The sequence below is a fragment of the Sphingomonas sp. CV7422 genome (assembly GCF_027945725.1).
GTDB classification, from domain to species: Bacteria; Pseudomonadota; Alphaproteobacteria; order Sphingomonadales; family Sphingomonadaceae; genus Sphingomonas; species Sphingomonas kyungheensis.
Genome location: NZ_CP115900.1, coordinates 2,908,951 through 2,965,091 on the forward strand (window position 1 = coordinate 2,908,951; position 56,141 = coordinate 2,965,091).

50 protein-coding genes and 1 tRNA gene (1 of these 51 running past the window's edge) are annotated in these 56,141 nt (G+C 69.1%); 26 read left to right on the plus strand and 25 right to left on the minus strand.

The features are described 5' to 3' along the window. A protein-coding gene (locus tag PBN85_RS13790) for a DedA family protein (RefSeq protein ID WP_271299358.1) crosses the window boundary here: on the plus strand, positions 1-151 show its 3' end. The gene continues 452 nt to the left of window position 1, outside the view; the window shows 151 of its 603 coding nt (coding positions 453-603); its start codon lies beyond the left edge, outside the window; it ends in the stop codon at positions 149-151. A gap of 36 nt (positions 152-187) precedes the next feature. Here the strand turns inward: PBN85_RS13790 and PBN85_RS13795 are convergent, their stop codons facing one another. After that, complete coding sequence (locus tag PBN85_RS13795; RefSeq protein ID WP_271299359.1) at positions 188-1,081, minus strand: tyrosine recombinase XerC; 894 nt, start codon at positions 1,079-1,081, stop codon at positions 188-190. A 75-nt stretch (positions 1,082-1,156) separates the two neighbouring features. On the opposite strand from PBN85_RS13795, the gene PBN85_RS13800 reads away from it, so the two are divergent. The 3 genes from PBN85_RS13800 to PBN85_RS13810 are packed head-to-tail and all read left to right on the plus strand — an operon-like array spanning position 1,157 to position 5,831. Next, complete coding sequence (locus tag PBN85_RS13800) at positions 1,157-2,602, plus strand: diguanylate cyclase domain-containing protein (RefSeq protein WP_037535484.1); 1,446 nt, start codon at positions 1,157-1,159, stop codon at positions 2,600-2,602. Positions 2,603-2,641: 39 nt separating this feature from the next. Then, positions 2,642-4,813 carry a primosomal protein N' gene (locus PBN85_RS13805; protein WP_271299360.1) on the plus strand — a complete coding sequence of 724 codons (2,172 nt, stop codon included), beginning with the start codon at positions 2,642-2,644 and terminating at the stop codon, positions 4,811-4,813. A gap of 31 nt (positions 4,814-4,844) precedes the next feature. Next, a complete protein-coding gene (locus tag PBN85_RS13810) occupies positions 4,845-5,831 on the plus strand; it encodes a N(4)-(beta-N-acetylglucosaminyl)-L-asparaginase (RefSeq protein ID WP_271299361.1) in 987 nt (328 codons plus the stop codon). A gap of 186 nt (positions 5,832-6,017) precedes the next feature. Here the strand turns inward: PBN85_RS13810 and PBN85_RS13815 are convergent, their stop codons facing one another. The 6 genes from PBN85_RS13815 to PBN85_RS13840 form a co-directional block, all read right to left on the minus strand. Further along, positions 6,018-6,269 (minus strand): ATP synthase F1 subunit epsilon, encoded by a 252-nt coding sequence (locus PBN85_RS13815; protein WP_037535488.1) that lies wholly within the window; start codon positions 6,267-6,269, stop codon positions 6,018-6,020. Between the two features lie 5 nt (positions 6,270-6,274). Continuing rightward, entirely contained in the window at positions 6,275-6,664 is a 390-nt protein-coding gene (locus PBN85_RS13820; protein WP_271299362.1) for a hypothetical protein, read from the minus strand. Positions 6,665-6,699: 35 nt separating this feature from the next. Further along, a complete protein-coding gene (atpD, locus tag PBN85_RS13825; RefSeq protein WP_037532219.1) occupies positions 6,700-8,181 on the minus strand; it encodes a F0F1 ATP synthase subunit beta in 1,482 nt (493 codons plus the stop codon). 25 nt (positions 8,182-8,206) lie between these two features. Continuing rightward, the gene (locus PBN85_RS13830; protein WP_037532215.1) at positions 8,207-9,091 is read right to left on the minus strand and encodes a F0F1 ATP synthase subunit gamma; all 885 of its coding nucleotides are present in this window, start codon (positions 9,089-9,091) and stop codon (positions 8,207-8,209) included. Between the two features lie 76 nt (positions 9,092-9,167). Beyond that, the gene (gene atpA, locus PBN85_RS13835) at positions 9,168-10,697 is read right to left on the minus strand and encodes a F0F1 ATP synthase subunit alpha (protein WP_037532212.1); all 1,530 of its coding nucleotides are present in this window, start codon (positions 10,695-10,697) and stop codon (positions 9,168-9,170) included. Between the two features lie 6 nt (positions 10,698-10,703). Further along, the gene (locus PBN85_RS13840; RefSeq protein WP_037532210.1) at positions 10,704-11,258 is read right to left on the minus strand and encodes a F0F1 ATP synthase subunit delta; all 555 of its coding nucleotides are present in this window, start codon (positions 11,256-11,258) and stop codon (positions 10,704-10,706) included. Positions 11,259-11,448: 190 nt separating this feature from the next. Here PBN85_RS13840 and PBN85_RS13845 point away from each other — a divergent pair, with 190 nt between their 5' ends. Both PBN85_RS13845 and ada read left to right on the plus strand, forming a co-directional pair. Then, the gene (locus tag PBN85_RS13845) at positions 11,449-12,384 is read left to right on the plus strand and encodes a hypothetical protein (RefSeq protein ID WP_271299363.1); all 936 of its coding nucleotides are present in this window, start codon (positions 11,449-11,451) and stop codon (positions 12,382-12,384) included. A gap of 49 nt (positions 12,385-12,433) precedes the next feature. Then, the gene (gene ada / locus PBN85_RS13850) at positions 12,434-13,462 is read left to right on the plus strand and encodes a bifunctional DNA-binding transcriptional regulator/O6-methylguanine-DNA methyltransferase Ada (RefSeq protein WP_271299364.1); all 1,029 of its coding nucleotides are present in this window, start codon (positions 12,434-12,436) and stop codon (positions 13,460-13,462) included. Between the two features lie 6 nt (positions 13,463-13,468). Here the strand turns inward: ada and PBN85_RS13855 are convergent, their stop codons facing one another. Continuing rightward, positions 13,469-15,007, minus strand: a complete 1,539-nt coding sequence (locus PBN85_RS13855) for a hypothetical protein (RefSeq protein WP_271299365.1) — start codon at positions 15,005-15,007, stop codon at positions 13,469-13,471. A gap of 31 nt (positions 15,008-15,038) precedes the next feature. Beyond that, positions 15,039-16,550 carry a S1C family serine protease gene (locus tag PBN85_RS13860; RefSeq protein ID WP_271299366.1) on the minus strand — a complete coding sequence of 504 codons (1,512 nt, stop codon included), beginning with the start codon at positions 16,548-16,550 and terminating at the stop codon, positions 15,039-15,041. A gap of 135 nt (positions 16,551-16,685) precedes the next feature. Between PBN85_RS13860 and PBN85_RS13865 the strand changes: the two genes are divergently transcribed. From PBN85_RS13865 to PBN85_RS13880, 4 genes are all read left to right on the plus strand, one after another. Continuing rightward, positions 16,686-18,209: a CpaF family protein gene (locus tag PBN85_RS13865; RefSeq protein ID WP_271299367.1), complete on the plus strand. Its 1,524-nt coding sequence runs from the start codon at positions 16,686-16,688 to the stop codon at positions 18,207-18,209. A 95-nt stretch (positions 18,210-18,304) separates the two neighbouring features. Continuing rightward, positions 18,305-18,970 carry a hypothetical protein gene (locus PBN85_RS13870; RefSeq protein ID WP_271299368.1) on the plus strand — a complete coding sequence of 222 codons (666 nt, stop codon included), beginning with the start codon at positions 18,305-18,307 and terminating at the stop codon, positions 18,968-18,970. Positions 18,971-19,220: 250 nt separating this feature from the next. After that, the gene (locus tag PBN85_RS13875) at positions 19,221-20,336 is read left to right on the plus strand and encodes a peptidoglycan DD-metalloendopeptidase family protein (protein ID WP_443026785.1); all 1,116 of its coding nucleotides are present in this window, start codon (positions 19,221-19,223) and stop codon (positions 20,334-20,336) included. Positions 20,337-20,340: 4 nt separating this feature from the next. Beyond that, entirely contained in the window at positions 20,341-20,724 is a 384-nt protein-coding gene (locus PBN85_RS13880) for a bactofilin family protein (RefSeq protein ID WP_037532199.1), read from the plus strand. Between the two features lie 178 nt (positions 20,725-20,902). On the opposite strand, the gene PBN85_RS13885 is transcribed toward PBN85_RS13880, so the two are convergent. Continuing rightward, positions 20,903-21,517 carry a DUF4893 domain-containing protein gene (locus PBN85_RS13885; protein WP_037532197.1) on the minus strand — a complete coding sequence of 205 codons (615 nt, stop codon included), beginning with the start codon at positions 21,515-21,517 and terminating at the stop codon, positions 20,903-20,905. Next, the gene (locus PBN85_RS13890) at positions 21,514-22,299 is read right to left on the minus strand and encodes a 3-hydroxybutyrate dehydrogenase (protein WP_271299370.1); all 786 of its coding nucleotides are present in this window, start codon (positions 22,297-22,299) and stop codon (positions 21,514-21,516) included. The genes PBN85_RS13885 and PBN85_RS13890 overlap by 4 nt, the downstream gene beginning before the upstream one ends. A 104-nt stretch (positions 22,300-22,403) precedes the next feature. Here PBN85_RS13890 and ypfJ point away from each other — a divergent pair, with 104 nt between their 5' ends. After that, a complete protein-coding gene (gene ypfJ, locus PBN85_RS13895) occupies positions 22,404-23,315 on the plus strand; it encodes a KPN_02809 family neutral zinc metallopeptidase (protein ID WP_037532191.1) in 912 nt (303 codons plus the stop codon). Positions 23,316-23,336: 21 nt separating this feature from the next. On the opposite strand, the gene PBN85_RS13900 is transcribed toward ypfJ, so the two are convergent. Continuing rightward, complete coding sequence (locus tag PBN85_RS13900; RefSeq protein WP_037532190.1) at positions 23,337-24,578, minus strand: N-acetylmuramoyl-L-alanine amidase family protein; 1,242 nt, start codon at positions 24,576-24,578, stop codon at positions 23,337-23,339. Positions 24,579-25,068: 490 nt separating this feature from the next. On the opposite strand from PBN85_RS13900, the gene PBN85_RS13905 reads away from it, so the two are divergent. Beyond that, positions 25,069-27,768, plus strand: a complete 2,700-nt coding sequence (locus PBN85_RS13905) for an Rne/Rng family ribonuclease (protein ID WP_271300900.1) — start codon at positions 25,069-25,071, stop codon at positions 27,766-27,768. Positions 27,769-27,921: 153 nt separating this feature from the next. Next, positions 27,922-29,610: a hypothetical protein gene (locus PBN85_RS13910; protein WP_271299371.1), complete on the plus strand. Its 1,689-nt coding sequence runs from the start codon at positions 27,922-27,924 to the stop codon at positions 29,608-29,610. On the opposite strand, the gene PBN85_RS13915 is transcribed toward PBN85_RS13910, so the two are convergent. Next, complete coding sequence (locus PBN85_RS13915; RefSeq protein ID WP_081792915.1) at positions 29,600-30,589, minus strand: NADP-dependent oxidoreductase; 990 nt, start codon at positions 30,587-30,589, stop codon at positions 29,600-29,602. The genes PBN85_RS13910 and PBN85_RS13915 overlap by 11 nt on opposite strands. A gap of 115 nt (positions 30,590-30,704) precedes the next feature. After that, positions 30,705-31,922, minus strand: a complete 1,218-nt coding sequence (locus tag PBN85_RS13920; protein WP_271299372.1) for a DUF2171 domain-containing protein — start codon at positions 31,920-31,922, stop codon at positions 30,705-30,707. A 280-nt stretch (positions 31,923-32,202) separates the two neighbouring features. Here PBN85_RS13920 and PBN85_RS13925 point away from each other — a divergent pair. From PBN85_RS13925 to PBN85_RS13935, 3 genes are all read left to right on the plus strand, one after another. Then, positions 32,203-32,278, plus strand: a tRNA-Ala gene (locus PBN85_RS13925). Between the two features lie 59 nt (positions 32,279-32,337). Beyond that, positions 32,338-33,081, plus strand: a complete 744-nt coding sequence (locus tag PBN85_RS13930) for an NUDIX hydrolase (protein ID WP_271299373.1) — start codon at positions 32,338-32,340, stop codon at positions 33,079-33,081. Continuing rightward, on the plus strand, positions 33,081-33,806 hold the full coding sequence (locus tag PBN85_RS13935; protein WP_271299374.1) for an extensin-like domain-containing protein: 726 nt from the start codon (positions 33,081-33,083) through the stop codon (positions 33,804-33,806). Before PBN85_RS13930 ends, PBN85_RS13935 begins: the two co-directional genes overlap by 1 nt. Before the next feature lie 17 nt (positions 33,807-33,823). Here the strand turns inward: PBN85_RS13935 and PBN85_RS13940 are convergent, their stop codons facing one another. From PBN85_RS13940 to PBN85_RS13955, 4 genes are all read right to left on the minus strand, one after another. Further along, positions 33,824-34,381, minus strand: coding sequence for a hypothetical protein (locus PBN85_RS13940; protein ID WP_037532184.1), 558 nt, complete (start codon positions 34,379-34,381; stop codon positions 33,824-33,826). A gap of 238 nt (positions 34,382-34,619) precedes the next feature. Further along, positions 34,620-34,889, minus strand: coding sequence for a hypothetical protein (locus PBN85_RS13945; protein WP_271299375.1), 270 nt, complete (start codon positions 34,887-34,889; stop codon positions 34,620-34,622). Between the two features lie 66 nt (positions 34,890-34,955). Further along, positions 34,956-35,735, minus strand: coding sequence for a transglutaminase-like domain-containing protein (locus PBN85_RS13950; RefSeq protein ID WP_271299376.1), 780 nt, complete (start codon positions 35,733-35,735; stop codon positions 34,956-34,958). Between the two features lie 77 nt (positions 35,736-35,812). Then, positions 35,813-36,565 carry a Bax inhibitor-1/YccA family protein gene (locus PBN85_RS13955; RefSeq protein ID WP_037532177.1) on the minus strand — a complete coding sequence of 251 codons (753 nt, stop codon included), beginning with the start codon at positions 36,563-36,565 and terminating at the stop codon, positions 35,813-35,815. Positions 36,566-36,699: 134 nt separating this feature from the next. Here PBN85_RS13955 and thpR point away from each other — a divergent pair, with 134 nt between their 5' ends. Next, entirely contained in the window at positions 36,700-37,296 is a 597-nt protein-coding gene (gene thpR / locus PBN85_RS13960; protein ID WP_271299377.1) for an RNA 2',3'-cyclic phosphodiesterase, read from the plus strand. Further along, positions 37,296-37,832, plus strand: a complete 537-nt coding sequence (locus PBN85_RS13965) for a superoxide dismutase family protein (protein ID WP_037532173.1) — start codon at positions 37,296-37,298, stop codon at positions 37,830-37,832. Before thpR ends, PBN85_RS13965 begins: the two co-directional genes overlap by 1 nt. A gap of 16 nt (positions 37,833-37,848) precedes the next feature. Here PBN85_RS13965 and PBN85_RS13970 read toward each other — a convergent pair whose 3' ends face one another. From PBN85_RS13970 to PBN85_RS13980, 3 genes are all read right to left on the minus strand, one after another. Then, positions 37,849-39,402, minus strand: coding sequence for a spinster family MFS transporter (locus PBN85_RS13970; protein WP_443026786.1), 1,554 nt, complete (start codon positions 39,400-39,402; stop codon positions 37,849-37,851). A gap of 233 nt (positions 39,403-39,635) precedes the next feature. Next, the gene (locus tag PBN85_RS13975) at positions 39,636-40,454 is read right to left on the minus strand and encodes a hypothetical protein (RefSeq protein ID WP_271299379.1); all 819 of its coding nucleotides are present in this window, start codon (positions 40,452-40,454) and stop codon (positions 39,636-39,638) included. After that, entirely contained in the window at positions 40,451-41,686 is a 1,236-nt protein-coding gene (locus PBN85_RS13980) for a TIGR04063 family PEP-CTERM/XrtA system glycosyltransferase (RefSeq protein WP_271299380.1), read from the minus strand. Before PBN85_RS13980 ends, PBN85_RS13975 begins: the two co-directional genes overlap by 4 nt. 119 nt (positions 41,687-41,805) lie before the next feature. Here PBN85_RS13980 and PBN85_RS13985 point away from each other — a divergent pair, with 119 nt between their 5' ends. The 3 genes from PBN85_RS13985 (at position 41,806) to PBN85_RS13995 (ending at position 44,699) form a co-directional block, all read left to right on the plus strand. Next, positions 41,806-41,976, plus strand: a complete 171-nt coding sequence (locus PBN85_RS13985; RefSeq protein ID WP_200870349.1) for a hypothetical protein — start codon at positions 41,806-41,808, stop codon at positions 41,974-41,976. Further along, positions 41,969-43,318 carry a DUF5935 domain-containing protein gene (locus PBN85_RS13990; RefSeq protein WP_037532171.1) on the plus strand — a complete coding sequence of 450 codons (1,350 nt, stop codon included), beginning with the start codon at positions 41,969-41,971 and terminating at the stop codon, positions 43,316-43,318. The genes PBN85_RS13985 and PBN85_RS13990 overlap by 8 nt, the downstream gene beginning before the upstream one ends. 370 nt (positions 43,319-43,688) lie before the next feature. Continuing rightward, positions 43,689-44,699 carry an acyltransferase family protein gene (locus tag PBN85_RS13995; protein ID WP_271299381.1) on the plus strand — a complete coding sequence of 337 codons (1,011 nt, stop codon included), beginning with the start codon at positions 43,689-43,691 and terminating at the stop codon, positions 44,697-44,699. Positions 44,700-44,840: 141 nt separating this feature from the next. Here PBN85_RS13995 and PBN85_RS14000 read toward each other — a convergent pair whose 3' ends face one another. After that, a complete protein-coding gene (locus PBN85_RS14000) occupies positions 44,841-45,407 on the minus strand; it encodes a type 1 glutamine amidotransferase domain-containing protein (RefSeq protein WP_037532167.1) in 567 nt (188 codons plus the stop codon). 166 nt (positions 45,408-45,573) lie between these two features. On the opposite strand from PBN85_RS14000, the gene PBN85_RS14005 reads away from it, so the two are divergent. After that, entirely contained in the window at positions 45,574-46,533 is a 960-nt protein-coding gene (locus PBN85_RS14005) for a DNA topoisomerase IB (RefSeq protein WP_235199562.1), read from the plus strand. 11 nt (positions 46,534-46,544) lie between these two features. After that, positions 46,545-47,711: a mechanosensitive ion channel family protein gene (locus PBN85_RS14010; RefSeq protein WP_271299382.1), complete on the plus strand. Its 1,167-nt coding sequence runs from the start codon at positions 46,545-46,547 to the stop codon at positions 47,709-47,711. Between the two features lie 9 nt (positions 47,712-47,720). Here the strand turns inward: PBN85_RS14010 and PBN85_RS14015 are convergent, their stop codons facing one another. Both PBN85_RS14015 and PBN85_RS14020 read right to left on the minus strand, forming a co-directional pair. Beyond that, positions 47,721-48,674, minus strand: a complete 954-nt coding sequence (locus PBN85_RS14015; RefSeq protein ID WP_271299383.1) for a DUF2167 domain-containing protein — start codon at positions 48,672-48,674, stop codon at positions 47,721-47,723. A 466-nt stretch (positions 48,675-49,140) separates the two neighbouring features. After that, the gene (locus PBN85_RS14020) at positions 49,141-52,080 is read right to left on the minus strand and encodes an L-glutamate gamma-semialdehyde dehydrogenase (RefSeq protein WP_443026787.1); all 2,940 of its coding nucleotides are present in this window, start codon (positions 52,078-52,080) and stop codon (positions 49,141-49,143) included. A 156-nt stretch (positions 52,081-52,236) separates the two neighbouring features. On the opposite strand from PBN85_RS14020, the gene PBN85_RS14025 reads away from it, so the two are divergent. The 3 genes from PBN85_RS14025 to PBN85_RS14035 all read left to right on the plus strand — a co-directional run bounded on the left by PBN85_RS14025 (position 52,237) and on the right by PBN85_RS14035 (position 54,730). Continuing rightward, positions 52,237-52,671, plus strand: a complete 435-nt coding sequence (locus tag PBN85_RS14025) for a MaoC family dehydratase (protein ID WP_200870352.1) — start codon at positions 52,237-52,239, stop codon at positions 52,669-52,671. Between the two features lie 39 nt (positions 52,672-52,710). Next, the gene (locus PBN85_RS14030) at positions 52,711-53,889 is read left to right on the plus strand and encodes an acetyl-CoA C-acyltransferase (protein WP_271299385.1); all 1,179 of its coding nucleotides are present in this window, start codon (positions 52,711-52,713) and stop codon (positions 53,887-53,889) included. A 358-nt stretch (positions 53,890-54,247) separates the two neighbouring features. Next, a complete protein-coding gene (locus PBN85_RS14035; protein ID WP_271299386.1) occupies positions 54,248-54,730 on the plus strand; it encodes a pyridoxamine 5'-phosphate oxidase family protein in 483 nt (160 codons plus the stop codon). A 36-nt stretch (positions 54,731-54,766) separates the two neighbouring features. Here the strand turns inward: PBN85_RS14035 and PBN85_RS14040 are convergent, their stop codons facing one another. Further along, a complete protein-coding gene (locus tag PBN85_RS14040; RefSeq protein ID WP_271299387.1) occupies positions 54,767-55,999 on the minus strand; it encodes a polyhydroxyalkanoate depolymerase in 1,233 nt (410 codons plus the stop codon). Between the last annotated feature and the right edge of the window lie 142 nt (positions 56,000-56,141).

Sequence of the window (56,141 nt, forward strand, 5' to 3'; positions counted from 1 at the left end):
GAACACCATCCTCGCCGCCGCAGGCGTCTACCTCGGCTCGCGCTTCGCCGAGCTGGATCGCTACGTCGGGCCGCTCGCGATCGCCGTGATGGTCGCGATCGTCATCGGCTATGTCTGGCGCGTCGCCACCTGGAAGCCGCGGCGACGCTGATCCCGCACGCACGCCGCTGCGACAATTGGTACAGCCTCACCCGTGCGGATGCGCGTTGCGGTAGACGTCGAGCAGATGCGCCGCATCGACCGCGGTATAGACCTGCGTAGAACTCAGGCTGGCGTGGCCGAGCAGCTCCTGCAAGGCGCGCAGATCGGCGCCGCGGCCGAGCAGGTGCGTCGCGAAACTGTGACGGAGCGCGTGCGGCGTGGTGCGCGCGTCGAGGCCGAGCCGGCCGCGCGCCGCCTGCACCGCCCGCCGGACGACGCCGGGCGCGAGCGGCCCGCCCTTGGCGCCGCGGAACAGCGGCGCGTCGGGAGCGAGCTCCCACGGCTGCTGGCGCAGGTAATCGGCGATCGCGTCGCGCACCGCCGGTAGCAGCGGTACGATCCGCGTCTTGTCGCGCTTGCCGGTCACCGCCAGCGTCTCGCCGAGCGGTAGCTGGCGCGCGGGCAGCGCGATCGCCTCGCCGATGCGCAGGCCGGCGCCGTAGAGCAGCAGCAGCACCGCCCAGTCGCGCGCGCCGATCCATGGCTCGGCGGCATCGTCGGCGACGGCGTCGGCGAGCGCGAGCGCTTCATCGGGCGAGATCGGCCGGGGCACCCCCGCCTTGACCCGCGGACCGCGCAGCCGCGGCGCCTCGCCGCCCGGCACGACGAAGGCGAGGAATCCGCGCACCGCCGACAGTTCACGCGCGGCGGAGGCATTGCCCAGCCCCTGCCCGCGTCGCGCGGCAAGGAAGGCGCGGAGATCCGCGGCGGTGACGCGCCCCAGAGCCGCCGCGTCGACGCGCTCGCCCCAATGCGCCTGGAGAAAGGCGGTGAGCCGCTCAGCGGTCGCCTGATAGGCGCGCACGGTATGCGCAGAGCGCCGCCGGTCGCGCGCCAGATGCGCCGCCCACAGCACCGAAGGCGGCGGCGCAGCGGTCATCGCCGGGCGGTCGTTACGACTGGAGTTGTATTCTGAAACAACATCTTAACTCTCACTGGACATAGAGATCAGGTCATGCACGATCTTCCGACAGCGCTGCCCTATGACGAGGTCGGTCGGCTCGCTGCGCTCCATGCGCTGGCGTTGCTCGACAGCGAACCCGAGAAGGAATTCGACGCCCTCGTCGCACTCGCCGCCGAATTGCTCGGCTGCCCGACCGCGCTGCTGACGCTGATCGACCAAAAGCGGCTGTGGATCAAGGCGAGCACCGTGCCGGGCGCGCGCGAGCTCGATCGCGACGTCGCCTTTTGCGACCGGACGATCCGCGAGGACCAGCCGCTCGTCATCGGCGACCTGCGCGACGATCGGCGCTTCGCCGACTTCCCGCTCGTCACCGACGGCGGCATGCGATTCTATGCCGGCACGCCGATCCGTGTCGCCGACGCCAGCGGCACGCGCCAGCCGATCGGCACGCTGTGCGTGCTCGACACGCAGCCGCGCTCGCTCAATGCCGCCGGCCATGCCGCGCTGCGCCACCTCGCCAGCCTGGCCGAGGCGCTGATCGCCGCGCGCCGCAACGCGCTGGAAGCGATCCGCTTCGCCACGTCGAGCGAAGAGATGACCCGGGAGCTGGTGCGCAAGGAACGGATCTTCCGGCAGGCGGAGCGGATCGCCCGGATCGGTTCGTGGCGGCTGTCGATCGCCGATTCCCGGCTGGAATGGTCGGAGAACGTCTTCCGCATCCACGGCCTCTCGGACGGAGCAGTGCCGCCGCTCGACAAGGCGCTCGACTTCTATCCGCCGGAGGCGCGGGAGATGGTCAGCGACATCATCGCCCGGACGATCGAAACCGGCCGGCCCTTCGACTTCGAAACCGACCTCATCACCGCCGACGGCCGCCACCTCCGCGTCCGCGCCGCCGGCGAGCCGGAGTCGGCGGACGGCGTCGTGCAGGCGCTGGTCGGCGTGTTCCAGGACATCACCGAACGGTTCGAGCTTGAGACGCGGCTGCGCCATTCCGCCGATACCGATGCGCTGACCGGCATCCCCAATCGCGCCGCCTTCGATCGCGAGCTCGACCGGGCGATGGATCGCGCCCGCGTCGAGGGCACGCCGCTGATGCTCGCGCTGATCGACCTCGACGGGTTCAAGGGCATCAACGATTCGCTCGGCCATGCCGTCGGTGACGACGTGCTGCGGATGACGGGCGCGGCGCTGAGCGAGCCGTGGCTCCACGGCTGCTTCGCGGCGCGGATCGGCGGCGACGAATTCGCGGTGGTGATCACCGACCCCGCGCTGATCGCCGATCCCGACGCCTTGCGCGGCCGGCTCGAATCGGCGTTGCACATCCCGGTCGAGGCGGGCGGCATCACGATGACCAGTGCCGGCTCGGTCGGCCTCGCGCTGTTCGATCAGGACTGCCACTCGCTCCGCGACTTCGCGCGACGTGCCGACGTGGTGCTCTACGCCGCCAAGCGCGCCCGGGTCGGGCAGCGCCCCGGCGTCCGCCGCGCCGCATAAAGCTTTCCGCCGACTCGCCTAATCCCCATATGGGGCGGCATGTCTTCGCGTGCCCGCGTCCTCGTCCTCAATTCCGCGCTCGGCCCGCTCGATTATCGCGTGCCGGCGGGCATGACGGTCGAGCCGGGATCGGTCGTGATCGCGCCGCTCGGGCCGCGCCAGCTGCTCGGCGTCGTCTGGGAGCCCGAGCGGCTGCCCTCCGATGCGGAGGTCGGCGACAACCGGCTGCGGCCGCTGCTCGGCGTCGTCGACGTGCCGCCGCTCGCCGCGCCGCTGCGCCGGCTGGTCGAATGGACCGCCGATTATTATCTCGCGCCCCCCGCCGCGGTGGTGCGGATGGCGCTCGCCTCGACCTCCGCGCTCGAAGGCAAGCGCACCGCGACCGAATATCGCGTCACCGGCGAGGTGCCGCCGCGGCTCACGCCGCAGCGCGAGCAGGCGCTGGCGCGGATCGGCGACCGGCAGGGGCTGATCCGCGAGCTCGCCGATATCGCCGACGTCTCCGATGCGGTGATCCGCGGGCTGGTCAAGGTCGGCGCGATCGAGGCGGTCGAGGTGGCGATCGACAGTCCCTATCCGCATCCCGACCCCGGCTTCGGCCCGCCGACGCTTGCCGGGGCGCAGGCGGAGGCCGCCGCGACGCTGGTCGAGGGCGTCGCCGCGCAGGCGTTCCGCCCGACGTTGCTCGACGGCGTCACCGGATCGGGCAAGACCGAAGTCTATTTCGAGGCGGTGGCGGAGGCGATCCGGCAGGGCCGGCAGACCTTGGTGCTGCTGCCGGAGATCGCGCTCACCGAACCCTTCCTCAAGCGCTTCCATGACCGGTTCGGCTGCGAGCCCGTCGCCTGGCATTCGGGGCTGCGCTCGACGCAGCGCCGGCGCGCCTGGCGGGCGATCGCCACCGGCGAGGCGCTGGTGACGGTCGGCGCACGGTCGGCGCTGTTCCTGCCCTATCGCAACCTCGGCCTGATCGTCGTCGACGAGGCGCACGAGACGAGCTTCAAGCAGGAAGAGGGCGTCCATTACCACGCCCGCGACGTCGCGGTGATGCGCGGCAAGTTCGAAGGCTGTCCGGTGATCCTCGCAAGCGCCACCCCGGCGATCGAGACGCGCCAGCAGGTCGCGCTCGGCCGCTATGCCGAACTCAAGCTGCCCGGCCGCTATGGCGCGGCGGAGATGCCGACGATCGAGCCGATCGACCTGATCCAGCAGCCGCCCGAACGCGGCCGCTGGCTCGCCCCCAAGCTCGTCACCGCGCTTCAGGAGACGCTGGCCAAGGGCGAACAGTCGCTGCTCTTCCTCAACCGGCGCGGCTATGCGCCGCTGACCCTGTGCCGGACGTGCGGGCATCGCTTCCAATGCCCCAATTGCACCGCCTGGATGGTCGAGCACCGGCTGACGCGGCGGCTCGCCTGCCATCATTGCGGCCATGTCCTGCCGACGCCGCGCGCCTGCCCGGAATGCAAGGAGGAGGACAGCCTCGTCGCCTGCGGCCCCGGCGTCGAGCGGATCGCCGACGAGGTCGCGGCGTTGTTCCCCGAGGCGAAGACCGCGGTGGTCACCTCCGATACGATCTGGTCGCCCGCCAAGGCGGCCGAGTTCGTCGGGCGGATGGAGGCGGGCGACATCGACATCGTCGTTGGTACGCAGCTCGTCACCAAGGGCTATCATTTCCCCAACCTCACGTTGGTGGGGGTGGTCGATGCCGACCTTGGCTTGGAGGGCGGCGACTTGCGCGCGGCGGAGCGGACCTTCCAGCAGATCCGCCAGGTCTCCGGTCGGGCCGGGCGCGGCGCCAAGCCGGGGCATGTCTTCATCCAGACGCACAGCCCCAAGGCGCAGGTGATGCAGGCGCTGATCACCGGCGACGCCGAGGCCTTCTACGACGCGGAGACCGAGGCGCGGCGCGATGCCGGCGCGCCGCCGTTCGGTCGCTATGCGGCGATCGTCGTCTCGTCCGAGGAACAGGCCTGCGCCAACGAGGTCGCGCGGCTGGTCGCACGCGCCGCGCCGCAGGTCGAGGGGATGGCGGTCTATGGCCCCGCGCCCGCGCCGCTGGCGATGCTGCGCGGCCGCCACCGCTTCCGCCTGCTCGTCCACGCCCGCCGGGCGCTCGACGTGCAGGACGTCATCCGTGACTGGCTCGGCGCACTCGACTGGCCGGCGAAAGCGCGCGTGACGGTGGACGTCGATCCGTATAACTTCCTCTAGCAGACCAATACCGGTCCAACGGGGATGACAGATGACGACACGGCGCGGCTTTCTCGGGGGTGCGGCGGCGACCGCGGGCATGGCGTCGCTCGCCGGCGCGGCGGAGCCTGCCGGCGCGGCGATGATCGTGTCGACCTGGGATTTCGGCGCCGCCGCCAATGACGCCGCCTTCGCCCGGCTGAAGGCGGGCGGCACGCTGATCGATGCGGTCGAGGCGGGCGGCATGGTGCCCGAGGCGGACCCCGACAATCATTCGGTCGGCTATGGCGGCTATCCCGATCGAGACGGCCATGTCACGCTCGATGCGGTGATCATGGACGATGCCGGCGGGGTCGGCGCGGTCGCGGCGCTGGAGGATACCGTCCACGCCATTTCGGTGGCCCGGCGGGTGATGGAGAAGACGCCGCACACCTTCCTCGTCGGCGAGGGCGCGACGCAATTCGCGCGCGACCAGAACTTCCCCAAGGTCAATTTGCTCACGCCCCCCGCCGAACAGGCGTGGCGCGACTGGCTCAAGACCTCCGCCTACAAGCCCGAGGCGAATATCGAGAACCGCCGGCCGCGCGGCGGCGCGCTCGATCATGATACGATCGGCCTGCTCGCCCGCCACGCCGACGGCCGGATGGCGGGGGCGTGCACGACCTCCGGCATGGCGTTCAAGATGCGCGGCCGGGTCGGCGATTCGCCGCAGGTCGGCGCCGGCCTCTATGTCGAGCGCGGCGTCGGCGCCGCGACCTCGACCGGGCTCGGCGAGGAGGTGACGCGCGTCTCGGGCAGCGCGCGCGTGGTGGCGTCGATGCGCGCCGGCCTTTCGCCGCAGGCGGCGTGCGAGGAAGTGGTGCGCCATATCGCGACGCTGCGCGGCGATGCGATCAAGGGGACGCAGGTCGGCTTCCTCGCGCTGTCGCCCAAGGGCGAAGTCGGCGCCTTCTGCCTGCTGCCCGGCTTCACCTATGCGGTGACCGACGGCAATGGGGTTACGAAGGTGTACAAGGGCCGGTCGCTGTTCGCGGCGTGATCGATCGGGCCGTAGGTAGGGCCGCGCCCTGCCCGCGGCCGCGTATCGTCCAACATGGACAAGTTGGACATCTTAACGGAAACGATCGCCCCCGATCGTTTCCGGTTTTGCACTGATACGAAAGAGCCGGACGATTCGCCTGCCGCTAGCAACGTCGCGGCATGTAGGACAGCGCCCGGCCTCGCGTCAGGCGGCGCGCTCGGCGAGCACGGTGAGGCCCTTGGCATTGACCTCGGCGAAACCGCCCTGGATCGCGATCGTCTCGGGCTGGCCGCCCTCGGTCCGATAGACCGACAGCGCGCCGTCGCGCACCGTCGACATCAGCGGCGCATGGCCTTCGAGCACGCCGAAGTCGCCTTCGGTGCCGGGGACGACGACCATATAGACGTCCTCGGAACGGACGAGCTTTTCAGGCGTGACGAGTTCGAAATGGAGCATGGGACCTACAATTTGATGACTGCGATGATGATGCCGGCGAGCGCGATCTGGGTGCCGACAAGGCCGACCAGCAACTGATTGCGCGAGCGTTCGATCTCAGTCCGAACCTGCTCGATCTCGGTGCGCAACCGTTCGATCTTGCCTTCGAGGCTGAGGCGCACCTGCTCGATGCGCCCGTCCAGATCCGATCGCACCTGCTCGATCCGGCTGCCGAGGTCCAACCGGACCTGCTCAATCCGCCCGCTCAGATCGGAGCGCATCAACGAAAGGTCGGCCTTGGTCGCCATCGAGTCGCTGAGCACATGGCCGATCGCACTGGCGATCGCTTCCGCTTGTCCGGCAGGAAGTTGCGCAGCTTTAAGGTCCCTGGCGATCGAAAGCGTGTCGATAGTCACCAGGGCAGCCTAGCCCAACCGCCTGCCGAAGTCGATTACGCTTCCTGCGCGAGCTTCTCGGCCTTGGCGACCACCTCGTCGATGCCGCCGACCATGTAGAAGGCTGCTTCCGGCAGGTGATCATATTCGCCGTCGACCACCGCCTTGAACGAGCGGACGGTGTCCTCGATCTGCACGAACTTGCCGCTGATGCCGGTGAAGACCTCGGCGACGTGGAACGGCTGGCTGAGGAACTTCTGGATTTTGCGGGCGCGCGTGACGGTCAGCTTATCCTCTTCGGACAGTTCGTCCATGCCGAGGATGGCGATGATGTCCTGCAGCGACTTGTAGCGCTGGAGCAGCGACTGGACCGCACGCGCGGTGTCGTAATGCTCCTGGCCGACGACGCGCGGCTCGAGCACGCGGCTGGTCGAGTCGAGCGGATCGACCGCCGGATAGATGCCGAGTTCCGAGATCGCGCGGTTGAGCACGGTGGTCGCGTCCAAGTGGGCGAAGGACGTCGCCGGCGCCGGATCGGTCAGATCGTCCGCGGGGACGTACACGGCCTGCACCGAGGTGATCGAGCCCTTGTTGGTCGAGGTGATCCGCTCCTGCAGCGCGCCCATGTCGGTCGACAGCGTCGGCTGATAGCCCACCGCCGACGGGATGCGGCCGAGCAGCGCCGACACTTCCGCGCCCGCCTGGGTGAAGCGGAAGATGTTGTCGACGAAGAACAGCACGTCCTGCCCTTCCTGGTCGCGGAAATATTCGGCGATGGTCAGGCCCGACAGCGCGACGCGGGCGCGGGCGCCCGGCGGCTCGTTCATCTGGCCGAACACCAATGCGACCTTCGAGCCCTCGCTGATCGGATTGCCCTCGGCATCCTTGGCGATGACGCCCGCGTCGAGGAATTCGTGATAGAGGTCGTTGCCCTCGCGGGTGCGCTCGCCGACGCCGGCGAACACGCTGGTGCCGCCGTGGCCCTTGGCGATATTGTTGATCAGCTCCTGGATCAGCACGGTCTTGCCGACGCCGGCGCCGCCGAACAGGCCGATCTTGCCGCCCTTGGCGTAAGGCGCGAGCAGGTCGATCACCTTGATGCCGGTGACGAGGATCGCGCTCTCGGTCGACTGGTCGACGAACTCGGGCGCCTTGGCATGGATCGGCGCGCGCAGATCGGTGGCGACCGGGCCGCGCTCGTCGATCGGCTCGCCGACGACGTTCATGATGCGGCCGAGCGTCGCCGGGCCGACCGGGACGCTGATCTGCGAGCCGGTGTCGCGCACCGTCTGGCCGCGGGTCAGGCCCTCGGTCGCGTCCATCGCGATCGTGCGGACGGTGTTCTCGCCGAGATGCTGCGCGACTTCGAGCACCAGCCTATTGCCGTTGTTGTCGGTCTCGAGCGCCGAGAGGATCGCCGGCAGATTGTCCGGGAAGTGGACGTCGACGACGGCGCCGATGACCTGGGCGATCGTGCCGGTGGTGTTGCTGCTGCCCGTCGACTGGGTCGGGCGGATGTCGTCTGCGGCGGTGGCCATGGCGGTTCTTCCTGCTTCGGATTCGTTAGAGCGCTTCGGCGCCGGAGATGATCTCGACCAGTTCGGTCGTGATCGCGGCCTGGCGCGTGCGGTTGTACTGGATCGACAGGCGATTGATCATGTCGCCCGCGTTGCGGGTGGCATTGTCCATCGCGTTCATGCGGCTGCCCTGTTCCGACGCGGCGTTCTCGAGCATCGCGCGGAAGATCTGGATCGCGACGTTGCGCGGCAACAGGTCGGCGAGGATCTGTTCCTCGTCCGGCTCATACTCGACCACGGCGCCGGCCGAGGTGGTGGCGACGGGCGCATTGCCCTCTTCGACCGCGACCGGGATGATCTGACGGCCGACCGGCAGCTGGACCAGCGCCGAGACGAACTTGGCGTAGAACAGATGCGCGACGTCGAACTCGCCAGCGGCATAACGCGCCAGCAGATCGTCGGCGACTTCGCGCGCCTGTTGGAAGCCGAGCGTCTTGTGGCCGCCAAGCTCATGATCGGCGAGGATCGCCTTGGGGTAGAAGCGGCGCAGCACCCGCCCCTTCTTGCCGGCGAGATAGAAGCGCACGGTCTTGCCCTGCGCTTCCAGCTCCTCCGCCTTGCGGCGGGCGGCGCGGACGATGTTGGTGTTGAACGCACCGGCGAGGCCGCGTTCCGAGGTGGCGACGACGAGCAGATGCACCTGATCCTTGCCGGTGCCCGACAGGAGCGGCGACACGCCCGGACCGCCGGCGAGCTGCCGCGACAGGCTGGAGACGACCGCCTCCAGCCGCTCGGCATAGGGACGGCCGGCCTGCGCCGCTTCCTGCGCCCGGCGCAGCTTCGCGGCGGCGACCATCTTCATCGCCTTGGTGATCTTCTGGGTCGACTTGACCGAGTTGATCCGGATCTTGAGGGCCTTCAACGACGCCATTGTTGTCCTTCATGTATCCCCGCGACGGCGGGGACCCAGTACTGGGCTCCCGCCTTCGCGGGAGCACATTGAGCGGTTACGCGAAGGTCTTCGCGAACTGGTCGAGCGCGGCCTTGAGCCCCGACTTGGCCTCGTCGCCGAGATCGCGCGTCTCGCGGATCTTGGTGAGGACGCCGGCGTGGTTGGCGCGCAGGTCGGCTAGCATCGCCGCCTCGTAGCGCGTCACGTCCTGCACCGCGACCTTGTCGAGATAGCCGTTGGTGCCGGCAAAGATCGACGCGGTCTGCTCCTCGAACGGCATCGGGTTGAACTGCGCCTGCTTGAGCAGTTCGGTCAGCCGTGCGCCGCGGTTGAGCAGGCGCTGCGTCGAGGCATCGAGGTCCGAGCCGAACTGCGCAAACGCCGCCATCTCGCGATATTGCGCCAGTTCGAGCTTGATGCTGCCCGACACCTTCTTCATCGCCTTGGTCTGCGCGGCCGAGCCGACGCGGCTGACCGACAGGCCGACGTTGATCGCCGGGCGGATGCCGGCGAAGAACAGATCGGTTTCGAGGAAGATCTGGCCGTCGGTGATCGAGATGACGTTGGTCGGGATATAGGCCGACACGTCGCCCGCCTGCGTCTCGATGATCGGCAGCGCGGTCAGCGAACCGCCGCCGTTCGCGTCCGACATCTTGGCGGCGCGCTCGAGCAGGCGGCTGTGCAGATAGAAGACGTCGCCCGGATAGGCCTCGCGGCCCGGCGGACGGCGCAGCAGCAGCGACATCTGGCGATAGGCGACCGCCTGCTTCGACAGATCGTCGAACACGATCAGCGCGTGCATGCCGTTGTCACGGAAGAACTCGCCCATCGCGGTGCCGGTATAGGGCGCGAGGAACTGCAGCGGCGCCGGCTCCGACGCGGTCGCGGCGACGACGATGGAATATTCCATCGCGCCATTCTCTTCGAGCGTCTTGACGAGCTGCGCGACGGTCGAGCGCTTCTGGCCGACCGCGACATAGACGCAATACAGCTTCTTCGATTCGTCCGAGCCGGCGTTGACCGTCTTCTGGTTGATGAAGGTATCGATCGCGACCGCCGACTTGCCGGTCTGGCGATCGCCGATGATCAGCTCGCGCTGGCCGCGGCCGACGGGGACGAGCGCGTCGATCGCCTTGAGGCCCGACTGCATCGGCTCGCTCACCGACTGGCGCGGGATGATGCCGGGCGCCTTGACCTCGACGCGGCTGCGCTTGTCGGCGACGATCGGGCCCTTGCCGTCGATCGGATTGCCGAGGCCGTCGACGACGCGGCCGAGCAGGCCCTTGCCGACCGGCACGTCGACGATCGTGCCGGTGCGCTTGACGATGTCGCCCTCGCGGATTTCCGCGTCCGAGCCGAAGATCACGACGCCGACGTTATCGGCTTCGAGGTTGAGCGCCATGCCCTGCACGCCATTGGCGAATTCGACCATCTCGCCCGCCTGGACGTTGTCGAGGCCGTAGATGCGCGCGATGCCGTCTCCGACCGACAGCACCTGGCCGGTCTCGGTGACCTGGGCCTCGGTGCCGAAGTTGCTGATCTGGTCCTTGATGACCTTCGAGATTTCTGCGGCGCGGATATCCATCGTGAGTTAGCCCTTCATCGCCTGCGCGAGAGAATTGAGACGGGTGCGGATCGACGAATCGATCATCTGTGAACCGATGCGGACGACGAGGCCGCCGAGCAGTTCGGGGTCGACCGACAGGTCGACGGAAACGTCGCGGCCGACGCGCTGGCGCAGCTGCTGCTTGAGCGCATCGACCTGCGCGCCGTCGAGCGGATGCGCGCTGACCACTTCCGCGGCGACCTCGCCGCGATGCCGCGCGGCGAGTTGGCGGAAGGCGCGGATGATCGCCGGCAGCTGGCCGAGACGGCGGTTCTCGGCGAGCACGCCGAGGAAATTCTTGGTGGTGCCGTCGACGCCGAGCAGATCGGCGGTGGCGAGCACCGCCTTTACCGCCGCGCCGCGTGCGACCAGCGGGCTGGTGGTCAGCGCGCGGAAGTCGGCGTTCTGCGCGAGCGCGTCGCGGACCGCAGCGAGGCTGGCTTCGACGGTATCGATCGTGCGGGCGTCGCGCGCGAGATCGAACAAAGCGATCGCATAGCGCCCACCTAAGCTTGCCTGAATACCGCCGGATGTCTCCACGGAGCTGAAGTCCTCGTGCCGAAATGTTGGCCCATGGGGAAGAGGGCGCGCGATGCACGCCTGCTATGGGTGGCGGGCGGCTAGCATGAGGGGGCGGCAAGCGCAAGTACAGGGGGTGCAAAGTGCTGTCGCTTCGGCACTACCGATGCCGGCAGCCTGGGTTCAGATTGGCCGTGTTAGAGGACCTCCCATGGCTGTGCAGCGTTTTTCGGCAGGGCTGATCGGACTGGCGATGCTGGCCGCGGCGCCGGCCGGCGCGGAGAAGCTGCACGTCACCGGCGTGTTCGCGGCGGGCGCGCGCGATGCCAGCCGGCTGTCGACGATCGCGGTCGGCCCGTTCGGCGGGGCGGACGGGGCGGCGCTCGGCGATGCGATCGAGCGGCGGTTGCGCGCGCTCGATCGGGAGCCCCTGCCCCATGTCCGGGTGATCTCGGCGTCGCTGCGCCCCGATGCGGTGCTCACCGGCCGGACCAGCGTCGGCGTGGTCGACGACGCCTATCGCGAGCCGCGCGAGCGCTGTGCCGAGACCAAGGACGGCAAATGCGTGCGGCGGCAGCGCTACAGCGTCGGCTGCATCCGGCGGACGGTGACGCTGCGCGCCGACCTCACGCTCGACGGCCGCGGCCGCTATGCGCCGGTCAGGACGCGCGACGATCGCCACGACTGGTGCGAGGATGGCGGCGTTCCCGGCAATGTCGCGGCCAGCGTCGCGGCGATGATCGAATCGGTCGCCGCCGAGACGCGCGACGACCTCGCGCCGAAACCCGCCGACTATACGATCCGCCTCGACGAGACGCGCGACGGCCTGCCGCCGCCGCTGGCGGCCCGGTTCAAGGCGGCGGTGCGGCTGACCAAGCACGATCCCGCCGCCGCCTGCGCCGCCTTTGCCGCGATCGACCAGGACGCGCCCGATCACGGCCCGACGATGTACGACCTTGCGCTCTGCGCCGAGGCGGCGGAACGCTATGGCGAGGCGGCGGATCGCTATCTGCGGGCGCGGGTGCTGCTGCCGCGCGCCGGCGGCGAGATCAGCCGCGGCCTGGCGCGGGTCGCATCGCTGGCGGCGGGGGCGGAGGATGTCGCGGCGCTGCGCCGCCTGCCGCCGGTGGTCGGCAGCGGGCTTTGACCGCAAGCCGCGGGATGAGCGCCGCGGCGCGATCGGCTAGACACCTCATATGACGACGATCGATCAGGATGCGGCCTGGGCCGCCTTCGCCGCGCGCGACCGGCGCCAAGACGGCCAGTTCGTCGCGGCGGTGCGCTCCACCGGCATCTATTGCCGGCCGAGCTGCCCGGCCCGGCACCCGCGGCGCGAGAATGTGTGCTTCCTCCCCGACGGCGCGGCGGCGCGCGCGGCGGGGTTCCGCGCCTGCCTGCGCTGTACGCCCGACGCGGTCGCGCGCGACAGCCGCGCGGTCGCCGCCGCGATCGAGGCGATCACCGCCGCCGCGTCGCCGCTTCCGCTCGCCGAGCTGGCGGCGCGGGTCGGCTATGCGCCGCATCATTTCCAGCGGCTGTTCACCCGCGCCACCGGGGTCAGCCCCGCCGCCTATGCGCGCGCGCTGCGCGCCGAACGCGCGGGCAGCGCGTTGCAGCGCGAGCGGAGCGTCACCGCAGCGATCTACGACGCCGGCTATGGTGCGGCGAGCCGCTTCTATGCCGAGGGCGCGCAGCGGCTCGGCATGACGCCGTCCGCCTGGGCGCGGGGCGGCGCCGGGGTGACGATCCGCTGGACGATCGCGGCGACGACGCTCGGGCCGCTGCTCGTCGCGGCGACCGACCGGGGGCTGTGCCGCGTCGCCTTCGACGAGGATGAAGCGGCGCTGGCCGCGCGCTTCCCGCAGGCCGAGGTGACGCCGGGCGATGCGTCGCTCGCCACGCTCGCTGCCGCGGTGGTGGCGCTGGTCGAGGGGCGCAGCCAGGATACGACGCTGCCGCTCGACGTGCGCGGCACCGCTTTTCAGGAGGCGGTGTGGCAGGCGCTGCGCGCGATTCCCTCGGGCGAGACGCGCAGCTATGCCGAACTCGCCGCCGCCGCCGGCCGCCCCGGCGCGACGCGGGCGGCGGGCACCGCGTGCGGCAGCAACCCGCTCGCCGTGGTGGTGCCGTGCCACCGGATCACCCGCAGCGACGGCGGGCTTGGCGGCTATGCCTGGGGCGTCGCGCGCAAGCGTGCGTTGCTGGCGCGCGAGAGCGGCGACTGAGCCGGCTCAATCCTCGATCGTAAGCGGCGCCCCCAGCGCGGCGAGCGCCTGCGGCCCGGTCTTGCCGGCGTCGAGCGCGGCGAGCAGGCGGGCGGCGGGATTGTCGGTCTGGCTGTGCGCCGAATAAGCGAGCGGGCGCAACGCCGGCCGCGCCGCGTCGCGCTTGTCGTCGAGCAGCATCTGTACCGCATAGGTCAGCGCCAGGCCCTCGTCCTGCGGCACCAGCTCATGCGCGCGGCGCAGCGCCGCCTTGGCATTGTCGGTCGGCGGCGTCCCCGCCATGCGGAAGCTCTGGTAGAAGAGCTGCAGCGCATAGGCGTCGTTGGTGTCGATCTTGTTGGCGCGGAGCAGCCAGTTCCGCGCCTCGCGCCACACCGCCGGGTCCGTCGCGTGCGCGGCGGACGCGCGCCGCAGATGCACCTGCGCCCTGTAGACCAGCGCCTGCGACGATTTCGGGTCGATCGCCAGCGCCCGCTCGGCGGCGGCATCGGCGAGGTCGAGCCGCCCGGCGTCGAGCGCCATTTCCGCGAACCAGCCCTGCACCACTGCATCCTTCGGATAGCGTTCGGCGATCGGCGTCGCCTCCGCTAGGATCGGCTGCGCGGTCTCGCGGTTGACGCCGCGATCCGATCGCATCCGCAGCACGATCATCTCGCGCTCGCCCGGCGACAGCGCACGGACACTGACCACCGGCTTGGGCAGCCGCTCGATCGGGATCCGGTATGCCGCCATCGTCGATTTGTGCAGATAGGCGGACAGCGATTTGTCGAGCGTGCGCAGATCACCGAAGGCGGCGCGCGCCGCCTCCGCACCCGGTGTGCCGGCGTTGAGCGCGCGCAGATAGGCGTCGAGCTGGGCCTTCCGCGTCGGATCCATCACGAGATAATGGGTGAGCAGCCAGCCGCGGGCATAGAGCGCCGCCGTCTGCGTATCGCGCAGCTTCTGCGTCATGTTGAGCGAGAAGAGCTGCTCCGCACTGAGCGGCGCGGCCATCAGCAGATCATAGGCGCGATGCTGCGCCGGCGTGCCGAGCCAGATGGCGTCCTTGTCGAACCTCGCGGTGGAGAGGAATTCCGGATAGCCCTCCCCGAACCACGCCGGCAGCGCGGTCTCGTAATTGCCTAGCAGCAGATGATGCCCGTATTCGTGGAACAGCACGACCTGCGGGTGGAGCGCATTGATGTCGTCGGGCCGCTCGTCGCGCGCCGGGGTGAAGGCGACCGATCCGCTCGCCCGCCCCTGGTAGAAGCCGGCGATATGGTCGCCGCCCTTGCCGAACAGCCGACGGACGGCGCTGTCGTCGGCGACGACATAGACGGTGAGCTTGTTCGATCCGTCCCCCTCGTTCGCCGGGATGGCGTTGAACATCCGCACGAGGCCGTCGAACCATTCGAGCCGCTCGGCGCGCTTCTGGACGAGATCGGCGCTGCCTTGCGCATAGACGATGAAATGCTTCGACGTCGCCTCATACCATTCCGCCGCCACTGGCTGTGCGACGGCGAGCGCGAGCAGCGACACCCAAATTTTGCCGAACCGCATCCTCATCCCCCCCCTGCGGCACGAGGGTAAACCCGTGTCAGCCCGCATGGCAATTATAGACGAGCTTCTCATTGGGCAGCGGCGGCAGCAGCGCGCGGATCGCCGCCTGCTGCTGCGCGATCCGTTCGATCGCGGCGGGATCGACGGTACATTGCGACGCCTTGCCCTGATCCGCCTGCGCCTGCTGCTTGCGGACCTGCGCCATCGCCTGCGCGCCGAGCATGTAGCGCGTGTCGGTATAGCGGCGGGTGACCGGATCGAAGGTGACGACCGAGACGGTCTGCTCCTGATCGGGCACCACCACCCGCTCCCACCGGTCGGCGGTCGGCAGATATTGCACGCCGCCGGCACAGCCGCTGCGCCCCCAGCGCAACGCGACGTCGCTGGTCGGCGAAACGGTGACGCGGCTGCGATCGGGCTGGAAGGTGCAGACCAACTTGCCGAGCGGGGCATTGGGCACCGACTGGCTGACCACCACCGACACCGGCGGATGCGTCGGCTCGGCGGCCGGGCGCAGCACGAAGACGACGATCGCGACGATCATCGTCAGGCCGCCGATGCCGCCCGCCCATAGCGCCGCGCGCCGCCGCCGCTGGATCGCGCACAAGGCCGCGGCGCCGACGCCCATCGCGCCGAGCACGAGCAGCAGCCCGGCAACGCCCATCACATTCTCGCGCCGCGTCTGCGCCGCCTGCCGGGCGCGGGCGAGCGCCTCCTCGCGATCGATCTCGGCATGGGTGGCGGCGTCGCGCTGGCGGGTCAGCGCGTCGGTGCGGGCGCGGACATCCGCCTCGCTGTCGTCGCGCAGCCGTTCCTCGATCGAGGTGCAGGGCGTGCCGACCGCGACATAGGGCTGTTTCGCCTCGCGCAGGAAGGCGGCCAGCTCGGTATCGGCGATCGCGAAGCCGAACGAGCCGTCGCCCTCCTCGCCGCGGGTGATCGCCGAATTGATGCCGATCACCCGGCCGCAGCGATCGAGCAGCGGCCCGCCCGAATTGCCGCGCGCGATATTGGCGGTGTGGAGCAGCACCTCGGTGCCGGTCAGGCTGCGTCGCCCGGAGAAGACGCCTTCCGACCGCACCGGCGACGTCGGCCGGATATAGTCGGCGGCGGATTGCGCGGTGGCGAGATCGACGTTGCCGGGATAGCCAAGCGCGATCACCGCATCGCCCTCCCCGACCGGCCCGGTGTAGAGCGCGGCGGGCGGCAGCCGCGCGCCGGCGAATTCGATCAGCGCGAGGTCGCGCTTGGCGTCATAGGCGACGACGCGCCCCTGATAGCTTTTGTCGCCCTCCGACGGCACGACGCCGATCACGACATTGTCGGGATAGCGTTCGGCGAGCTCCATGACGTGCGCATTGGTGACGATGCGGTTGGGCGCGATCGCGACGCCGCTGCCGTGGCCGAAGCCGACCACCTGCCCGTCGACCACCGCGATGGTGACGACGCGGACGACGCCGCGCGCCGTCGCGCCGATATCGTCGGCGGCGGCGGGACCGGCGCCGAACATCAGCCAGATCGGAGCGAGAAGAAGAAGCAGGCGGCGCATCGCGCGCCTTCGAACGGCAGCGGCGCCGCCCTGTCAAGCACGGCATCCAGGCTGCATCGCTACCGTTTTGGTTTGGTTAGGAAAATCTCAAACTCTCCTGCCTAGGCCTGAACGCCGAAGGTCGAGGATAGGTGTATGAGCGCGTTCGGACGTCGGAACGGAATGAGCGGACAGCCGGTGCGGCCGGCGTTTGGCGTGGCGCGGCCGATGCAGGGCGGCGCGATGCCGCGTGCGGAGGACGCCGCCGGCAGCCAGTTCCCGCCGATCGACACGATCCCGCTGCCCGGCAGCGATGACGCGGGCGCGATGATGCCCGCCGGCACGGTCGACGCGATCCAGCGCCTCACCGACCGGCAGAACGCCAGCGGCGACGCCGGCAGCAGCCGTAACGAGGGCTTCGAGGCCTCGATCCACAAGATCAAGGAACAGGTGCTGCCCCGCCTGCTCGAACGGGTCGATCCGGAAGCGGCGGCGACGCTCGGCAAGGACGAGCTCGCCGAGGAATTCCGCCCGATCATCGGCGAGGTGCTCGCCGAGCTCAAGCTGACGCTCAACCGCCGCGAACAGTTCGCGCTCGAGAAGGTGCTGGTCGACGAGCTGCTCGGCCTCGGGCCGCTTGAGGAACTGCTCGCCGATCCGGCGATCACCGACATCATGGTCAACGGCCCCGACCAGACCTATGTCGAGCGCAAGGGCAAGCTCGAACTCGCGCAGATCCAGTTCCGCGACGAGGAGCATCTGTTCCAGATCGCGCAGCGCATCGTCAATTCGGTCGGCCGCCGCGTCGACCAGACCACGCCGCTCGCCGACGCGCGCCTCAAGGACGGCAGCCGCGTCAACGTCATCGTCCCGCCGCTGAGCTTGCGCGGCACCGCCATCTCGATCCGTAAATTCTCCGCCAAGCCGATCACGCTCGACATGATGGCGGGGTTCGGCTCGATGAGCCCGAAGATGGCGACCGCGCTCAAGATCGCCGGCGCGAGCCGCTTCAACGTCGTCATCTCTGGCGGCACCGGCTCGGGCAAGACGACGATGCTCAACGCCCTGTCGAAGATGATCGACCCCGGCGAGCGCGTGCTGACGATCGAGGACGCCGCCGAACTGCGCCTGCAGCAGCCGCACTGGCTGCCGCTCGAAACGCGGCCCGCCAATCTCGAGGGCCAGGGCGAGGTGAGCATCCGCGACCTCGTCAAGAACGCGCTGCGTATGCGCCCCGACCGCATCATCCTCGGCGAGATCCGCGGGTCCGAATGTTTCGACATGCTCGCGGCGATGAACACCGGTCACGACGGCTCGATGTGCACCCTCCACGCCAACTCCCCGCGCGAGGCGCTGGCGCGTATGGAGAACATGGTGATGATGTCGGACATCAAGGTGCCGAAGGAGGCGATCAGCCGCCAGATCGCCGATTCGGTCGAGCTGATCATCCAGGTCAAGCGCCTGCGCGACGGGTCGCGCCGCGTCACCAACGTCACCGAGGTGATCGGCATGGAAGGCCCGGTGATCGTCACGCAGGAATTGTTCAAGTTCGAATATCTCGACGAGAGCGCCGACGGCAAGATCATCGGCGAATACCGCTCGATGGGCCTGCGCCCGTACACGCTCGACAAGGCGAAGCAGTTCGGCTTCGATCAGGCGTTCCTGGAGGCGTGCCTGTAGGGGGCGGACGCGGGTTGTGGAAAAAGGCCTGACCGGGCCCGCATTCAACGCAATATCCGTTCCCGCACGGCGCCTTTGCCGCTATCTTCGCCGCCATGCGTATCCTGCTTCGCCCGCTCCTCGGCCTCGCCTTGCTGCTCGGGACGCTGTTTGGCGCGGGGCCGGCCTTTGCGGCGGTGACGATCACCTTCTGGAGCCATGAGCTCGGCAACAGTTTCCCGCACGCCTTCTTCACGCTGCGCGGCGTGCCGGACGCAGGCGGCGCACCGGTCGACGTCAATTACGGCTTCACTGCCAAATCGGTGTCGCCCGCCTTGCTGATGGGCAGCGTCGCCGGGCGGCTCGATATCTCCAGGCCCTTCTATATCGGCACCAGCGACGCGCAGTTCGCGGTGGTGCTGAGCGACGCGCAATATACGCAGGTGCTCGGGCTGATCGCGGCGTGGGACGAGAAGACCGGCGACGGCCGCTACAATCTCAACGACCGCAACTGCGTCCACTTCGTCAAGGAAGCCGCGCGCATCGCCGGGCTGACCGGGCTCGATCATCCCAGGCTGATGAAGAAGCCGCGCTCTTATTTGCAGGCGGTGGCGGCGGCCAATCCGGGACGCGTCACCGTCATCCACCAGCATGGCAAGGCCTATCTCGCCTCGCTGCCGCCGCTCGCCGCGCTGCCGGTGGCGCAGCCCGCGCCGGCGTTGCCGGCGGCCGCTGCCGCCGCGCCCCCGCTGGCGACGGTGCAGCCGCTGCCAGCCCGCTGACACCATTCGATTCGTCGCAGCTGTGGAGCGGCTGAACGCGGATCGCGGCGACTGACCCGCCCGTGTCGCCGGTCCATGATCCCTCCCCTCTATGATGGGGCAGGGATCATGGGGTCATGGAAGCGGGATCGCTTTGAACAAGCCGAAACCGCATCGCGCGGGCCAATCTGTCGCTCGCGTCACCGTTCGACAACGGTTGACCGACGTGCGCGCGCGCGTCGCGAACTGGTTTCCCGACCGCGAATTCATCATGCGCTCGCAGGGGCAGGTCCGCTTCCTGCGCGTCTCCGGGCGGACACAGAAGCGTGCCGCGGTCGGCGTCGTCGTGCTGACGCTCGCCTACGGCGGATCGCTGACCGCGCTGACCGTGATCCGCTGGCATGAATCCTACGATATCGACAAATTGCTCAGCCGGCAGGCGCGCGTCGAGAAGGCGGAGAATCGCGTCGCCGCCTATCGCAAGAATCTCGACGGCGTCGCGTCCGACCTGCAACGCCGGCAGGACTTCATCGAGAAGGTGACGCAGACGCGGCTCGGCGAGCTGCCCAAGGCCGCGAGACACGGCGACACCGTCACCAACAGCAGCACCGAAGCCGCCAAGACCGTCCGCAAGGTCAGCGCCGCGGTGCCGGAGGCTGCCAATCTCGCGCGGATGGAGGCGCGGCAGCTCGCCTTCGTCGAGAGCCTGACGCGCTATGCCGATCATCGCAGCGCCGCCGACGTCGCGATGCTGCGCAAGCTCGGCCTCAACCCGCAGATGATGCTCGCCGCGCTCGACGACGGCGACGCGATGGGCGGGCCGCTGTTCCCGATGTCGACCGACGCCGACGGCTCGATCGATCCGCGCTTCGCACGGCTCGGCGCCAGCCTGTCGCGGATGAGCGCGATCGAACAGGGCCTCGCCCGCGTGCCGCAGGTGCTGCCGGCGAGCATGAATTCGATCTCGAGCGGCTTCGGCTTCCGCTCCGATCCCTTCACCCATCACGGCTCGTTCCATCCGGGGCTCGATTTCCGCGGCCCGCGCGGTGCGCCGATCTATGCCGCCGCGCGCGGCGTGGTGACCTTCGTCGGCCAGCGGTCCGGCTATGGCAATTGCGTCGAGGTGACGCATGGCGATGGCCTGGTCACGCGCTACGGCCATATGTCCGGTTTCCACAGCCATGTCGGCCAGCAGGTCGCCGCTGGCCAGACGATCGGCGCGATCGGCTCGACCGGGCGATCGACCGGACCCCATCTGCATTTCGAGGTGCGGATCAACGACCGCCCCGTCAACCCTCGCCCATTCCTGGAGGCGCGCACCCATGTTTCACCGCCGATCACCCGCCCCGACTCCCGTCCATCATCATCAGCCAAGGGTAGCGACTGAGCCCATGAACAAAGCGTCCACCTTCTCGATGATCGGCGCCGACGTCTTCATCGAAGGCAATCTCTCCGCCACCGCCGATCTGCATATCGACGGCCAGGTCCAGGGCGACATCACCTGCACCTCGCTGGTCCAGGGGCCGTCGAGCGAGCTGACCGGGCTGGTCAGCGCGCAATCGGGGCATCTCGCCGGTACGGTACGCGGTACGATCACGATCAGCACGCTCGTCATCCAGCGCAGCGCGCATATCATCGGCGATGTCCATTATGAATCGCTGACGATCGAACAGGGCGCGCGCGTCGAGGGCCGCTTCGCCAAGGCGGGCAGCGAAGTGCCGATGCCGGTGCCCATGCCGGTCGACGACCATCCGCTGATGCTCGAAAGCGACTGACGCCCGGGCCGGCGGTGCCGGGACCTCCGGGCGGTCGAGACCGCTGCGAACGTCTCGCCGCCGCCCCGGCCTCGTTCCGCGCTCCGACGAGCCGCGAGGTCAGGGGCTGATGCTCCTGAGGAACCGCGGGTGCCGGAACGCGGCCGGCATGTCGGCGGCGGATTTGCAGAGGTTGCGTTCAGTCGGGCACGACCTCGATCACGTCGAGCGTCGAGTGGAAGCCGGGGAACGGCAGCACCAGCCGCCAGCGCGCCGCGTCGATCCGTTCGACCAGCCCCGCCATGTCGCGCTGGCGGTCGCGGCCGTAGCGCATCGGCCGATCCTCGTCGCCGAGCGCGAGCGTGCCGAGGAAGATGGTGCGCGAATCGGTGCTGTCGAACAGATTGCCGCTCGCCCGCTGATCGCCGTCGGTGACGAAGCGACGCTCCATCCCCGCTTCGGTCACCCGGCAGGCGGTCCAGCTGCCGGTGAGCAGCGGCGGCCCGCCCGCGCCGATCCCGCCCAGCCGGTGCGTCCGGCAGCGGTAGCGGCCGGGATGCAGCGCCGCGCCCTCGATCACCCGGTCGGGATCGAACAGCGCCGGGTCGGCAGCGAGTCGCGCCCGCCCCGCCTCGCTGCCGCGGACCTTGGCGAGCGCCTGCACCCAGGCGTCACGCCAGCCGCGCAGCCGTTCGCGATCCTGCCGCGTCGCCACCTTGCGCCAGTCGCGGTCGCTCGTGTCCTGACCGCGCACCGCGGCGGTGGCGAGCATTGCCCCGGCGAGCGAGACGGCGATGATCCGCGCGATCCTCATGCCGTGGTCCAGCCGCCGTCGACCGACAGATTGGCGCCGGTGATCGCCTTCGCCTCGTCGCGGCACAGGAACAGCGCCAGCGCGGCGACCTGTTCGGGGGTGACGAATGCCTTGGTCGGCTGCGCGGCGAGCAGCACGTCGTTCATCACCTGCTCGCGGGTCATGCCGCGCGCCGTCATCGTATCGGGGATCTGCGCCTCGACCAGCGGCGTCCAGACATAGCCGGGCGAGATGCAATTGACGGTGACGCCATGCTGCGCGGTTTCCAGCGCGATCGTTTTGGTCAGCCCGACGAGGCCGTGCTTGGCCATGACATAGGCCGATTTGTTGGGGCTGGCGACGAGGCTGTGCGCCGAGGCGGTCGAGATGATCCGCCCCCAGCCCTTCGCCTTCATCAGTGGCACCGCGGCGCGCATCGCATACCATGCGCTGGTCAGGTTGATCGCGAGGATCGCCTCCATCTTCTCGGGCGGAAACGACTCGATCGGCGCGACGTGCTGGACGCCGGCGTTGTTGACGAGGATATCGACGCTGCCGGTCTCGTCGGCGGCCCGCTCGACCAAAGCCGCGATCTGCTCGGGTTTCGTCATGTCGGCGGCATCGTAGAGCGCCGCCGCGCCGCTCGCCGCAGCCAGCTCGCCGCGTATCGTCTCGATCGCCTCCGCGTCGCCGAAGCCGTTGATCACCACCGCCGCGCCCTCCGCGGCGAAGGCCCGCGCATAAGCGAGGCCGATGCCCGAGGTGGAACCGGTAATCACGGCGGTCTTGCCCTTGAGGATCATCGCGCTGCTCTCCTGCTGTCGCCTGCCGTGTGCGTCGTCGGCGCGGCCGTTGCAACCGGGAGGCGGGTTGGGGCATTCGTAACGCAAGCTAAACGGAGTTCCGCATGCGCCTCGACGATTTTGACCCCAACATTGACGTCGGCGATCAGGGGAATCGCGGCGGCGGTTTCGGTGGTGGTGGCGGCGGCGGCGGTCTGCTGTTCGGCCTGCTGCCTTTGATCGGCAGTCGATTCGGCTGCGGCGGTATCGTCGTCGTCCTGCTGCTGATGGCGGTATTCGGCGGACTCGGCAATTTGGGCGGGATGCTCGGCGGCGGCGGCAGTGGCACGCAGGTAACGCGCTCCGCTCCGGCGGACGGCGGCTCGGCCACACAAGTCTGTACGTCCGACCCGGCAAAAAAGGCAGCGTGCGATGCCTTCAGCTCGGCACAGAAGACATGGACGGCGCTGTTTGCACAGAGCGGTAAGCGGTTCGAAGCGCCCGGCTTGCGGTTCTTCTCGCAGAACGGCCAGTCTGGCTGCGGCGCGGCGCAGTCGGCGATGGGGCCGTTCTACTGCCCGACGGATCAGCGCATCTATCTCGACACCAGCTTCTTCAACGAACTCGCCAACCGCTTCGGCGCCAAGGGCGATTTCGCGCAGGATTACGTGATCGCACACGAATTCGGCCACCATATCCAGAACCTGCTCGGCACCTCCGATCAGGTGCAGCGCATTCAGCGCAGCGGCAGCGAGACGGAGGGCAATGCCGCCTCGGTCCGGCTCGAGCTTCAGGCGGATTGCTATGCCGGCGTGTGGGCGGCGCAGAACCGCAGCCGGATGGACCAGGGCGATCTCCAGGAAGGGCTGACCGCGGCGCAGGCGATCGGCGACGATACGTTGCAGAAGGAATCGACCGGCCGCGTCGTCCCCGACAGCTTCACCCACGGCACCTCGGCGCAGCGCATGCACTGGCTGCAACGCGGCATCGAGACCGGCGACCCGGCGCAGTGCGATACGTTCAGCGGCGCGATCTGATCGGCGCCGCCGGCGGGGCGATCACCGCCCCGCCAGTTGCCGCGCGAAATGCACCTCGACCGCCTTGGTGACGCTGTCCGCGATCCGCTCGCGGCCTTCCTTGCTGTCGAGGAAGGCGGCGTCGACCGGGTTGGAGATATAGCCCGTCTCGAACAGGATCGAGGGCAGGTCGGGCGCCTTCAGCACCATCAGCGAGGCCATGCGGTGGAACACCGGCTTGGTCGGGATCAGCGGCTTGGCCTCCCGACCGAGCAGCCGCGCGAAGCTCGCCGAGCTGTTCATCGTCTCGCGCTGCGCAAGGTCGATCAGGATCGACGAGACGTCGGCGCCGGCATCGCCGAGATTGACGCCGGCGATCACGTCCGCCTTGTTCTCCCGCATCGCCAGCCGCGCCGCTTCCTTGTCGGAGGCGACCTCCGACAGGGTATAGACCGACGCGCCGCTCGCATCGCCGCTGCCGACGCTGTCGCAATGGATCGAGATGAACAGGCTGGCCTTCAGCCGCCGCGCGACGCCGTAGCGCTCGCGCAGCACGAGGAAGCGGTCGTCGTCGCGGGTCAGCGCCACCCGCACCCGCCCGCTGGCGAGCAGTGCGTCGCGGATCGTCCGGGCGATCGCCAGCGTCACGTCCTTCTCGCGCAGGCCGGTGACGGGGTTGATCGCGCCGGGATCGACGCCGCCATGGCCGGCATCGATCACCACCAGCGGCCGGCTGGCGTCGCCCGTCACCTCGGGTAACGGCGCGCGGCGGGCGGGCGGCGGCACCGGGATCGACAGTTTGTAGCGCGGCCGCGCGCGCCATTGGCCGAGGTCCATGGTGAAGAAGCGCAGCGGCCCTGCCGCCACCGCCGCGGCGACGCGCGCCGGATCGGCGGGTTCGAGCGACACCGTCAGCCGTCCGGCCGCGTCGAAGCCGCCGTCGCCGATCACCGCGGGACGACCGAGATCGAGCAGCAACCGCGTGCCCTGCCCCGCCCGCCATTGCCGCACGCGCGTCACCAGCCCGCCGCCGAGCGCCTGCGCACCGGGAATCGCCTGCGCGATATCGATCGCGATCTGGCGACTGTCGTGGAGCAGGACCGCGGTGGCGTCGCCGACCGGACCGTCGAAACCGATGACGACGCGCCCGCCGCTCACCGCGACGCTGCGGATCGCCGCCGCCTGCGCCGGCACGCTGGTGCACCAGCCGACGATAAGGGCGAGCAACGCAAGCATCGGGCGACCTTGCCGCGTCGCGCGGGCGCTGGTCCAGCGAAAAGCCATGACGAATTCCTTGGCCGACGGTATCTGGCCGTCGCCTGAACCCGATCGGTACGCCGCCGCCTGCCAACACCGGGTTGCCCGGCAAGGTTAAGCCGCCATTCGGCATGATCTTGCCGCAGAGTGCGGCCAATTCGTGCCAGTTGCGATACGAGAAGCGCAATGCTACCAACCGACTGCACCCATGCGTCGCGCTTCATTCGTGCAAGCGACGCATCGGTCGCCGCGCCGTCCTGGCGCGGTTTTAACCAGGTTGACGCTCGCATGACGCATTTTCTCAACGTTCGACACCGCCCGGCTCCGGCCGGCGGCGTGTCGGATGTGTGGGAGGGCCGTGCCCCCCGACATGCGCGGCGAGCAGACGCATTCTCACCATCCCGCGCCGGTCCGCCCGGCGCCACCTATCAACGCGCAAGCGCGCCCTCCGGCTTATTCCTTTCAGGACCGTCCGCAGGAGCGCCACGCGCGCGGAGACCGTTCAATGACCACGCGTATGCTGATCGACGCACGCCACCGGGAGGAAACCCGGGTCGCCGTCGTCAAGAATAACCGCATCGAGGAATTCGACTTCGAGAGCGTCGAGCGCAAGCAGCTCAAGGGTAACATCTATCTCGCCAAGGTGACGCGCGTCGAACCGTCGCTGCAGGCGGCGTTCGTCGATTACGGCGGCAACCGCCACGGCTTCCTCGCCTTCAGCGAAATCCACCCGGATTATTATCAGATCCCCAAGGAGGATCGCGACGCGCTGCTGCGCGAGGAGGCGGAGCATGCCGCCGAGGAAGCCGCGCTGCGCGCCGAGCATGACGACGACGACGCCGAGGGCGACGATCACGACGAGGGCGACGATTACGACGATCACGACGACGCCGATCATGACGAGGCGGGCACCGACGAAGGCACGTCGGACGGCACGTCGAAGAAGCCGCGCACCGCGAACGACGAGGAGGTCGAGGCGTTGCGCCAGCGCCGCATGAACCTGCGCCGCCGCTACAAGATCCAGGACGTGATCCGCCGCCGTCAGGTGCTGCTCGTCCAGGTCGTCAAGGAAGAGCGCGGCAACAAGGGTGCGGCGCTGACCACCTATCTCAGCCTCGCCGGCCGCTATTGCGTGCTGATGCCCAATACGTCGCACGGCGGCGGCATCAGCCGCAAGATCAGCAACGCGTCGGACCGCAAGCGCCTCAAGTCGATCATGGCGGACATGCAGTTGCCGCCGTCGATGGGCTGCATCGTCCGCACCGCCGGGCTGCAGCGCACCAAGGTCGAGATCAAGCGCGACTTCGATTACCTGGCGCGGCTGTGGGACGGCATCCGCGACGCGACCCTGGGCTCGTCGGCGCCGGCGCTGATCTATGGCGACAGCGACCTGATCAAGCGCGCGATCCGCGACATCTACAACAAGGACATCGACGAGGTGATCGTCGAGGGCGAGGAGGGCTTCCGCCACGCCAAGGACTTCATGAAGCTGCTGATGCCGAGCCACGCGCGGCGCGTCCGGCAATATGCCGACGCGGTGCCGCTGTTCCAGCGCGCACATGTCGAGGATCAGCTCGCCGCGATGTACCATCCGGTGGTGCAGCTCAAATCGGGCGGCTATCTGGTCATCAACCCGACCGAGGCGCTGGTGTCGATCGACATCAACTCCGGCCGCTCGACGCGCGAGCATAATATCGAGCAGACCGCGACCGCGACCAACCTCGAGGCGGCGCAGGAGATCGCGCGCCAGCTGCGGCTGCGCGACATGGCCGGGCTCGTCGTCATCGACTTCATCGACATGGACAACAATTCCAATGTCCGGAAGGTCGAGAAGGCGATGAAGGAGGCGCTCAAGGACGATCGCGCCCGCATCCAGGTCGGCCGCATCTCGTCCTTCGGCCTGATGGAGATGAGCCGCCAGCGGCTGCGCACCGGCGTGCTCGAAGCGTCGACGCGCGCCTGCCCGCATTGCGAGGGCACCGGGCTCGTCCGCACCGCCTCGTCGGCGGGCCTGTCGGCGCTGCGCCTGATCGAGGAAGAGGCGGCGCGCGGTCGCGGTTCGCTGCTGACGCTGCGCGCCAGCCAGGAAGCGACGATCTACGTGCTCAACCGCAAGCGCGCCGATATCGCCGAGATCGAGGATCGCTACGGCGTCCAGGTCGAGATCATCCCCGATCGCGAGGAGGAGGGCGCGCGCATGTCGGTCGAGGCATCCGGCCCGCCGCCCGCCTATGCGCCCAAGATCGAGGCGCTGGTCGAGGAAGACTATGACGACGTCCCCGAGGAGATCGAGGACGAGGAGGATGAGGAAGAGGTCGTCGAGGCCGAGGCGGAGCCGCGTCGCGAGGGCGGTCGCCGGTCGGAACAGCGCGAGGAGCGCAGCGATGACGACGGCGAAGGCCGTCGGGGTCGCCGCCGCCGTCGGCGCGGGCGTCGCGGTCGCAAGGACGAGAATGGCGAGACGTCGCAGGACGAAGCCGCGCTCGACACCGAGTCGGTCGACGGCGAAGCCGAAGCCGAGCCGGTCGAGGCCGATGCCGAAGCCGATGGCGACGCCGAAGCACCGGTCGAGTCGGGCGAGCGTGCCGAGGGCGAGGGTCGCCGTCGCCGCGGCCGTCGCGGTCGCCGCGGTGGCCGTCGTCAGGACGCCGCCGGTGACGTCGTCGCGACGGAGGAGGCCGACGGTGGCGCCGAAGCCGATCTGCCGCCGGCCGATCTCGAGCCGATCGTCGAGGCGGCGGATGCCGGCCCGGTGATCACCGGCCTCGATGCGCCCGAGCCCGCCGCCGCCGAGGATGCGACGCCGGTCGAAGCGCCCAAGACGCGCCGCCGTCCGCGTGCCCGTGCCGCCGCTCCGGCCGCCGAGAGCGTCGAGACGACGGCGGTCGCCGAGCCGGTCGAGGCGGCGCCGGCCGAGCCGGCCGAGCCGCTCGCCGAAGCCAAGCCGAAGCGCACGCGCAAGAAGAAGGTCGACGCGCCGGTCGCCGAGGCGGCAGAGCCGGCCCCCGTCGCCGAGGTGGCTTCCGAGGAGAAGCCGAAGCGTCGCCGCACCCGCAAGGCGGCGACCGAAGAGGCCGCACCGGCGATCGAGACGGCCGCGCCCGCCCCGGCCGAACCCGAAGCCGCCGCAGAGCCTGCGGAAGCGGACGACGCCGCGACCGACGCCGGTGGCGAGACCCCGCGCCGCGGCTGGTGGCAGCGCACCTTCGGCGCCTGAGCCCTGCCCCTTCCCCGTCCGCGCGCCGGACGGGGAAGGAACCCGGCGAACGTCTTGACTTCGCTATATAATGTCTGAATTGGACACAATGGCTGCCGCGGTATACGATCCTGCGGCATGTTCCAGTCGCCCCCTGTCGCCGACCGCCCCCGCATGGTCGTCCGGTCGGCCGCCGTCCTGCTCGTCTATGTCGTGGCGATCGCGCTCTTCTGCCGGTCTGCGCTGGTCAGCGGTTTCGATCTGGGCTTCGGCGAGCGCGGCGATGCGATCATCGAAATCGCAATCCTCGAACATTGGCGCAACGTTCTCGCCGGTGTCGCCGCCTGGGACACCAGCTTCTACTTCCATCCCTATCACGCGACGCTCGGCTATAACGACGGCTATCTGCTGTATGGACTCGTCTACAGCGGCTGGCGGCTGATCGCCGACCCGTTCCACGCCGACACGCTCAACATCCTCACCTTCAAGACGATCGGCTTCGCTGCGGCGTACGCCCTCGTCGCGCGCAGTCTCGGCTGGGGGCAACGCACCGGGCTGGCGGTGGCGCTGCTCTGGACGGTCGCGAGCAATATCACGCTGCAAGCGGTCCATGCCCAGTTGCAGAGCGTCGCCTTGCAGCCCGTCGCGATGATGCTCGCGATCGCCACCGTCCGCGCCGAGCAGGCCGGTCGGCTGACGCGCGCCCGGTTCGCCGCTATGGGGCTCGCGCTGCTGCTCGCCGCATGGCTGCTCACCTCTTATTACATGGCGTGGTTCACGCTCTTCTCCGCCTGTCTCTATTGCGCCTGCTGGGCGGTGGTGACGCGGACATGGCGGCCCGGTGACTGGATCGCCCTGCTCCGCCGGCATGCCGGGACGATCCTCGCCGGTGTGGCGACGTTCGCGGTCGCGATCCTGCCCTTCCTGCGGCTGTACCTGCCCAAGGTGCGCGAGACGGGCGGCGAGGCGGTCGACGACATGCTCGGCTATCTGGTGACGCCGGTGATCGACATGATCAACGTCGGTCCGGGCAATATCGTCTGGGGATGGCTGTTCCTGCCCCTGTTCGCGCTCGTCCACCGCCTGCTTCCCGACGATCCGGCCCTCCCCGGCCGTGTGCTCGGCGGCGAACATGAGGCGGGGTTTCCGCTGCTGTTCTGCGCGCTGGCGCTGCTCGCCGCATGGCGGATCGTCGCGACGCGGCGGATCGACGGCTGCCGTCCGGCGCCTGCGACGCTGCGCGCCTTCGCACTGGCGATGATCGTCGCCTGGCTGTTGACGATACAACTCTGGAAGGCCTCGCCGTGGCTGCTGGTCTTCCACCTCGTCCCCGGCGCCAAGGGCCTGCGGACGATCTCGCGCTACCAATTGTGGCTGACGCTGCCCTTGCTGCTGATCGCCGCCGCGGTCTGGCGGCAGCGGGCGCGACGGCTGTTCCGCCGCCGGCCGTGGCTCGCGGCAGGGCTCGCCGCGCTGCTCGTCGCCGAGAATCTCAGCGCCGAGACGCCGGCGCAGCTCAGCCGCGCCGAGCAGCGCGCCGCGCTGATGCATATCTCGCCGCCACCCCCCGGTTGCGCCAGCTTCTACGTCGTCGCCACCCGCCCGACCGAGCCGCTCTACATCAGCCGCGAGCTGCACGCCCGCTACCCGCACAATGTCGATGCGATGCTGCTCGCCGAACTGTGGCGGGTGCCGACGATCAACGGTTTCTCGACCTTCAACCCGCCCGACTGGGATTTCGCGGAGCCGCGCGCCGCCGATTACGACGCGCGGGTCCGCCGCTATGCGCAGCGCCATCGCCTGCGCGGGCTCTGCCGGCTCGACGTTCGTGCGCGGCCGCCCTGGTCGCGGGTTACACCTTGACCAGCATCTTGCCGGTATTGCCGCCCGAGAAGAGGCCGAGGAACGCCTCTGGCATATGGTCGAGGCCGTCGATCACCGTCTCGTGACGCTTGAGCCGGTCTTCCTTGAGCCAGCCGCCCATGTCGCGATAGAAATCGGCGGCACGATCGGTGAAGTCGCTGACGATGAAGCCCTGGATGCGGATGCGATTGCCGATCAGACGGGCGAGGTAGCGCAATGCGGTCGGCTTGCTGCTGTTGTAGACGTCGATCATCCCGCAGATCGCGAAGCGCGCGCGGAGATTGGCGTGCGCCAGCGCCGCATCGAGATGATCGCCGCCGACATTGTCGAAATAGACGTCGATGCCGTTGCGCGCGACTTCGCCAAGCGCCTTCACCACCGGCGTGCCGCTCTTATAGTCGATCACCGCATCCGCGCCGAGCGACTGGACCCAGGCGCATTTCTCCGCGCCGCCGGCCGAGCCGATGACGTGACAGCCCTTGGCCTTGGCGATCTGCACCACCGTCGATCCGACCGCACCCGCCGCGGCGGAGACGAAGACGGTATCGCCCTCCTTCGCCTGCGCGACCTCGAGCAGCCCGAAATACGCGGTCATCCCCGGCATGCCGAGCTGGCCGAGAAAGGCCTGCGGATCGACGTCGAGCTCGGGCAGCGGCTGGACCTGCGACTCGGGCAGCACCGCCTCGTCGCGCCAGCCGGCGAAATGCTGGACGGCATCGCCGGGCTTGAACCGCTCCGACCGGCTTTCGGTGACCGTGCCGATCGCACCGCCTTCCATCGGCTTGCCGAGCGCGAACGGCGGCGTGTAGCTTTTCACGTCGTTCATCCGGCCGCGCATATAGGGATCGACCGACAGCCATTGATTGGCGATGCGCACCTCGCCCTCGGCAAGATCGCGCTGCGGCAGGTCGATCAGGGCGAAATGCTCGTCGCTCGGCAGCCCCTCGGGCCGGGAAGTCAGGCTCCATGCACGTGCCATCGTATCAATCTCCGTTGCTGGTGATGAAGGGGGATCGGGTTGCGCCGATCCCCTGTCCACCGCAACGCAAAAGGCCCGGGACATGCCCGGGCCTTCGCGTGACGGTCGCTCGGGCTCAGTAGGTGCCCGAGAAGCTCTTGTTGAGCGTCTTGCCGTCGCCGTCGGTGCTGCTCGTGCTGGTGCTCGTGCTGCCCGTGGCGGTCGACTGCGTGTTCGACGTCGGGTTGGACGATCGCGTATTCGCATAGGGCTCGCGACGCGACTGGTCCTCGCCGAACATCGCCTGGCTACGCTCCTCGTCGCGCCACGCTTTCTTCGCCTCGGCAGCGGTCTTGCTCAGCGTCACCTTGCCATCGACGCTCTGCAGCCAGTTCGACGGGATCGAATGGTGGCGGCCGCCGGCATCGACATCGTTCTTGGTCAGGATGATGCGATCGCCGCGCACCTTGTCGACGGTGCCGACATGCTCGCCGTCCGAGCCGACGACGTCCATATGCTCCTCGACCTTGTTGAGCGAGTCACGCTGCGTCTGACGGTTCGAACGCCACGAGCTGAACTCGTTTTCGAACTTGGTACGGTTTTCCTGGCGATACTCGTGGTAATCGCGGTCGAGCGCGTCGATCTGGCCACGGCGCCAGCTATGATAATCGTTGTCGCGATCATGATTGGCTTGCTGATCCTGGCGCGAATCGAACTCGCGGCGACGCTCGGCGTCCTCGTCCCCGAACCACGAGCGGACCTCGTCCCCGGCACGCGCGAGGAAGCCGCGGTCTTCGTAATCATAGCCCTGCGGCTGGCGGCCATAGCCCTGCTGACCGCGGCCGGCGGCGTTGCGGTTGCGATCGCGGTAATTGTCGTCGTCGTCGTGACGGTGCGACCCGAAATCCTCGAACCGGCGGCTGCCGCTGCCGTAGCTGCCGTGATATTCCTGCTCGCTGCCGCGATACTGGCCCGCATCGGCGCCGTAGCGGTTGCGATTGTCGGAGCGATCCTGGCCGTAGCGGTCGTCCTGGCCGTAGCTGCTGCGCCCGTAGTTGCTGCGACCATAGTCGTTGCCCGAGGCGCCATAGCCGCCGCGTCCGCCCTCATAGCCGCGATCACCGTCATAGCCGCGCCCGCCGCCATAGGACTGGTCGCGCTGGCCGTACCGCTGGTTGCCATAGTCGCGTGCGCCATAGTCCTGACGATCGTTCCGGCCGTCATTGCCGTACCGCCCCGCGGCCTGATAGTCGCGTGCGCTCGAATAGGTGTAATCGCGGCCGTAGCCCTGATTGCCGCCGCTGTTGTAATCGTCGCCGTGCGCGTCGCCTCGGGTATTGCGTTCGTAGACCATGATCGTCTCCTTCGACAAAAGCTCCTGCGGGTGCCGACCGCGTCGTTGCTGCGCGACCGTGCTCCTAATCGAAATAAAGATTAAAATGGCCCTTCGTTCCGACTGTTAGCGCCGCGTAACGGCTTTGCGTCGCAACCAGCCATCGGCCTGCCGCAGCATCGGAAACGCGGGCGCCCACACGCCCCGGGGGATTTTTTGGCAGCAGGCGCAAGCGGCTGTTGCATCGCCCGGATCGTGCGGCTAATGGCGTCGCTCTCGGGCTGGTCCCGAGCCGGGGTGCGGGGCTGTAGCTCAGATGGGAGAGCGCTGCAATCGCACTGCAGAGGTCAGGGGTTCGATTCCCCTCAGCTCCACCACCGCACCCCCATCTTCCGCCTTGTGCTTCCATCGCCGCCGCTGAGACGTTCTGCGTGCGATGACCGATCCGATCCCCGCCGCGACACTGATCCTGCTGCGCGACCGCGACGCCGCGCCGCCCGACGTGCTGATGGTCGAACGCGCGCGTGCGCTGGCGTTTGCCGGAGGCGCGATGGTGTTTCCCGGCGGGCGGATCGATCCGGGCGACGTGGCGCTGGCCGCGGCGATCGATGCGGGCGCGGACGGCGCGGCGCGGATCGCGGCGATCCGCGAGACGATCGAGGAGGCGGGGCTGGCGATCGGGCTCGATCCGCCCCCCTCGCCCGCCGTGGTCAAGACGATCCGCCGCCGCCTGCATGGCGGCGAGCCGTTCGGCGCGATCCTCTCCGACTATGGCATCGCGCTCGATCTCGCGGCGCTGGTGCCGTTCGCGCGCTGGTTGCCCGATCACGTACCGGTGCGCGTCTTCGACACCCTGTTCTTCCTGGCCCGCGCGCCCGCCGATGCGACGGCGAGCGCCGATGCCACCGAGACGGTGCGGCTGTGCTGGAGCAGCGCGGCGGCGGTGTTGCGCGAGGCGGATGCGGGCGCGGTGACGCTGATCTATCCGACGCGGCGGACGCTCGAACGGCTTGCTCTGTTCGCCGATTACGATGCCGCGGTTGCGCAGGCGCGGCGCCACCCGGTCCGCACCATCACGCCCTTCGTCGAGACGCGCGACGGTCAGGACTGGCTCTGCATTCCGGACGATTACGGCTATCCGGTCACCGCAGAGCCCGTCTCGCAGGTGCAGCGCGGCTGATGCGGGCGCTGCGCCGGCTGATCGGCGGCCTCGCGCTCCTCGTCGCGCTCGCCGCCGCGGCGCTGCTGCTGTGGGGGCTGCTGCGCGGGCGGTCGGAGGATCTGCCGTGGACGCCGCTCGATCTCGCCGCGCCGGTCGGGCTGTCGACGGGGCGCAAGCTCACCGCGCTGACGCGTGACTTTCCGCTATGCCGCGCGCTGCTCGACCAGGCGGGGGTGCGGTATCGGGTGCTGCCGCCGCGTGAGGAGGGGCGGTGCGGCTATCGCGACGGGGTGCGCTTCGCCGACGGGGGCGCGCGCGCGATCGACTATCGCCCGGCGGGGCTCGGCATCGCCTGCCCGGTCGCCGCGGCGCTGTCCGTATGGGAGTGGCAGGTGGTGCAACCCGCCGCGCAGCGCCGCTTCGGCAGCCGCGTCGTCGCGATTGACCATTTCGGCAGCTATGCGTGCCGGCGCATCTATGGCCGCGACGCCGGGACGTGGAGCGAACATGCCACCGCCGACGCGGTCGATATCGCCGGCTTCCGCCTCGCCGACGGCCGCCGCATCACCGTCGCGCGGGACTGGCGCGGCGACGGCGATGATGCGGCCTTCCTGCACGAGGTGCGCGACGGCGCCTGCCGGCTGTTCGCGACGACGCTGTCCCCCGACTATAACGCCGCGCATCACGACCATCTGCACCTCGATCAGGCCGACCGCACCGCCGGCTGGCGCGCCTGTCGGTGACGCCGCCGCCGCCGTGATCAGTGCGGCGCGGCGGCCGATCCCGTGTCGACCTTCTCGACCCAGTGCGGGAAGAACGCCGGCTTGCGGTTCGACCAGCCCGAGGCGGTCGCCGCCGCTTCGCTGATCGACTGGAGCAGCTTGCGGCGCAGCTCCGGGTGGAGGTGCGGCAGCGCCGCCGCGGCGCAGAAGGCGCTCGGCAGCCACGGCCGCGCCGCCGCGCCGATCAGCCGCTCGTAGAGGAAGCGGAACGCGGAAAAGCTGGTCAGCCGCCCCTGCCCCAGATCGAAGCCGACCAACGTCACCAGCGGCGCGAGGAACGGCTCGACCGCGGCGAGATCGGCGTCATCCGGCACCAGCAGCCGCAGATCGGGGAGTGCCCGATACAGTCGCGCCTGCGCGCGGATGCTCGCCGCCTCGACCACGTCGCGCGACCAGCGCACCATCGCGTCGTCGCGATCGAGCCCGATATCGAGGCTGCGCCGGATATAGCGCTGCGTCGAGCTGGGAAAGCTCGCGAATTCCTTCATCTCGGCCAGCGTCATCGCGCCTTCCGCCGGTCTGTTCTTGGCACCCATGTCGTCACCCCACCCGCCAGAGAAGTCGGCACGATCCTCGCTCATGTTGGTTAACAACATCCTGAACGTGGGACGCCCCGCGTCACAAAAGCATCATGAAAGCTGCTGCGGCGCAACATAGATTGCGACGAGCGGAGTGATTTTGGTCGCAAACGTCGCAGGATAGCCGGATCGCCCATAGCAAGACGGCGGCCCCTCGCGGAACCGCCGTCTTTATCCAATCCGATCGGCGCGTGCGTTACCGGTTGCGCTCGGCCTCTTCGTCGAAGCCCGACGAGGGCGCCGGATCGCGATCGTGACCGGGCTGCGTCATCGAGGGCGGATCGCTCGCATCCATCGATTCGTCGAGACCGGCATCGAGCCGGGCGTCGGCGCTGTCTGGGTTCTTCTCGAGCCGCTTGTTGATCGACTTGTCCTGGCCGGCATCCTGGCGCGGGTCACGCTCCTGGTTGCTGGCGTTCGGCGCGACCGACAGGCTGTCGAGAGCCTTTTCGTCAATTCCGGTCATGATGACACCCTCCTGAGTTTACCAACCAGCAACGTTCGCCCGCGCCGTTCCGTTCCTGCCGGTCAGTCACGCCGCGGTGACCCGGACCGTCTGATTGACGAACTGCGCGATGCCGAACACCGTCATGAAGGCGATGTCGGTCGCGTCGCGGCCCACGCAGACGCGCGCGATCGTCTCGGCGGGCGCCATCCGCGTCGCATCGACGAGCCGCCACGCGCCGTCGAGCCACAGTTCGGCGACCGCATGGAAGTCCGGCGGATCGACGCCGGGTGCGTAGGCGGCGACGCAGCGGGCCGGGATCTCGCCCGCCCGCGCCAAGGCGACGAGCAGATGCGCGTAATCCCGGCAGACGCCCGACCGGCTGGCGAAGGTATCGATCGCGGTCGTCTCGCCGCTGCTGGTATTGGCGCGATAGTCGAGCGACTCCGCCACCCAGTCGGCGAGCGCCGTGGCAAGCGCGCCGCCGCCCATGCCGCCGAAGCGACGGCGGACGAAGCCTTCGAGCCGGTCCGACTGGCAATAGCGGCTCGGCAGCAGATAGGGGATGAGCGCGCCGTCGAGCGCGCGCGCCGGCGTCGCCGGCAGGCTGGCGAGATCGACCGGCGCGCGCGTCACCTCGACCTCCGCCCGATAATGCGCCTTGAGCCAGCCGTCGGCGCGGATCCAGCAGCGCTGGCCGATCCCCTCCTCGCCCCGCACCGCCACCACCGGCGTGTCGCTCCACACGGTCAGCGATTCGGAAACGATCCGCTGGTCGGGCATCGCCGCCGCCTCGATCTGCAACAGCACGTCGCTTGGCGGGCCGAGGATGGCATAATCGAGCGCGACGTCGATCGAGAGGCGCATCGGCCTATTCCTTCACACGAAAAAGCCCGGCGGCCGTGGCCACCGGGCTCGTTGAACCAGACGGAGGTCCGGTCGGATCAGTTGCGCTGCGAACCGAAGAGACGCAGCACGAAGAGGAACATGTTGATGAAGTCGAGGTAGAGCGACAGCGCCGACATGACCACGGCCTTGCCGACCATGTTGGTGCCCGCGACCTGGAAATACAGGCTCTTGGTGCGCTGCGTATCGTAAGCGGTGAGGCCCGCGAACAGCAGCACGCCGACGATGCTGATCACCAGATTGAGCACGCTCGACTGAAGGAACAGGTTGATCAGGCTGGCGACGATCACGCCGACGAGGCCGATGATCAGGAAGGTGCCGAATGCCGACAGATCCTTCTTGGTCGTATAGCCATAGAGGCTGAGACCGGCGAAGCCCGCTGCGGTCGAGAAGAACGCGCCGGCGATCGACGTCCCGCTATAGACGAGGAAGATCGTCGACAGCGACAGGCCCATCAGCACCGCGAACGCCCAGAACAGCATCTGCAGCGTCGAGGTCTGCATCCGCCCCTGCCCGAAGCTCATCGCGAAGACGACGCCGAGCGGCGCGAACATCAGCACGTAGCGCAGCAAGCCGCCGCCCATGAACACTTGGGCCGCGGGCGACGAGGCCCCGCCCCAGGCGAACAGCAGCGCGACGATGCCCGTCAGCAGCACGCCCGAGCCCATGTAATTATAGACCGACAGCATGTACGAGCGCAGACCCGCGTCATAGGCACCGCTGCGCGCTGTGTCGGTGCGCGTGGCCCCGAACGGCGCGGCGCTCGGCCGGGGGTCAGACCAGTTAGCCATGGTATCCAAAACTCCTTTACCGACCACATGCCGGATGACCGAAATATCGGCCTGCCGTGGTCCCATTTCAAGCGAAACCGGCTAAGTCCCGGTTCCAAAGCAACAGAACTTTACAAAGAGGCGTTACCCTCGCCATGCGTCTGTTCGTCGCGCTCCGCCCGCCCGCCGCGATCCGCGATTCGCTGCTCGACGCGATGGACGGCGTACTCGCCGCGCGCTGGCAGGACGATGCGCAATTGCACTGCACGTTGCGCTTCCTCGGCGATGTCGACCGGCCGCAGGCGGAGGATGTCGCCGCGGCGCTCGCCGCGCTCTATGCGCCGGCGCCCTGCGTCCGGCTGCACAGCGTCGGCCAGTTCGCGCACAAGGGGCGAACCGATACCTTGTGGGCGGGGCTCGCCCCGACCGCGGCGCTGCACCACCTCGCCCGCAAGGTCGAACAGGCGTGCACGCGCGCCGGCCTTGCGCCCGAGCGGCGCGCCTATCTGCCGCACGTCACGCTCGCCCGGCTGCCGCGCAGCGCCGGTGCCGCGCCGGAGATCGATGCCTGGCTGGCGCGCCACGCCGCGCTCGCCAGCGATGCCTTCGTGCTGCCGCATCTCATCCTCTACCAGAGCCATCTCGGCCACGGCGGCGCGCTGTACGAGCCGGTGATGCGCTGGCCCCTTGCGCCGCCGGCGGAACCGCCGCAGGTCCTGCCGGTTCGTTCGGAAACCTCGGGAGACCCTTGATGCGCGTTATCCTCGTCCTTGCCGGCCTGTCGTCGCTCGCGCTTGCCGCCTGCGCGCAGAAAGACCCGGTCGCCGTCGGCAGCGCCATCTCGGGCGGCGCCCGTGCCACCGCGAGCCTGCGCACCGCCAACGGCCTCGACGCCGGCCACGCCAATGTTGCCGAGGTCGCCGGCGGCCTGCGCTACACCGTCGACGTCAAGGGCCTGCCGGCGGGGACGCATGGCGCGCATATCCACACCACCGGCCGCTGCGACGCGCCCGACTTCACCACCGCGGGCGGCCATTGGAACCCGACGTCCGCGAAGCACGGTAGCATGAACCCGCAGGGGCCGCATGAGGGCGACCTGCCCAATCTGATCGTCGGCACCGACGGCCGCGGCACGCTCGGCGTGACGGTGCCGGGCGCGACCATGGCGGGGCTGCTCGACGCGGATGGCGCCGCGATCGTCATCCATGCCGGCGCCGACGATCTGATGACCGATCCGTCGGGCAACAGCGGCGGCCGTATCGCCTGCGGCGTCTTCACCGCCGCCTGATCGACGCGGCGGCGGGTCATTCCACCGCCGCCGCCCTCGCCTCGCGCGTCGCCTCCGCGGCCGGCACCAGCCGGTAGGCGGCGACCGCGCAGGCGACCGTCACCGGAACGACGGCGAGCAGCGACAGCATTCCGATCGACAGGCTGCCCGACAGCGTCGAGATCCGCCCTGCCGCATAGGGACCGAGCGCGAGGCCGAGCAGCGTCGTGCCGATGAAGAAGGTCGCGGTCGCCGCACCGCGCATCCGCGGCAGCACGAGGTCCTGCGTCGTCGCCGCCGCCGCGCCGAGCGCGCCGCTCGCGGTCAGCCCGGCGAGGAACAGGCTGGGATAGAACATCCACACGTCGCCCGCGGTGAAGGCACCGATCAGGAACGGCACCGGCAGCGTCGCGCCGGCGAGGACGACGATCAGCCGCCCCGCCGGATTGCGCCGCCGCAGCCGGTCGGCGACCAGCCCGCCGATCGTCACGCCGAGGAAGCCGGCGAGCGCCCCGCTGCTGCCCAGCCACAGCCCGGCATGCGCCGGCGTCTCGCCGAGCACACGCAGCGCGTAGGGCGCGGCCCAGAAATTGGCGGCATAAGCGAGGAAGGCGATCAGCCCGTACGCCACCACGGTGCAGACGAACGCCGGCGTGCCGACGATCAGCGCAAAGGTCGCCGGATCGCGCCGCCGCAGCGCGCTGCCCCAGGAGAAGACCGCATAGACGCCGGTGCCGACCGCGATCCACTGCGGCGCCGGCTCGCCCAGCGCGATCAGCAGCGTCACCAGCGCCGCCACCCCGGCCAGCGCGGCGAGATTGACGAACAGCGCGCGCGCCCCGCCCTGCCACGCACCGATCAGCGTCAGCGGCGGCAGGATGGTGAGCAGCTCGGCGGCGAAGGCGCGAAACGGCGCGGGATGCGGCGGCGGTGCGGGCAGCCCCTCGACCAGCCCGCGTACCGGCTCCCGCAGCGTCGCGATCCACAACGCGACGAGCAACCCCGGCAGGCCGACCACGAGGAACGCCGCCTGCCAGCCGACCAGCCCGAGCGGGCCGCCGGCCGGAAAGGCGCGGTTCCAGTTCTGCACGACCATCCCGCCGAGAAACAGCGACACGCCGCCGCCAACGTACAGGCCCGCCGAATAGATCGACAGAGCGGTCGCCCGCAGCCGTTTGGGGAAATGGTCCGAGATCAGCGAATAGGCGGCGGGCGATGCCGTGGCCTCGCCGACCCCGACACCGATCCGCGCCGCGGCAAGCTCGCCCCCGGTCCGCGAGAAACCCGACAGCGCGGTCATCGCCGACCATAAGGCGAGCCCCACCGTCATCAGCCGCACCCGATGCCAGGCGTCGGCGAGCCGCCCGAGCGGGATGCCGAACAGCGCGTAGAAGACGCCGAATGCGGTGCCGTAGAGGAAGCCGAGATCCTCGTCCTTGAGCCGCAGGTCGCGTTTGATCTCCTCGGCGAGGATGGCGATCACCTGCCGGTCGATGAAATTGAGGACATAGACGACGAACAGGATGCCGAGCACGTACCAGGCATAAGGCGACGCCCGCTGTTCGCCTGCCCCCGCCGTCGCCTCGGCCATCGCCATCCCCTCGCCTTGCCGGCTCACGCTAGCAGAGGCGTGGCGGGAAGACGATACCCGATGCTCTAAACCGGCCGGACGCGGTCGGCGGGCGGGTTAGGGATGCACGCGGAAGCGCAGAGGACGCAGAGAGAATGGGGTGAAGCGTCCGTGCAGCATCGGCGAGGAGAGGAAGCGCCCGCAGCACACCTCTGCGCCCCCCGCGCCTCTGCGCGACAACATTCGTCGCGGTGCTAAGCGCGCCGTCGCTGCCGCGTGCCGCGCTCAAGCCGGTCGAGCAGCGATTCGATCGATGGCACTTCCGCAGGCGCAGGCGCGGGTGCGGGTGCGGGTGCGGGTGCGGGTGCGGGTGCGGGAGATGCAGCGGGGGCTTCGACTATCGGCTCAGCGACAGGTTCGGTGATGGCCGGCGCGGCTTCGACACTCTCTTCGTCTTCCGGCTTCACCTCAGGCTCAGGCTCAGGCTCAGGCTCAGGCTCGACCGCCACCGGCTCCGGCTCCACGACCGACACCGGCGGGCGGAGCGGCATCACCGGGCGGACGGGTTCGCGCGGCACGTCGGGCAGCGCGCCGGGGTGATAGGCGGCAAGCGGCTGGTTGAGATCGACCGGGATCGATTGCACCACCGGCGGCTCGCCCGCCTCCGTCTCGTCCGCAGCGGCCGGCGGCGTCGGCGGCGGCAGCGGCGTACCGAGATCGGCCGCCGACATCGGCCGGCGCGCCGGCGCATCGGGATGCGCGTCGGCGCGGCGCAGCACCGGCACGCCGGTGTCCGCCGCAGCCGTGCGCGCGAACAGACCACCCGCGCCGAACAACAGGAACAGCGCCGACCAGACCACCGCCGCGGTGACCAGCCCGCCGCCGAGCGCGAGCAGCGCACGCGCCGTCGCGCCGAGCGGCGGCGCGGCGGCGGCGATCAGCGCCGGCATGCCGCTCTGCCATACCCAATCCTCCAGCACGGTCTGCGGCACGAGCAGGAAGAGCGCCGCCACCGCGATGCCGCCGGCGATGCCGCCGGTCGGCGCGATCCAGGCGGTGGAGCGTGCTGTCATCGATTGGCCGGGGAACGCTGCCATGATCCATCCACTGTCGCGGCCATGGTCAGCCGCTGGTAAATTGGTTCGTAACGACCAATGTTTGACGACCAGTTACGCTCCTGTTCGACGAAGGCGCGCGCCGCCGTCCGCCGCCGCGCCCAGCCGCTGCGATCGGCGAGCAGCCCGGCGAGCGCTGCCGCGATACCCGCCGGATCGTCGGCGGGAAAGAGCGTGCCGGTGACGCCGTCGCGGATCAGCTCGCGATGCCCGCCGACGTCGGACGCCGCGACCAGCTTGCCCTGCGCCATCGCCTCGAGCGGCTTGAGCGGCGTCACCAGATCGGTGAGCCGCATCGCCTTGCGCGGATAGGCGAGCACGTCGACCAGCGCATAATAGCGCTCCACCTCGGTATGTGGCACCCGGCCGACGAAGCGGATCGCCGCCGCCACCGGCGACGCCGCCGCCTGCGCGCGCAGCGCCGCCTCCATCGGCCCGCCGCCGACGAGCAGCAGCCGCGCCTTGGGCCGTGTCGCGACCAGCGCCGGCATCGCCGCGATGAGATCGTCGAGCCCTTCATAATCGTAGAAGCTGCCGATGAAGCCGATCGTCTCGGCATCGCCGAGCCCGAGACTGTCGGCGAGCGCGGCGTCGCGCGCGGCGGGCTCACCGAACAGGTCGAGATCGACACCATTGGGCGAGACGACGATCTTCTCGCGGTCGATGCCGCGTGCGATCAGGTCGTCGCGCAGCCCGTCGCAGATCACCGCCACCGCATCGGCGCGCTGCACCGCCCAGCTTTCGAGCGCCCGCGTCGCGCGATAGCGTGCCGAGCCCTCGCGCCCGGTACCGTTGCCGACCGCGGCGTCCTCCCAAAAGGCGCGTATCTCATAGACCAGCGGCAGGCCGCGCTGCCGGGCGACGCGCAACGCGGCGAGCGCGCCGAGCACCGGCGAATGGGCGTGCAGGATATCCGGCCGGAAGGCATCCACCGCCGCCGCGATCCGCCGCGCGAAGGCGGCGATCCCCGCCACCTCGCCGACCAGCCCCGCCGGGCGCTTCGCCAGCGTGCGGTGGAAGGTCAACTCGTCGACCGACTCGACCGCATCGGCCACCGCCCCCTGCCGCGGCCCGGTCACCGCCGCCACCTGCCACCCGCGCGCCTCCTGCGCCTTGAGGATCGCGCGGGTGCGGAAGGTATAGCCGCTCTGCAGCGGCAGGCCGTGATCGAGGACATGGAGGATGCGCATCGCGCCGCCTTATGCCACGCGGGTTTAAGGACGCGTCAATCGCGGCGACGCGCGGGACTTAACGTGACATCAACCCGGTGCGCCGCATAGGCTGCGGCCATGCGGACCGGCGCCCTTCGATGATCGACAATCTGTCGCTGGCGATCACCCATGCGCTGATGCTGCTCGCCGCTTGGCTGCTGCTCAAACGGCCGGACCTCGATTCGGAATCGCCAGCGCCGCGTCACTGGCGCGCACGCGGGCGCGGCGCGACTCCGCCGCCGCCGCAGGATCTGCCGCCCGGTGCGTGACCTCGTCTTCGTCGCCTTTCTCGCCGCGATCTTCGGCATGGGGCTGCGGCGGCCGTTCCTGCTCGTGCTCGCCTATGTCTATATCGACATCGTCTCGCCGCAGCGGCTGACCTACATCCTGCTCAACAGCGTGCCGATCTCGCTGATCGCGGTGGCGCTGGCGGTCGGCGGCTGGCTGCTGATCGACGACAAGAGCGACAGCCGGTTCGCGCCTCGGCAGGGGCTGATCGTGCTGCTGCTGCTCTACTGTTGGGCGACCACGGCCGGCGCCGATTTCCCACACGACGCCAAGGACAAATGGGACTGGGTGTGGAAATGCCTCGCCTTTGCCGCCTTCCTGCCGCTGACGCTGCGGACGCGGCTGCGCATCGAGGCGCTGCTGCTGTTCATGATCCTGTCCGCCGCGTCGATCATCATCGTCGGCGGGATCAAGACCGCGGCGGGCGGTGGCGGCTATGGCCAGCTCGACCTGATGGTCAACAACAATTCGGGGCTGTACGAGGGCAGCACCATCTCCACCGTCGCGGTGGCGATCGTGCCGCTGATCGTCTGGTTCATGCGCCACGGCACGATCTTCCCGCCCGACTGGAAGGTGAAGGGCTTTTGCCTGTGCCTGGTTTTCGCCTGCCTGCTGATCCCGGTCGGCACGTCGACGCGGACCGGGCTGCTCTGCATCCTGCTCGTCGCGGCGCTCTCGTTGCGCAACACGCAGCGCAAGCTGCTCTACCTCGCGATGATCGGCGCCGCCGGCTTGCTCGCGGTGCCGTTCCTGCCGGCGAGCTTCACGCAGCGGATGAGCACGATCAAGAGCCATGACGCCGACGAATCCGCCTCGACCCGGATCGCGGTGTGGCAGTGGACGATCGACTATGCCAAGACCCACCCGTTCGGCGGCGGCTTCGACGCCTATCGCGGCAACCATATCCGCTACGAGATCCGCAAGACCGACGGCAGCGGCGCCGACCCCGGCATCACCGACCAGGCGATCACCGACAAGGCGCGCGGCTATCACAGCGCCTATTTCGAGATGCTCGGCGAACAGGGTTATCCGGGGCTGTTGCTGTGGCTGAGCATCAGCGTGATCGGGCTGGTCCGGATGGAGGTGCTGCGCCGCCGCTACCGCGATCCGGCGGGCGAGTTCGGCTGGGCGGGGCCGCTGGCGGCGGCGTTGCAGACCGCGCATCTCGTCTATCTGCTCGGCGCGGCGTTCATCGCCATCGCCTTCCAGCCCTTCGTCTACATGCTGATCGGGGCGCAGATCGGCCTCGATTCCTATCTGTCGCGGCGGCGCGCGGAAGCGGGGCAGACGCCGATGCGGCGGCCGCGCCCGGTGGCGGCGTGAGCGACGCGATGGCGGGCCGCGATCGGCTTGGGGTACCCGTGCTCCTGCGAACGCAGGCGCCCAGGGTTGCGGGCGTGACGCGCCGTTGCGCGGCGTGGCTGCGGATTGATGCTCGCGCGGGACCACGGCGACACCCCTGCCGTCATGCCGGACGTGGTCCGGCATCCACGGTTCAGCAGGAGCCAGAGCCGTCAGATTTGCGGCACGGTGGACCCCGGACCAAATCCGGGGTGACGGCGTGGTTCGGGCCCGGTCGAGACGGCCGCGGCGCTCGCGCATGTACGGCGATATGGGATAAGCATCGTCGGCGATTATCCCGGCGCCGCCGCCTTGTCCGTGATGCCGGCCCTGCGCTCCGCAACGCCGTCGCATGACCGAGCTGCGCGCGCTCACCAGCCTGCGCGGGATCGCGGCGTGGCTGGTCGTCCTCTACCATATCCGCGGCGGAATCGCCGGTCTGCCCGCTGCCGGCGAGCGCCTCCTCGCCAAAGGCTATTTGGCGGTCGACGTGTTCTTCCTGCTGTCGGGCTTCGTCATCTGGCTGACCTGGCATGCGCGGCTCGCTGCGCCGGGCGCGGTGGCGCGGTTCCTGCGCAAGCGGGTGGCGCGGATCTGGCCGTTGCACGCGGTGATGCTCGCCGCGGCGGTGGCGCTCGCGCTCTTGTTGCGCGCGACCGGGCGCAGCGACCCTGCCTTTCCGTTCGCCGAGCTGCCGCTGCACCTGCTGCTCGTCCAGAATTGGGGGCTGACCGACCGGCTGCACTGGAATGATCCCGCATGGTCGATCAGCTGCGAACTTGCCGCCTATCTGCTCTTCCCGCTGCTGGTGCGGGCGATCGACTGGCGGCGGGTGCCGCTGGCCGCGCTCTGTGCGGTCGCCGCGGCGCTGCTGCTCGCGCTGCATGCTGCGATGCGGGGGGCGCCGACGCTCGGCACCGATATTCCGCGCTTCGGGCTGGTCCGCTGCCTCGCCGAATTCGGCGCCGGGACGATCCTCGCGGCGATCTTCCTGCGCCGGCCGCCACTCGTCGCGCCGGTGGCGATCGGCGTGCTCGCCGCCATCGGCTGGGCGCTTGGCGCACCCGAAACGCTCGTCGCGCCGGCGACCTTCGCCGCGTTGCTGCTGGCGCTCGCCCTTACCGCCGGACGTCCGCGCCATCCGTTGGAGGGGCGCCTGCTGCACGGTCTCGGCGAGATCAGCTATGCGACCTATCTCGCGCATTTCCTGCTGTGGAAGGCGTTCCGCATCCCGCTCGCCGCACCGGTGCTCGGGCCGGGGCTGATCGCGGTCTATCTGTTGCTGCTGCTGGTCGTTTCGGTCGTGCTCTACCGGTGGGTCGAGCGTCCGGCGCAGCGCTTCATCAACGGAGCGTCGCTCTAGAGTATCGGGTTCGCGCGGAGGCGCGGAGGGTCAGGTTTCGGAGACGCTTTGCCTCTCCTCAACTGAGTCAAAGCCGCTGAGCGGCACCTCTGCGTCCTCTGCGCGAACCGATACGGGCGAGCAAGGCTCGCCCGCAGGACTTCAGGCGTCCTCGCTTTCCTCTTCCAACTCGTCCGCCAGCGCGTCGAGGATTGCCTGGTTGAACGCCGGGATATCGTCCGGCTTGCGGCTGGTGATGAGGTTGCCGTCGACCACCACAGCCTCGTCGACCACATCGGCGCCGGCGTTCTCCAGATCGGTGCGTACCGACGGCCAGCTCGTCACGCGACGGCCGTCGACCACGTCCGCCTCGACCAGCAGCCACGGCGCGTGGCAGATCGCCGCGACGATCTTGTCGTCTTCCATGAATTCGGTGACGATCTCGATCGCACGCTCCTGCAGGCGCATCTTGTCGGGATTGCCGACGCCGCCCGGCAGCAGCAGCGCGTCGTAATCGTCGGTGTCGACGGCATCGAGCGTCAGCTCGGGGGTGATGCTCTGCCCCTTTTCGCTGTCGTTGATGACGCCGGTGATCGGATCGGTCTTGATCGAGGCCAGCGTGATCTGCACGCCGGCATCGAGCAGCGCCTGACGCGGCTTGAACAATTCGTCCTGTTCGAACCCGTCGGTGGCGAGGATCAGCACGCGCGCTTGGGCAAGGTCAGCCATGTCATGTCTCCTGGGATGCGCGGCACCAACCGCCACCCCGGCCCGACGTTCCCGGAACACTCCGCATGGCCCACGCATTTCCTCTTTCCCCGTCGACGAGGAGCAAAGGGTGGCAGCGCGTCTGGTCTATTGCGACGATTCGAAACCCGGCATCACCCGGCGCAAGATGCGCCACGGCTGGGGCTATTTCGATGCGTCGGGGGCGCGCATCACCGACCGCGACGAGATCGACCGGCTCAATGCGATCGGCCTGCCCCCCGCCTATCGCGACGCCTGGTTCTGCCCCAAAGCCAACGGCCATATCCAGGCGGTCGGCTGGGACGAGAAGGGCCGCAAGCAATATCGCTACCACACCGGCTTCCGCGAGGCGCAGGAGGCGGCGAAATACGAGAAATGCGCCGATTTCGGCCATTGCCTGCCGCGCATTCGCAAGCAGGTGGAGGCCGATCTCGCCAGCCGCGGCCTGACCAAGGACCGCGCCGTCGCCGCGGTCGTCCGCCTGCTCGACATCGGCCATATCCGCGTCGGCAACGAAGCCTATACGCAGGCGAATGCCAGTTATGGCGCGACGACGCTGCGCAAGCGCCATGGCGAGGTGCGCGGCGCGACGCTCAAGCTGCGCTACAAGGGCAAGTCGGGCAAGGAACGCGACATGCGCGTCACCGACAAGCGCCTCGCCGCGGCGGTGCGCAAGATGCAGGACCTCGACGAACAGCATCTCTTCGCCTGGGTCGACGACGATGGCATGGCGCATCCCGTCACCTCGTCCGACGTCAACGACTATATCCGGCGCGTCGGCGGCGGCGACTTCACCGCCAAGCATTTCCGCACCTGGGGCGCGAGCGTCACCGCGTTCGAGGCGCTCGCCCATGCGCAAGCCGACCTCAGCCTCAAGGCGTTGCTCGAGCCGGTCGTCGCGCGGCTCGGCAATACGCCGGCGATCGCGCGCAAGAGCTATGTCCACCCCTCGCTCATCGGCCTCGTCAAACAGGGCCAGAGCGCATTCCGCAAGGCGCTGCGTCTGCCGCGTTCCGCCCGCTACCTCAGCCGCTGCGAACGCGGTCTGATCGCCTTCCTGGAGGCGGGCACCCCCGCGGCGCTGCCGATGCTCAAGGCAGCCGCCTGACAAGGTCGATCATGTCCAATACCACCTCCGCCGCCGCCAAGGCGCCGATCTTCGACGCCGGTTCGGTCCAGAACCAGATCGGCGACTTCTACACCGCCAGCGAGATCTGGCTGCACACCCACTGGCTGCAGATCCTGATCGCCTTCGCGATCGGCACGGTGATCGTGGTCGCGTTGCACGGGCTGCGCCGGCTCGGCCAGAAATTGTGCGGCGCGGAGGTCGGCCGGCGCGGCTGGGGGACGATCCTCGGCCGGGCGGTGACGCGGACCAGCAACTTCTTCATCATCATGCTCGCCGCCAAACTGGTCGTCGGCTATGCCGGCGCGCCGAGCCAGGTGGCGACGACGGTCAATTTCCTGTGGACGGTCGCCTCGGTCTTCCAGGCGGCGATCTGGGCGCGTGAGCTGATCCTCGGCGCGATCGAGCATCGCACCAGCAGCGAACATTACAGCGGCGAGGCGTTGCTGTCGGCGATGGGGCTGATCCGGCTGCTCGTCACCGTCGCGCTGTTCGCCATCGCGCTGGTCGTCGTACTTGACAATTTGGGCGTCAACGTCACCGGCCTCGTCGCCGGGCTCGGCGTCGGCGGCATCGCCATCGGTCTCGCCGCGCAGGGCATCTTCGGCGACCTGTTCGCGGCGCTGGCGATCATCTTCGACCGGCCGTTCCGCCGCGGCGACAAGATCAGCTACGGGACCACCAACGGCGTGATCGAATCGATCGGCCTCAAGAGCACGCGCATCCGCGCCTTTACCGGCGAGCTGCGGGTGATCAGCAACAAGCAGCTGCTCGACAAGGAAATCCAGAACACCAGCGTGCGCGACCATATCCGCATCGCCTTCACCATCGGCGCCGCCTACGAGACGCCGCCCGAAACGCTGGCGCGCATCCCGGCGATGCTGAGCGAGATCGTCGTCGCGGAGGGCGGCAAGGTCGCCCGGTCCGGCTTCGAGACGTTCGGCGCGTCGAGCCTCGACTTCGCGCTGCAATTCGACATTCCGGGCGACGACTGGGCGACCGCGCATCCGATGCGCGACCGGATCATGGTGGCGATCATGACCCGCTTCGCCGAGGAAGGCATCACCATTCCCTATCCAACGCAGACCAACTACACCGCCGCACCCGACGGCACGCTGGTGATGCCCTATGCCGCGGGGGGTGAGCCGGGCGCCAAATAGTCGCGCTCGTCATTCCTTCGTGTCGGGCTCGTCCTCTGCATCGCTCCCACCCTGTGCACGTCCGCGCAGGCGGGCGGCAAACCCCTTGGCGTAGCGCGTGATGGCGGCGCCGGCGGCGAGGAAGAGGATCAGGAACTTCTTGCCCAAGGCGAGCAGGATCGCGAGCAGGCCCAGCTTCTTCGCCACCGCGACGCCAGCGCCCGCCGCGACCAGTCCGGCGAGGCCATAGGCCGCCGTCTTGTCGACCGAGGGGTCGTAATCGGCATAGGTCGCGCCTTTGGCGAAATGCGCCGCGCCGGCGAGTGCCTGCGCCGCGCCGCGCACCTCCAGGAGCTGCGGCATGCCCGAAATCATGTTGAGGCTCAGCACGCCGTCGCGGCCGAGCAGCCGCACGTCGTAATTGAGGACGTTGGTCTTGCTGTCGGAGAAGCGGATATTGCGCGCCCAGATCAGTGCGTGGCGCGCCGAATCATAGGTCGGCGCCTGCGCCCAGCCGACGAAATATTCGGTCGGATAGCCGGCCTTCTGCCGCTTCGGATTCTCCGCCTGTTCGTTCGCCCGGATCTCGGCGACCAGCGCGTCGTAATCCTCGGACGCCGCGTCCTTGTCGCTGACGTGGCCGGTCCGATCGTAGGTGACGACCGCGCCCCAATCGTTGTCATAGCTGGTGCGGTCCTTTTCGAAGACGATGCCGAGCACGCCCTCCCCCGCGTCGGGCGGGTTGCCCCATAATTTGACGATGACCGCCTTCGCATCGTCGGCCGGGACGAAATAATAGCGGGTCCCGAGATGCAGCGTCGCCTTGGCGGGGCCGACGACGACATCGCCATATTGCCGGGTGAGCGCCTTGTCGAAGGCGACGATCGCCGCCTTGTCGTGCAGCACCCCCGGTTGCGCCGCCGCCGGCACGGCGGCGCCCTGCAAGCCGAGACACACCGCCAGCGCTGCCACCCACGTCTTCATGATGCCCCCCGTCTGATCCGTTATAGAGGATCATTCCGGCGGGCCGTTCACGCCGGGGCGCAGGTGTGCGGGAGGGCAGCTGGGTGACCCGGCGCGGCTGATTTCATCCTGCCGCTTGTGGGTTCATGTGGCCCGGACGCGCATCTCCGCGCCTCCGCGCGAACTATATCGTGGCGGTCTTTCAGATACTCGCGTCAGCCCGTCTTTGCGGAACACTTGCTCGCAGTGCTCCCGCGAAGGCGGGGAGCCCGGAGTCTTCTTGCCGCAAGCCGTTGTTCTGCTTGGCTACTGGATTCCCGCTTTCGCGGGAATACTGGTCTTTGGCAGGGAGCTTTTCACGGGCCCTGAGCATGCGGGGCGAGGCGTCTCAGGACTATCTGGAACTGCCCCGGCCGGACTGCCGGGCCGGCACTTGCGGCCACTCTTCCGCAGGATCCGCCCGCGCCTCCCACACGCGGGCCGCCGCTCAGATCCCCCCTTCGTCGAGCGAGAGCAGCGTCGCATTGCCGCCGGCCGAGGTGGTGTCGACCGATACCGCGCGCTCGGCGCAGAAGCGGTAGAGATAATGCGGGCCGCCCGCCTTGGGGCCGGTGCCGGACAGGCCCTCGCCGCCGAACGGCTGCGAGCCGACCACCGCGCCGATCATCGACCGGTTGATGTAGAGGTTGCCGACCGCCGCCGCTGCCTCGGTCACCTCGGCGGCGCGCGCGATACGGCTGTGCAAGCCCATCGTCAGGCCATAGCCCTTGGCATTGACCCGCGCGATCGTCTCCTCGAGCTTGCCCGCCTCCCAGGTCGCGACGTGCAGGATCGGGCCGAACCATTCGCGGTCGAGATCCTCGATCCGGTCGATCCGCACCAGCGTGGGCGGCACGAACAGACCCTCGGCCGGCGCGGGCAGCGTCTTCACCGTGCGGTCGGCGACGCTGGCGCGATAGGCCATCAATTTGTCGTAGGAGGCGCGATCGATCACCGGCCCGACGTCGGTCGCCGGATCGGCCGGATCGCCGAGCCGCAGCGTGTCCATCGCGCCGGTGAGCATCTCGATCACCGTCTCCGCGACATCCGCCTGCACCAGCAGCAGCCGCAACGCCGAACAGCGCTGCCCCGCCGACCGGAAGGACGAGGTGACGACGTCCGCCACCACCTGTTCGGGCAGAGCGGTGCTGTCGACGATCATCGCGTTGATCCCGCCGGTTTCGGCGATCAGCGGCACGATCGGGCGATCGTCGTCCGCCACCAGCGTGCGCGCGATCCGCTTGGCGGTGGCGGTCGATCCGGTGAAGGCGACGCCGGCGATGCGCACGTCCGCGGTCAACGCCGCGCCGACCTGCGGCCCGCCGGGGACGAGGATCAGCGCGTCGCGCGGCACGCCGGCCTGATGCGCGAGCTCGACCGCGACGCGGGCGATCTCGGGCGTCTGCGGCGCCGGCTTGGCGACGACGGTATTGCCGGCGACCAGCGCCGCGACCGTCTGGCCGAGGAAAATGGCGAGCGGGAAGTTCCACGGCGCAATCGTCGCCCAGACGCCGCGCCCCTCGATATGCAGCATGTTGCGCTCGCCGGTCGGTCCGGGCAGTTCGACCGCGCGCAACCGGCTGCGCGCCTCGCCGGCGTAATAGCGGCAGAAATCGGCGGCCTCGCGCACCTCGCCGATCGCGTCGGGGATGGTCTTGAACGCCTCCTGCACGCAGATCGCCATCAGCCGGTCGCGATGCGCTTCGAGCAGGTCGGCGAGCCGTTCGAGGCACGCGGCGCGCGCGTCCACCGGCGTGCGCGACCAGGCGGGGAAGGCGGCGTGGGCGCGGGAGACGGCCGTCGTGACGATCGCCGCATCATCCTCGCCGCCGGCAGCACGGGCCAGCGGCTGTCTGACCGCGGCGACCGTCGCCTCCAGCGTCGCGACATCGCTGAGGTCGAGCCCGCTCGAATTGCGGTGGCCCGGCGCGAACAGATCCTTGGGCAGCGGGATGCTGGGATGGCGCGCGCCGCCGACCGCGGCGATCTTCGCGACCGGATCGGCGAGGATCTCGTCCTCGCTCAGCCGCGCGTCTGCGAGCTGGTGGACGAAGCTCGAATTGGCGCCATTCTCCAGCAGGCGCCGCACCAGATAGGCGAGCAGGTCGCGGTGCCCGCCGACCGGCGCGTAGATGCGGCAGTGATAGCCGTTCTCGCGCACCAGCCGCTCGTACAGCCCGTCGCCCATGCCGTGCAGCCGCTGGAATTCGAAGTCGCGCGCATTGCCCGCCCATTCGAGGATCGTCGCGACGGTCAGCGCATTGTGGCTGGCGAAGGCGGGGCGGATGTTCTCGGCAGCCAGCATGTCCTTGGCGACCGCCAGATAGGAGACGTCGGTCGCCGCCTTGCGGGTGAACAGCGGATAGTCGCTCAGCCCCTCGACCTGCGTGCGCTTGATCTCGCTGTCCCAATAGGCGCCCTTGACCAGCCGCACGTTCATCACCCGGCCGAGTTCGTTCGCCCAGGCGACCACCGGTCGCGCGCGCTTGCCATAGGCCTGCACCGCCATGCCGAAGCCGTCCCAGCCCTTGAGGCTGGGCAGCGCCGCGACCGCGCCGATGATGTCGAGGCTCATCTCGAGTCGCTCGGATTCCTCGGCGTCAACGGTGAGCGCGATGCCCTTGCCCGCCGCCTGCACCGCCAGCGCCTCGAGCATCTCGGTCAGCGCGGGGACGCATTCGCTCCACCGCGCGACTTCGTAGCGTGGGTGCAACGCCGACAGCTTGACCGAGATCGAATGGCCCGCGGCGGGATCGCGCCCGACCGCGTCGATCGCGCCGACATAGGCCTCGTAATAGCGGCGCCCGTCGGCAAACGTCCGCGCCGCCTCGCCCAGCATGTCGAAGCTGGCGGTGAAGCCCTTGTTGTCGGGCTTCTTCATCCGCCGCATCGCCTCGTCGATGGTGCGGCCCATGACGAAGATCTCGCCCATCCGCTTCATCGCCTCGCCGACCGCCATGCGGACGAACGGCTCGCCGGCGCGGCCGATCAGCCGGCGCAGCGGTCCCGACGGCCCTTCGCCGACGAGCACGCGGCCGACCACCAGCCCCCAGGTGGCGCCGTTGACCAATTTGCTGTTCGACTGGCCGGCATGCGCGCGCCAGTCGGCATCGCCCAGTTTGTCCGCGATCAGCAGGTCGGCGGTCTCCGGATCGGGAACGCGCAGGAACGCTTCGGCAAGGCTGAGCAGCGCCACGCCCTCCGACGAATTGAGCCGATATTCCTGGAGGAACTGGTTGACCCAGCCGCGGTTCTGCGCCGCGCGCAGATCGGCGAGCAGGCCGGAGGCGTGGCCGATGATCCGCTCGCGCGAATCGGGCGACGCGGAGGCGCGGTCGAGCAGCGGCTTTAGAACATCGGGTTCGCTGGCCCGATAGAGTTGGGCCATCGATTTGCGGGCAGCGGAGGCGGAAGCAGCGGACATTTTCAAGCTTTCGGTCGGTCCAGGCTTGCGAGGAACACCCTGCCGTGCCTAGAAGATGCGCCGCCTCTAGCGCCCCAGGCCAGCGAAGGAAATCCGGTGACGTTTCTCAACGCCGAGCAGATGCGGGCCCGGATCGGTAGCGAGACGGTGTCCGACTGGGTCGAGGTCAGCCAGGCGATGATCGATCGTTTCGCCGCCGCGACCGGCGATGACCAGTTCATCCATGTCGATCCGGTCGCCGCCGCGGCGACGCCGTTCGGCGGCACGATCGCGCATGGTTTCCTGACGCTGTCGCTGATGCCGCTGCTCGCGTCGAAGGTGCCGGATGCGCCGCGGCTCGCGGGTGCGCGGATGGGGATCAATTACGGCGGCAACAGCGTCCGCTTCCTCACCCCGGTGCGCGCCGGCAGCCGCGTCCGCGGCCGGTTCCGCCTGCTCGCCTTCGACGAGAAGAGTCCCGGCCGCTTCCAGCAGACCACCCAATTCACTGTCGAGATCGACGGCGTCGAGAAACCGGCGCTGGTCGCCGAATGGATCGGCCAGATCGTCACCTAACCCGCCCCCGCACGTCCGTGCCTTGAGGATCAACCGTCTATGCGTTCCGCCGTCATCGTCTCCACCGCCCGCACCCCGATCGGCCGCGCCTATCGCGGCGCGTTCAACGACACCACGCCGCAGGCGCTCGCCGGCCATGCGATCCGCCACGCCGTCGAGCGTGCCGGGATCGACGGCGCGGAGGTCGCGGATGTCGTGCTCGGCGCGGCGCTCCAGCAGGGGCATCAGGCCGGCAATATCGCCCGCCAGGCGGCGTTGCGCGCCGGGCTGCCGACGTCGGTGCCCGGCATGTCGCTCGACCGGCAATGCGCCAGCGGCCTCATGGCGATCGCCACCGCCGCCAAGCAGATCGTGCTCGACGGCATGGACATCGCGGTCGGCGGCGGGGTCGAGAGCATCAGCCTCGTCCAGACGCCGCAGATGCGCGTCGCGCCCGACCGGCAACTGATCGCGATGCACGGCGACATCTACATGCCGATGCTCCAGACCGCGGAGATCGTCGCCAGCCGCTACGGCATCAGCCGCGAGGCGCAGGATGCCTATGCGCTCCAGTCGCAGCAGCGCACCGCCGCCGCCCAGGCCGCCGGCCGTTTCGACGCCGAGATCGTGCCGCTGCCCGCGACGATGACCGTCACCGACAAGGTCACCAAGGCGGTGAGCCAGCAGGAGGTGACGCTCGACAAGGACGAGGGCAATCGCGCCGATACGACGATCGAGGGGCTGCAGAAGCTGCAACCCGTCGTCGGGCCGGACGGCGTCATCACCGCCGGCAACGCCAGCCAGCTCTCCGACGGCGCCTCCGCCTGCGTGCTGATGGAGGAAGGCGTCGCCGCCGCGCGCGGCCTGACGCCGCTCGGTCGCTACGTTGGCATGGCGGTGGCGGGGACCAAGCCCGACGAGATGGGCATCGGCCCGGTCTATGCCGTGCCCAAATTGCTCGAAGCGAACGGGCTCACGATGGCCGACATCGGCCTGTGGGAACTCAACGAGGCGTTTGCGGTGCAAGTGCTCTACTGCCGCGATACGCTCGGCATCCCCGACGAATTGCTCAACGTCAACGGCGGCGCGATTGCGATCGGCCACCCCTATGGCATGTCGGGCGCGCGGATGACCGGCCATGCGCTGATCGAGGGCAATCGGCGCGGCGCGAAATATGTCGTGGTGACGATGTGCGTCGGCGGCGGCATGGGCGCGGCGGGGCTGTTCGAGGTGCTGTGAGGTTGATCGCCAACCGGCCCGACGGTATATATCGTCGTCGGAAGGGTCATGCGCTCTCTCTATCGAGCCCCGGTCGCTGCTACGGCCGGGGCTCAAATCGTTTGGAGCTCAGGCTGCTACCCGAGCCCCGCCCGTGCACCTATTGCCTACGTGCCACTTCCACGATCTTCAGAACGAAGGTTCCGAAGCCGGAAAGCGCACCCAGGAACAGGCACAGTTCGGAAAGAGTCATGCATGCGCCTTTCCATCACGACGGCGGGATTGCCGCCGGCCCGGATCATGACCGGGCCGGCCCTACCGCGCAACCAACCCACGGCGCGCTCGTTCTCCCGCAAAACCCCGCACAAGGAGACGCGTCATGGCCGAACACGACAATCCGCAGGAAATCGCTGCCAAGTTCCTCGACAAGCTGCGCAGCAGCCCGTTCGTGATGATCGGCCTGATCGACGGCGAACATGCCGAGCCGATGACCGCGCAGATCGACGACGATCAGCCCAACACGCTGTTCTTCTTCGCCGGCCGCGACAATCGCATCGCCAAGGGCGGCGACGCGATGGCGCAGTTCGTCGGCAAGGGGCATGATTTCTTCGCCTGCCTCGCCGGCACGGTCAGCACCGACAACGATCGGGCGCAGATCGACAAATTGTGGAATAACCAGGTCGAGGCGTGGTTCCCCGGCGGCAAGCAGGACCCGAACCTGACGCTGCTCCGCTTCGACATCGACAGCGCCGAGCTGTGGGAGACCGACATCTCGATCTCGGGGCGCGTCAAGATGCTGTTCGGCGGCACGATCCGCGGCGATGAATCGAGCAGCCACGCGGTGGTCGGCTCGGTCGCCTGACCCGCGCCGGGGGCGGCGTCTGCCGCCCCCGATCGGTCAGGCGTTGGCGGCGATCCACTTCTCGACCACCGGCGCGACCATGTTGCGCCACTTGGAGCCGTTGAAGATGCCGTAATGGCCGGCACCTTCCGCCATATAATAGCGCTTCTTGTCCTCGGGGAGCGCGGTCGCCAGCGTCAGCGCGGCGCGCGTCTGCCCCAGGCCGGAGATATCGTCGCGCTCGCCCTCGATCGCGAGAATGCCGACATCGGTGATCGCCGCCGGATCGACGCGCCGGCCACGATGCATCATCTCGCCGCGCGGCAACGCATGGCGCTGGAACACCAGTTCGATCGTCTGCAGGTAGAATTCGGCGGTCATGTCGCAGACCGAGCGATATTCCTCGTAGAAGTTTTTCGTCGCATCGGCGCTCTCGCCGTCACCCTGGACGAGGTGTTTGAACATCTCCCAATGCGACATCATGTGGTTGCCGAGGTTCATCGACATGAAGCCGGCGAGCTGGAGAAAGCCGGGATAGACCTTCCGGCCGGCGCCCGGATACATCATCGGCACGGTGACGATGACATTCTGTTCGAACCAGGCATGCGGCCGTTCGGTGGCGAGCGTGTTGACCGCGGTCGGCGCCTCGCGCGTGTCGACCGGGCCGCCCATCATCGTCAGCGTCTTCGGCCGGCAGGGATGACGGTCGGCGCTCATCAGCGCCACCGCCGCATAGCAGGGCACCGACGGCTGGCACACGGCGAGCATATGCGTGCCGCCCTGTCCCTCGTTCGGCCCGATCGCTTCGAGGAAGGCGACGAGATAGTCGATATAATCGTCGAGGTCGAAGCTGCCGTCGCCGAGCGGCACCAGCTTGGCGTCGCGCCAGTCGGTGATGTAGACGTCCGCGCTCGGCAGCATCCGCTCGACCGTGCCGCGCAGCAGCGTCGCGAAATGACCCGACATCGGCGCGACGATCAGCAGCTTCGGCCCGCCCTCGACACCGTCGCGGCGAAAGCGCTTCAACTGGCCGAACGGCTTTTGCAGCACGATCTCCTCGTGCACCGGCACCGTCCGGCCGTCGATCACCGTCTCGGTCAGCCCGAAGGCGGGCTTGCCGCGCGTCGCCGAGGCATGCGCGAAGACCTCGAGCGCCGAACTGATCACCGATCCGCCGTCGAGGTACGACCAGGGGTTGGCGGGGTTGCGCATCCAGTCGGCGCCGAAGCTCGCCATCGCGCTGGCGCCGGCGAGCATCGAGCGCTGCATTTCATAGGCATCGTAGAGCATGATCGGGATCTTCGCCTGAAAAGGTTTCCGTATACGTAATGTATTTTCCGCAAGGTGCAAACGAACCATTCGCACCCGCACAATCGGCTGAACGCCCGACACGGCCGACAGGGCCCCTGCCGCCGGAGTGGGCGGCGTTGAG

Bases quoted from the DNA above. Each gene is read 5' to 3' on its own strand.
- PBN85_RS13795 (WP_271299359.1), bottom strand. From the start codon at position 1,081: ATGACCGCTGCGCCGCCGCCTTCGGTGCTGTGGGCGGCGCATCTGGCG.
- PBN85_RS13800 (WP_037535484.1), top strand. From the start codon at position 1,157: ATGCACGATCTTCCGACAGCGCTGCCCTATGACGAGGTCGGTCGGCTC.
- PBN85_RS13805 (WP_271299360.1), top strand. From the start codon at position 2,642: ATGTCTTCGCGTGCCCGCGTCCTCGTCCTCAATTCCGCGCTCGGCCCG.
- PBN85_RS13810 (WP_271299361.1), top strand. From the start codon at position 4,845: ATGACGACACGGCGCGGCTTTCTCGGGGGTGCGGCGGCGACCGCGGGC.
- PBN85_RS13815 (WP_037535488.1), bottom strand. From the start codon at position 6,269: ATGCTCCATTTCGAACTCGTCACGCCTGAAAAGCTCGTCCGTTCCGAG.
- atpD (WP_037532219.1), bottom strand. From the start codon at position 8,181: ATGGCCACCGCCGCAGACGACATCCGCCCGACCCAGTCGACGGGCAGC.
- PBN85_RS13830 (WP_037532215.1), bottom strand. From the start codon at position 9,091: ATGGCGTCGTTGAAGGCCCTCAAGATCCGGATCAACTCGGTCAAGTCG.
- atpA (WP_037532212.1), bottom strand. From the start codon at position 10,697: ATGGATATCCGCGCCGCAGAAATCTCGAAGGTCATCAAGGACCAGATC.
- PBN85_RS13845 (WP_271299363.1), top strand. From the start codon at position 11,449: ATGGCTGTGCAGCGTTTTTCGGCAGGGCTGATCGGACTGGCGATGCTG.
- ada (WP_271299364.1), top strand. From the start codon at position 12,434: ATGACGACGATCGATCAGGATGCGGCCTGGGCCGCCTTCGCCGCGCGC.
- PBN85_RS13855 (WP_271299365.1), bottom strand. From the start codon at position 15,007: ATGAGGATGCGGTTCGGCAAAATTTGGGTGTCGCTGCTCGCGCTCGCC.
- PBN85_RS13860 (WP_271299366.1), bottom strand. From the start codon at position 16,550: ATGCGCCGCCTGCTTCTTCTTCTCGCTCCGATCTGGCTGATGTTCGGC.
- PBN85_RS13865 (WP_271299367.1), top strand. From the start codon at position 16,686: ATGAGCGCGTTCGGACGTCGGAACGGAATGAGCGGACAGCCGGTGCGG.
- PBN85_RS13870 (WP_271299368.1), top strand. From the start codon at position 18,305: ATGCGTATCCTGCTTCGCCCGCTCCTCGGCCTCGCCTTGCTGCTCGGG.
- PBN85_RS13875 (WP_443026785.1), top strand. From the start codon at position 19,221: ATGCGCTCGCAGGGGCAGGTCCGCTTCCTGCGCGTCTCCGGGCGGACA.
- PBN85_RS13880 (WP_037532199.1), top strand. From the start codon at position 20,341: ATGAACAAAGCGTCCACCTTCTCGATGATCGGCGCCGACGTCTTCATC.
- PBN85_RS13885 (WP_037532197.1), bottom strand. From the start codon at position 21,517: ATGAGGATCGCGCGGATCATCGCCGTCTCGCTCGCCGGGGCAATGCTC.
- PBN85_RS13890 (WP_271299370.1), bottom strand. From the start codon at position 22,299: ATGATCCTCAAGGGCAAGACCGCCGTGATTACCGGTTCCACCTCGGGC.
- ypfJ (WP_037532191.1), top strand. From the start codon at position 22,404: ATGCGCCTCGACGATTTTGACCCCAACATTGACGTCGGCGATCAGGGG.
- PBN85_RS13900 (WP_037532190.1), bottom strand. From the start codon at position 24,578: ATGGCTTTTCGCTGGACCAGCGCCCGCGCGACGCGGCAAGGTCGCCCG.
- PBN85_RS13905 (WP_271300900.1), top strand. From the start codon at position 25,069: ATGCTGATCGACGCACGCCACCGGGAGGAAACCCGGGTCGCCGTCGTC.
- PBN85_RS13910 (WP_271299371.1), top strand. From the start codon at position 27,922: ATGGTCGTCCGGTCGGCCGCCGTCCTGCTCGTCTATGTCGTGGCGATC.
- PBN85_RS13915 (WP_081792915.1), bottom strand. From the start codon at position 30,589: ATGGCACGTGCATGGAGCCTGACTTCCCGGCCCGAGGGGCTGCCGAGC.
- PBN85_RS13920 (WP_271299372.1), bottom strand. From the start codon at position 31,922: ATGGTCTACGAACGCAATACCCGAGGCGACGCGCACGGCGACGATTAC.
- PBN85_RS13930 (WP_271299373.1), top strand. From the start codon at position 32,338: ATGACCGATCCGATCCCCGCCGCGACACTGATCCTGCTGCGCGACCGC.
- PBN85_RS13935 (WP_271299374.1), top strand. From the start codon at position 33,081: ATGCGGGCGCTGCGCCGGCTGATCGGCGGCCTCGCGCTCCTCGTCGCG.
- PBN85_RS13940 (WP_037532184.1), bottom strand. From the start codon at position 34,381: ATGGGTGCCAAGAACAGACCGGCGGAAGGCGCGATGACGCTGGCCGAG.
- PBN85_RS13945 (WP_271299375.1), bottom strand. From the start codon at position 34,889: ATGACCGGAATTGACGAAAAGGCTCTCGACAGCCTGTCGGTCGCGCCG.
- PBN85_RS13950 (WP_271299376.1), bottom strand. From the start codon at position 35,735: ATGCGCCTCTCGATCGACGTCGCGCTCGATTATGCCATCCTCGGCCCG.
- PBN85_RS13955 (WP_037532177.1), bottom strand. From the start codon at position 36,565: ATGGCTAACTGGTCTGACCCCCGGCCGAGCGCCGCGCCGTTCGGGGCC.
- thpR (WP_271299377.1), top strand. From the start codon at position 36,700: ATGCGTCTGTTCGTCGCGCTCCGCCCGCCCGCCGCGATCCGCGATTCG.
- PBN85_RS13965 (WP_037532173.1), top strand. From the start codon at position 37,296: ATGCGCGTTATCCTCGTCCTTGCCGGCCTGTCGTCGCTCGCGCTTGCC.
- PBN85_RS13970 (WP_443026786.1), bottom strand. From the start codon at position 39,402: ATGGCCGAGGCGACGGCGGGGGCAGGCGAACAGCGGGCGTCGCCTTAT.
- PBN85_RS13975 (WP_271299379.1), bottom strand. From the start codon at position 40,454: ATGACAGCACGCTCCACCGCCTGGATCGCGCCGACCGGCGGCATCGCC.
- PBN85_RS13980 (WP_271299380.1), bottom strand. From the start codon at position 41,686: ATGCGCATCCTCCATGTCCTCGATCACGGCCTGCCGCTGCAGAGCGGC.
- PBN85_RS13985 (WP_200870349.1), top strand. From the start codon at position 41,806: ATGATCGACAATCTGTCGCTGGCGATCACCCATGCGCTGATGCTGCTC.
- PBN85_RS13995 (WP_271299381.1), top strand. From the start codon at position 43,689: ATGACCGAGCTGCGCGCGCTCACCAGCCTGCGCGGGATCGCGGCGTGG.
- PBN85_RS14000 (WP_037532167.1), bottom strand. From the start codon at position 45,407: ATGGCTGACCTTGCCCAAGCGCGCGTGCTGATCCTCGCCACCGACGGG.
- PBN85_RS14005 (WP_235199562.1), top strand. From the start codon at position 45,574: ATGCGCCACGGCTGGGGCTATTTCGATGCGTCGGGGGCGCGCATCACC.
- PBN85_RS14010 (WP_271299382.1), top strand. From the start codon at position 46,545: ATGTCCAATACCACCTCCGCCGCCGCCAAGGCGCCGATCTTCGACGCC.
- PBN85_RS14015 (WP_271299383.1), bottom strand. From the start codon at position 48,674: ATGAAGACGTGGGTGGCAGCGCTGGCGGTGTGTCTCGGCTTGCAGGGC.
- PBN85_RS14020 (WP_443026787.1), bottom strand. From the start codon at position 52,080: ATGGCCCAACTCTATCGGGCCAGCGAACCCGATGTTCTAAAGCCGCTG.
- PBN85_RS14025 (WP_200870352.1), top strand. From the start codon at position 52,237: ATGCGGGCCCGGATCGGTAGCGAGACGGTGTCCGACTGGGTCGAGGTC.
- PBN85_RS14030 (WP_271299385.1), top strand. From the start codon at position 52,711: ATGCGTTCCGCCGTCATCGTCTCCACCGCCCGCACCCCGATCGGCCGC.
- PBN85_RS14035 (WP_271299386.1), top strand. From the start codon at position 54,248: ATGGCCGAACACGACAATCCGCAGGAAATCGCTGCCAAGTTCCTCGAC.
- PBN85_RS14040 (WP_271299387.1), bottom strand. From the start codon at position 55,999: ATGCTCTACGATGCCTATGAAATGCAGCGCTCGATGCTCGCCGGCGCC.